Origin of the sequence: Catellatospora aurea, assembly GCF_042663325.1 — a bacterium.
GTDB lineage: Bacteria > Actinomycetota > Actinomycetes > Mycobacteriales > Micromonosporaceae > Catellatospora > Catellatospora aurea.
In genome coordinates, this window is the sequence record NZ_JBHTAC010000051.1 from 1 (window position 1) to 55649 (window position 55649).

Consider the following 55649-nt stretch of genomic DNA (forward strand, 5'->3'; position numbering starts at 1 on the left):
AGGGTGGGGCAGGGTGGCGTGGTGGTCAGGCGGGGTCGGGGGCGGGGTCGACGAGGAACTGGTGGGCGGCGAGTTCGCGGTAGAGCGGGCTGGTGTCGAGCAGTTGCTCGTGGCGGCCGGTGGCCACGACACGGCCGTGCTCCAGCACCACGATCTGGTCGGCGTCCACGACGGTGGACAGCCGGTGCGCGATGACCACCGAGGTGCGGCCCTGCGCGACGGTGTCGATCGCCGAGCGCAGGGCCGCCTCGTTGCGCGCGTCGAGGTTGCTGGTCGGCTCGTCCAGCAGCAGGATCGGCGGCGCGGCCAGCAGCGTACGGGCGATCGCCAGCCGCTGCCGCTCCCCGCCGGACAGCAGCACGCCGCCCTCGCCGACCTGCGCGTCCAGCCCGAGCGGGGTCCGGTCGACCAGCTCGTCCAGGTTGACCGCGACGAGCACCGCGCGCATCTGCTCCTCGGACGCGTCCGGCGTGGCCAGCCGCAGGTTGTCCCGCAGCGTGCCGGCCAGCACCGGCGACTCCTGCTCGACGTAGCCGAGCCGGGACCGCAGCGTGTCGTGGCTCAGCTCGCGCACGTCTACGCCGTCGACGCGCAGGCTGCCCGAGGTCACCTCGTAGAACCGCTCGACCAGGGACAGCAGCGTCGACTTGCCCGCCCCGGACGGCCCGACCAGCGCGGTCCGCGTACCCACCGGGGCCTGGAAGCTGACCTCGCGCAGCACCGGCTCGCCGACCCTGCCCTCGGCGTCGGTGTAGCCGAAGCCGACCCGGTCGAACTCGATCGCCGGGGCGGCGGCCGCCACGCGGCCCGACCCGGCCGGGCCGGACTGCGCGGGCACGGCCGCCGGTCCGTCCGTGCCTTCGAGCGGGATGACCAGGACCTCCTCCATGCGCTGGAGCGCACCGAGACCGGCCTGCAGCTGGGTGTACGCGTTGAGCGCCTGGCCCAGCGGCATCACCAGGAAAAACACGAACAGCACGAAGGCGACCAGGTCGCCGACGGTGATCGCGCCGGACGCGACGCGCGCCCCGCCCACGCCCAGCACCAGCAGGAACGAGCCCTGGATGGTGGTCACCATGGCGGGCTGCACGATCGCCTGCAACCGCGCGATCCGCACTCCCGCGTGGTACGCCTGCTCGGCGCTGTGCGCCACGGTCGCCGTCTCCCGCGCCTCGGCCCGGCTGGCCCGGATGGTGCGCGCGGCGGTGATGGAGCGTTCGACGGCGGCGGTCATCTCGCCGATGCGCGCCTGCGCGTCGCGGGACATGCCGCGCACCTTGCGGGCGAAGTAGATGCCGCCCGACATGCCGATCACCAGGCCGATCAGGGTGACGCCGAACAGCAGCGGGTCCAGCAGCACCATCGCGGTCGCCGCGCCGACCACCATGATCGCGCCGCTGACGGTGTCGAACAGGCCGGAGGTGACCACGGCCCGCAGCAGCGTGGTGTCCGCGCCGACCCGGGACAGCAGGTCACCGGTGCGGCGCTGGTCGTACTCGGCGATCGGCAGGCGCAGCAGGTGCCCGGCCAGGCGGCGGCGCGACGTGAGGACCAGGCCCTCCGCGGTGCGCTGGAGCAGGAAGTGCCGGAAGCCGTCGACCGCGGCGACGCCGACCAGCGTGACCACCAGCGCGAGCACGCTCGGGCCGATCGGCGTCCGCGCGCCGAGCCCGTCGAGCACGTTGCGGGTCAGCACCGGCTGCAGCAGGGTGCCGGCGGTGGTGACCAGGGACAGGGCGGCGACGACGAGCAGCGACGAGCGGTGGGCGCGCAGGTACGGCCAGAGCGTGCGCAGCCCCACCTGGGGCATGGCGGCGGGAGCTTCCGGGGGCATGCCCCGACACTAGCCGCCGCCGTGCAACGGCTGTCCTGAGCTGCGGTGTCCGCACCCCACCGGGGCATGCTCGCCGGGCAGCCGGAAACCGTTTACCCTGTGCGCCATGCGTAGCGCGTTGATCGTCCGCGGTGGGGCCGAGTTCCACGACCCCGTCGGCACCACCGACAGCTTCCTGCCGTTCCTCAAGGACCAGGGCTTCACCGTCGAGACCGCCGACGACCTGTCCGTGTACGACGACACCGCGCTGCTCGCCCGCACCGACCTGATCGTCAACTGCTGGACCACCGGTGACCTCAGCCCCGACCGGGCCCGCCACCTCGACGACGCCGTGCGCACCGGCACCGGCCTCGCCGGCTGGCACGGCGGCATCGTCGCCGCGTTCACCGACCGCCGCTACCAGTGGCTCACCGGCGGCTGGTTCACCTGCCACCCCGGCGACTTCGTCCCGCACACCCTCACCGTGCGGCCAGAGCGCGCCGACCACCCGATCGTCACCGGCATCAGCACCGTCGCCCTGCACACCGAGCGCTACTGGATGCTGGCCGACCCGCTCAACGACGTCCTCGCCACCATCACCTTCCCGGTCGAGGACGGCGAACCCTGGCGCGAGCCGGTCACCCACCCCGCCGTGTACACCCGGCAGTGGGGCCGGGGCCGCATCTTCGTCTCCACGGTCGGCCACCACCTGCCCGACCTCGACATCCCCGAGATCCGCACCCTCACCGAACGCGGCCTCCTCTGGGCCGCCCGCGGCTGAACCGTGGATCTAGAAGAGTTGTGGTCGTCCCCGCGACCACAACTCTTCTAGATCCGGCGCACAGGGTGAGCCGGCCCAGCCGCGCGACACCCGCAGCCTCGGCCGGGCGTGTTCACAGGTGATTCACATCCGATCGAAAGGCAACCCGGACCTGCGCCGGACGTCGCTCTGACCTTCGCCGCGCACTGTCGGCGGATGACACGAGTGCCCTATCTAGCCGGTTGGGGCCGTAGCGGCACGACGATCATCGACAACGTGCTCGGCTCCCACCCCGGCGTCTTCACCACCGGTGAGCTGTGGTTCCTCTGGGAACGGGGGCTGCTCGGCGGGCGCAGCTGCGGCTGCGGGGAGCCGGTGCGCTCCTGCCCGCTGTGGCGGGAGGTGCTGCGCCGGGCGTACGGCTCGAACGTGCCCGACCCGCGCCTGGTCAAACGGTGGCAGCGGGAGACGGCGCGGGCCAGGCACACCATGCGCGTACTGCGGCACGGGCACCCGCTGGTGAGCGTGTTCAGCAAGCTGTACGCGGCCGTCGCCGAGGTCACCGGGGCGACCACGATCGTGGACTCGTCCAAGCTGCCCTCAGGCGCGGCGGTGCTGGCCCGGCAGCAGGCGGGCGTCACGCCGTACCTGCTGCACGTGGTGCGCGACCCGAGGGCCGTGGCCCACTCCTGGCAGCGCCCGAAACGGCAGCTGGACCGGTCGGCCCCGGCGATGCCGGTGCGGCACATCCGGGCCGGTTCCGCACCGGCACGGTTAAGGTGCGCGCCGACGAGGCCTGGCGGGACGACCTGCCCGCCTCCTCCCGCCTGGCGACCACCGCCCTGACCCTGCCCCTGATGCGCCGCTACGGCTACCCGCTCGGCGGCTGACCGCCCCCGACAGCGGCAAGGCCCCGCGACGCAGGTCGCGGGGCCTTCCCGGTTAGGAAGGGCACCTTCTACAACGCGGAGCGTTGTCAAGGTGCCCTTCCTTTCTCAGCTGTCGCCGCCGGTCTCGCCGGCGGGGGCCGCGAGGACGTCGTCGATGGCGTACTTGCGGGCGGCCTCGGCCGGGGCGGTCGCGGGGACCTCACCGGCGCGGGCGAGCTGGGCCAGGACCGCCACGACGACCGACTCGGCGTCGACGTTGAAGTGGCGGCGCAGGGCCGAGCGGGTGTCCGACATGCCGAAGCCGTCGGTGCCGAGCGAGGTGTAGTCGCCCGGGACCCAGCGCGAGATCAGATCCGGGACGGCCCGCATCCAGTCGGACACGGCCACCTTCGGGCCGGGCGCGTTCTGCAGCGCGCGGGTCACGTACGGCACCTTGGCGGGCTGGTCCGGGTGCAGCAGGTTGTGCCGCTCCGTCTCCACCGCGTCGCGGCGCAGTTCGGTCCAGCTGGTTGCCGACCACACGTCGGCGGCCACGCCCCAGTCCTCGGCCAGCAGCTGCTGGGCGCGCAGCGCCCACTGCATGCCGACACCGGACGCCATGATCTGCGCCTTCGGGCCCTCGACCGTCGCGGGCGCGTACCGGTACAGGCCCTTGAGCAGCCCGGCCACGTCCACGTCGGCGGGCTCCGCCGGGTGCACGTACGGCTCGTTGTAGACGGTCAGGTAGTAGAAGATGTCCTCCGGCGACTCGCCGTACATGCGCTTGAGGCCGTCCTCGACGATGTAGGAGATCTCGAAGCCGAACGCCGGGTCGTACGCCACCGCGGCCGGGTTGGTCGCCGCGATGAGGTGCGAGTGCCCGTCCTCGTGCTGCAGGCCCTCGCCGTTGAGCGTGGTGCGGCCCGCGGTCGCGCCGAGCAGGAAGCCGCGCGTCATCTGGTCCGCCGCCGCCCACAGGCCGTCGGCCGTGCGCTGCCACCCGAACATCGAGTAGAAGATGTACACCGGGATCATCGGCTCGCCGTGCGTGGCGTACGCGCTGCCCGCGGCCGTGAACGAGGCGACCGAGCCGGCCTCGTTGATGCCCTCGTGCAGGATCTGCCCGGCGGTGGACTCCTTGTAGGACAGGAACAGCTCCCGGTCCACCGAGGTGTACTGCTGGCCGTGCGGCGAGTAGATCTTCGCCGTCGGGAACAGCGAGTCCATGCCGAAGGTGCGCGCCTCGTCGGGGATGATCGGCACCCAGCGGTGGCCGATCACCTTGTCCTTCATCAGGTCCTTGAACAGCCGGACGAAGGCCATCGTGGTGGCGATCTTCTGCTTGCCGGAGCCCTTCTTCAGGTCCGCGTAGACCTTGTGCTCGGGCAGCTGCAGCGGGACGGGCTTGGTGTTGCGCGAGGGCAGCGAGCCGCCCAGCGCCGCACGCCGCTCCATCAGGTAGCCGATCTCGTCGCTCTTGGCACCCGGGTGGAAGTACGGCGGCTCGTACGGGTTGGCCTCCAGGGCCGAGTCCGGGATGTCGAGGAACAGGCGGTCGCGGAAGCTCTTCAGGTCGTCCAGCGTCAGCTTCTTCATCTGGTGCGTGGCGTTGCGGCCCTCGAAGTGCGAGCCCAGCGTCCAGCCCTTGATGGTCTTGGCGAGGATGACCGTCGGCTGACCGGTGTGCTCGGTCGCGGCCTTGTAGGCGGCGTAGAGCTTGCGGTAGTCGTGGCCGCCGCGCTTGAGACCCCAGATCTCGTCGTCGGACATGTGCTCGACCATCTTGCGGGTCCGCGCGTCGCGGCCGAAGAAGTGCTCGCGCACGTACGCCCCGGACTCCGCCTTGTAGGTCTGGTAGTCACCGTCGGGCGTCACGTTCATCAGGTTGACCAGCGCGCCGTCGGTGTCCTGGGCGAGCAGCGGATCCCACTCCCGGCCCCAGACGACCTTGATGACGTTCCAGCCGGCGCCCCGGAAGAACGCCTCCAGCTCCTGCATGACCTTGCCGTTGCCGCGGACCGGGCCGTCGAGGCGCTGCAGGTTGCAGTTGATGACGAAGGTGAGGTTGTCCAGCTCCTCGCGTGCGGCCAGGCCGATCGCGCCCAGGGTCTCCGGCTCGTCCATCTCGCCGTCGCCGAGGAAGGACCATACTCGCTGGTCCGAGGTGTCCTTGATGCCGCGGTGGTGCAGGTAGCGGTTGAACCGCGCCTGGTAGATCGCGTTCAGGCCGCCCAGGCCCATGGACACCGTGGGGAACTCCCAGAAGTCCGGCATCAGGCGCGGGTGCGGGTACGACGGCAGGCCGCCGCCCGGGTGCGACAGCTCCTGGCGGAACCCGTCGAGCTGGTGCTCGGTCAGGCGGCCCTCCAGGTACGCGCGCGCGTACATGCCGGGGGAGGCGTGGCCCTGGTAGAAGATGTGGTCGCCGCCACCCGGGTGGTTCTTGCCCCGGAAGAAGTGGTTGAAGCCGACCTCGTACAGCGATGCCGACGACGCGTACGTCGAGATGTGCCCGCCGACGCCGACACCGGGGCGCTGCGCCCGGTGCACGGTCATCGCCGCGTTCCACCGGATGTACGCGCGCAGCCGGCGCTCGATGTGCTCGTCGCCGGGGAACCACGGCTCCCGCTCGCTGGGGATCGTGTTGATGTAGTCGGTCGTGGTCAGCGGGGGGACGCCGACCTGCCGCTCACGAGCCCGCTCCAGCAGGCGCAACATGACGTACCGGGCGCGCTTGGCGCCTCGCTCGTCGATCACTCCGTCGAGCGACTCGACCCACTCGGCCGTCTCCTCGGGATCGATGTCCGGGAGCTGGCTCGGCAGGCCGTCGCTGATCACCGGGCGCTTGCGTTCGGTGGCCACAGGCGTTCCCTCGTAGTTGTAGTGATGATCGGTCTAGACACAGAGTTTGTCTGTTCGACCCATCCTGCCCCTCCGGTGGGGGATTCGTCACGCGTACCGGCACGCGATGCGACACGCGACACGCATACTGACCAGTAACATTTCGGTCGGCTTCACGACCGGGGGAGCGCTCCAGTGGCGTGCGCCGATTAGATTGCCGCCCATGCGACGACTCCTCGGTCTCCTTCTCATCGCATACGGATTCCTGCTCGCCGTCAACACGACCTTCCCGCTGCTGGCCGACCTGGGCGGGGAAAAAGTGACGGCAGGGAACAACGGTGATGCTTTGATCTGCCAGCAGGACCTGCTGGCCCCGCCGTACGCGGGCATCTACGGCAACTGCGAGCTCAGCTGGGTCAACGGACCGCTGCGGGACAGCGGCCGAGTGGTCGGCCGGGACGTCGCCGCCGCGCTCGACGCGAACAAGTCGGCGGTCCCGGCGGTCGCGATCACCGGCATGGACGGGTACGCCTTCATCGCGCCCACGGGCCTGGAGCGCGTCGCCGGCTTCGCCGCCCCGCTGGTGATCGTCTTCGGCCTGATCCTGCTGTTCGCACCGCGCAAGCGCCGCCGTCGCCGCGGTGGCCACTCGCACGGCGACCACGACCACGACGATGACGACTACGACAGCGACGACTCCGGCGACTCGGGTGACTCCGGCGGCGACGGTGGCGGCGACGGCGGTGGCGGCGGCGACTGACCGCCCGGCGCGGTGCTGTCCTAAGTTGTTCCCATGGACAGCACCGTGCTCACCGTCCGCACCGGCTCGCACGCGAGCGTGGTGGATCTGACCGACGAGGCCGCGAAGTTCGTCGCCGGCCGGGGCGACGGGCTGCTGCACGTGTTCGTGCCGCACGCGACGGCCGGGATCGCGATCATCGAGACCGGTGCGGGCAGTGACGACGACCTGCTCACGGCGCTGGAGCACGTGCTGCCCGCCGACAACCGCTGGCAGCATCGGCACGGCTCACCCGGCCACGGGCGCGACCACGTGCTGCCCGCCTTCGTGGCCCCGTACGCCAGCCTGCCGGTCCTGAACGGGCGCATCGCCCTGGGCACCTGGCAGTCGATCTGCCTGGTCGACACCAACGGCGACAATCCCACCCGCCAGGTCCGCCTCTCCTTCCTCGCCGGCTGAAACTTTCGGCCCCCCGCCCGCGCAAGGTCATCCGACTTGCCAGGCACCTGTGCATATCTTGCGCGCCCAATCGCCCACCTGCCTGGCAAGTCGAGCGATCTTGAACTCGGGTGGGGCGCGTTGTGAGAGCGCGGGCCGGGTAGGTGATTGACACCCCGGAAATGTGGCGGCAATAATTCATGGGCGCAGATGGGAGCGCTCCCAGATCATTGGCGCATTCCGGCTGCTCACGCCCGCTTTCGATGCACCACCGATCGCTCCATCGAAAGGACCCCCAGTGCGTAGACCCGTGCTGATCGCGCTGGCCGCCGTGGCCGGGCTCGTGTCGACGAGCCTGACCGCCGCCGCCGCCTCGGCAGACGCCCCCGAGCAGATCGTCAACGGCACCTTCACCTCCGGCCACGCCCCCTGGTGGGGGACCGGCAACATCACGCTCGACTCCAGCAGCGGGCAGCTGTGCGCCGACATCCCGGGCGGCACCGTGAACCCGTGGGACGTGATCATCGGGCAGGACAACATCCCGCTGGTCGCGGGGGAGACCTACAGCTACAGCTTCACCGCGAGCGCGACGCCGGACAAGGTCGGCAAGGCGCTCATCCAGCTCCCGGTGGACCCGTGGACGCAGTTCCTGGCCGCGAATCCGCTGATGACCGGCACTGCCACCGGCTACTCGTACACCTTCACCGCGCCCGTCTCCCTTCCGAACGCGCAGGTGGCGTTTCAGATCGGTGGCAGTGCCTCCCCCTGGCGTCTCTGCCTCGACGACATCTCCCTCAAGGGCGGCGCGGAGCCCGAGGTCTACGAGCCCGACACCGGCCCGCGGGTGCGGGTCAACCAGGTCGGCTACCTGACCAAGGGCCCGAAGAACGCCACCGTGGTGACGGAGGCGACGGCGGCGCTGCCCTGGCAGCTGAAGAACGCCGGCGGCGACGTGGTCGCGAGCGGCAACAGCACGCCGCGCGGCGTGGACGCCAGCTCCGGCCAGAACGTGCACTCGATCGACTTCAGCGCGTACGCGGTCGCGGGCACCGGCTACACCCTGGTCGCCGACGGCGAGACCAGCCGCCCGTTCGACCTGGCCGGCAACCTCTACGCGGGGCTGCGCGACGAGGCGCTGAAGATGTTCTACACCCAGCGCTCCGGCATCGCGATCTCCGACGCCCTGCGCCCCGGCTACGGCCGCCCGGCGGGCCATGTCGGCGTCGCGCCGAACAAGGGCGACACCTCGGTGCCCTGCCAGCCGGGCGTCTGCGACTACTCGCTCGACGTCTCCGGCGGCTGGTACGACGCCGGTGACCACGGCAAGTACGTCGTCAACGGCGGCATCTCGGTGTTCCAGATGGTCAACGAGTTCGAGCGCGGCAAGTGGGCGGCGACCGCCCAGGCGTTCCCGGACGGCCAGCTGAACCTGCCGGAGAGCGGCAACGGCGTGCCGGACATCCTCGACGAGGCGCGCTGGCAGCTGGAGTTCCTGCTGAAGATGCAGGTCCCGGCGGGTAAGCCGCTGGCCGGCATGGCCCACCACAAGATCCACGACAGCGAGTGGACCGGCCTTCCGCTGCTGCCGAACCTCGACGACAAGCAGCGCGAGCTGCACCCGCCGTCGACCGCGGCGACGCTGAACCTGGCCGCCGCGGCGGCGCAGGCGGCCCGCGTGTACGCCCCGTACGACGCGGCCTTCGCGGCCCGTAACCTGGCCGCGGCCCGCACGGCGTACGCGGCGGCGCTGGCCCACCCGGCGATCTACGCCAGCCCGTCCGACGGCACCGGCGGCGGCACCTACGACGACGTCGTCGTGACCGACGAGTTCTACTGGGCGGCCGCCGAGCTCTACCTGACCACGGGTGAGAGCCAGTACCTGTCCGCGGTGACCGGCTCGCCGCTGCACACCGCCGACGTGTGGAGCAGCAACGGCTTCGGCTGGCAGTCGCTGGCCGCGCTGGGCCGTCTCGACCTGGCCACGGTGCCCAGCGCGCTGCCCGGCCGGGCCGCGGTGCGTGCCTCGGTGGTGTCCGGCGCGGAGGAGTACCTGGCCGCGATCGAGGCGCACCCGTACGGCGTGCCGTACCAGCCGGCGAACAACTCCTACGACTGGGGCTCCAACAGCCAGATCGCCAACAACCTGGTGGTCCTGTCGACGGCGTACGACATCACCGGCCAGGACCGGTTCGCCGACGCGGTGACGCAGGGCGCGGACTACCTGTTCGGCCGCAACGCGCTGAACCTGTCCTACGTGACCGGCTACGGCGAGGTCCACTCGAAGAACCAGCACAGCCGCTGGTATGCCCACCAGCTCAACCCGGAGCTGCCGAACCCGCCGAAGGGCACCCTGGCCGGCGGCCCGAACTCGTCCATCCAGGATCCGCTGGCGCAGCAGAAGCTGACCGGCTGCACCGGGCAGTTCTGCTACCTCGACGAGATCGACTCGTGGTCCACCAACGAGCTGACCATCAACTGGAACGCCCCGCTGGCCTGGGTGGCCGCCTTCCTCGCGGGCCAGGGCGACGGCGCGAGCGCGCCCGCGCCCACCTGCAAGGTGACCTACACCAAGCACGGGCAGTGGCCGGACGGGTTCAACACCCAGATCACGGTCAAGAACACCGGCTCCACCGCGGTCAACGGGTGGACGCTGAAGTTCTCGTTCCTGGGCGCGCAGTTGGTCGACGACGTCTGGAGCGCCGCGGCGACCCAGTCCGGTGCGACGGTCAGCGCGAGCAACCTCGCCTGGAACAAGGTCATCGCACCGGGGCAGTCGGTGACCTTCGGGTTCATCGGCGACACCGCGAGCGGCCCCAACCCCGACCCGGCCCTGTTCACCCTGAACGGCGCCGCCTGCTCGTAACACCTCCTCCCCAGGGGCGGTCGCGGCCACAAGCCGCGGCCGCCCCGCCCCATTGGGGCGCTTCGCTCAGGCCGGTTTGGGTAGCCTCGTTTCATGAGCGAACGATTCACGGGATCGGACGGCCCCGACCTCGTCGACGCCCCGATCGTCGCGGTGACCGTGTTCCCCGACCGGGCGCGGGTGACCCGGCGCGCCACGGTGACCCTGACCCCCGGCGAGCACCGCGTCCCGTGTGGACCGCTGCCGCTGAACCTGCTGCGCGACTCGGTGCGGGTGTCCGGACACGGCCCGGCCGCCGTCGCCGGGGTGAACGTGGTGACCCGCCGCGAGCCGGTGGCCACGCACACCGCCGTCGTCGAACTGGAGGCGGAGCTGCGCGAGATCGAGGCGGTGATCGCCGTGCTCGACGACGCCGACACGGTCGCCACCGCCCGGGAGCGTTTCGTGGGCAGGCTGGCCATGCGCGGCGCGGGCACGCTGGCCACCGGCGAGCCCGGGGCGGCGGCACGCTTCGCCGACGGGCTCGACGAGCAGCTCACCGCGATCCACGCGGGCCGCCGTAGCCGCGAGCGGGAGCGGTTCGACCTGCACCGCCGCCGGGAGGCGGCCGAGCGGCGGCTGATGGACCTGCGCGGCAGCACCCGCCCCGACCGGCTGGCCGCCGAGATCCTGCTGGAGGTCGACGAGCCGGGCGAGATCGAGCTGGAGCTGTCGTACGTGGTGCCCGGCGCGAGCTGGAGCAGCGGCTACGACCTGCGGCTGGCCGGTGACGCGCTCACCCTGACCTGGCACGGCATGATCACCCAGCGGACCGGCGAGGACTGGCCGGAGTGCGCGCTCAAGCTGTCCACGGCCCGCCCCGCGGGCGCGCTGGAGGTGCCCGAGCTGGACCCGTGGTTCGTCGACGTGGAGCGCCCGATGCCCATCGCCTACGCCGCAGCCCCGATGGCGATGTCCGCCCCGCCGCCGCCCGCCCCCGGGGCCGCACCGATGCAGACGATGATGCCCAAGGCGCGGGCCGCGGTGCGGGAGACCAGCGCGAGCGTGGAGGAGGGACCGGTCGCGGCCACGTACACCCCGCTCAAGCCGGTGGCCGTGCCCGCCGACGGCACCGCGCACCGCACCCTCATCGCGCGCTTCGACCTGTCCGCCCGCCTCGACCACATCACCGCCCCGGTCCGCGCCGAGGAGGCCACCCTGCGCGCCACCGTGCTCAACACCTCCGGCCACACCCTGCCCGGCGGCACGGCGGCCCTCTTCCACGAGGGCGACTTCGTCGGCTCCACCCGCCTGGAGCCCTGGGCCCCCCAGGAGGAGCGCGAACTGGCCCTAGGCGTCGACGACCGCGTCCGCGTCGAACGCGAGCTCGTCCGCCGCGCCGCCGGCAAAGCCACCCTGGGCTCCTCTCGCCGCACCGACGCCGAATACAAGATCACCGTCGCCAACCACACCCCCCGCGAGATCGCCGTCACGGTCCTCGACCAGCTCCCGGTCTCCCGCGACTCCCAGATCACCGTCAAGGAACTCCACGCCAAACCGGAGCCCACGGAACGCTCCGACCTAGGCGTCTACACCTGGAAACTCACCCTCGCCCCCAACACCACCCAGGAGATCCACTTCGCCCTGCGCGTCGAATCCGCCAAGGGCGTCGCCATCTCCGGCTGGCGCGACTGACCCGAAAGACCGCGACGATCTTGCGCGGACTGTGGGGACGACACGCCCGGACAGGGCATATTCCCAACAGTTCACGCAAGATCGTCGCGGTCTTGGCGTCGGCGGGCGGGCGGGTCAGTGGCAGGTGGCCAGGCCCTGGTCCTGGAACGTGCTGCCGGTGGGGGAGACGAACTTCCAGGTGTAGAAGTCCTGGTAAAGGGAGAGTTTGAGGACGCCGAAGGTGTCGGCGTTGCGGGCTCGGGAGTTGGCGGCGATGGTCTTGCTGAAGCCGTTGAGGCCGCCGCCGCCGGTGCCGACGGTGAACTGGCGGACGCCGTTCTCCTTGTCGAGTTCGCCGTCGGGGGTCTGCGGGGCGAAGCGCTCGTAGTGGTGGTTGTGGCCGTTGAGGACGATTTCGACGCCGTGGTCGTAGAGGAGCTGGAAGAAGGGCTTCACGCGGGGGTCGGCGCCGTGCTTCCAGCCTGAGGTGAACAGGGGGTGGTGCCACATGGCGACGGTGCACTTGGCGTCGGAGGACTCCAGTTCCTCGCGCAGCCAGTCGGCCTGTTCGGAGTCGTCCTCGCAGTCGACGAGGTCGCAGGTGGAGTTGAGCACCAGCACCTGCCAGCCGTTCAGCTCGTACGAGTACCAGCCCTTGTCCTTCTCGCCGGCGGCGTCGCCGAAGTAGTCGTAGTAGGGGCCGCCGTTGTCGGTGCGCATGTCGTGGTTGCCGATGGCGGGGCGGGTGCGGTCCTTGTGGCGGCCCCAGTACGGCTCGTAGCACTTCTGGAACTGCTCGGCGGTGCCGGCCACGTACGCGTTGTCGCCGAGGGTGAACACGGTGCCCGGGATCCGGTCCAGCAGCTTCGCCGTGGCCTCGTCGCCGTCGCTGAGGCAGCTGCCGATGTCCCCGGCGCCGACCAGCACCGCGGGTTCCTCGGCGGCGGGTGCGGCGTTCGCGGCGGGCTGGGCGGGCGCTAGGGCGGCGAACAGGCCGAGACCTGCGGCGGCGAACAGGAGGCGGCGGGCACGGGGGGACCGGTGAACCATGACGCAGATTATGAGTAAATCTGGATAAATCGTCCATCTTGTGCAGTGGTGTGGCGTGTCCGATCACCGATCCGGGTGGTCGCCCCCGCCCCCTCTGGGTAATGCTGTGCAGCGTGAGCACCTCTCATGATCTCGACGAACGGTTCCGGAGCGCGCTGGCGGCGTGGACTGCCGGCACCCCGCCGAACGGCGATCCGCATGCGACGGTGCGCCCCGACAGCGGCCTCACCGGGTCCATGGCCAGGGAACTCTTCGACGCGCAGGTCACCAGCCGGCACCTGGACCTGGCCGCGCGGCGGCTGCGCGCCGACGGTGCCGGGTACTACACCATCGGCTCGGCGGGCCACGAGGGCAACGCGGGCGTCGCCGCGGCGCTGCGCCCCACCGACCCGGCGCTGCTGCACTACCGCTCCGGCGCGTTCTACGCCGCCCGCGCCGCCCAGCTCGCCGAGGGCAAGGTCGACGCCATCCGCGACGTGCTGCGCGGCGTCGTGGCCAGCGCCGCCGAACCCATCGCGGGCGGGCGGCACAAGGTCTTCGGCAGCACCGACCTCAACATCATCCCCACCACCTCGACCATCGCCTCGCACCTGCCCCGCGCGGTCGGCCTGGCGTTCGCCGTCGAGCGCTCCCGGCAGGGCCTGGACGCCCGCCGCGGCCGGCACGCCGCCGAGGACGGCGGACCGGCGCTCGTGCCGCCCGCCTGGCCCCGCGACGCCGTCGTGCTGTGCTCGTTCGGCGACGCCTCGGTCAACCACGCCAGCGCCGCCGCCGCCTTCAACACCGCGGGCTGGTCCGACTTCACCGGGCTGCGGCTGCCGCTGCTGTTCGTGTGCGAGGACAACGGTCTCGGCATCAGCGTGCGCTCGCCCGCCGGCTGGGTCGGCGAGACCCTGCGCGCCCGCCCCGGCCTGCGCTACTTCCACGCCGACGGCTGCGACCTGGCCGACACGTACGCCGTGGCCCGCTCCGCGGTCTCCTGGGTGCGCCGCCACCGCCGCCCCGCCGTGCTGCACCTGCGCACCGTACGGCTGATGGGCCACGCCGGGGCCGACGCCGAGCTGGCGTACCGCACGACCGCCGAGATCGAGCACGACCTGGCCCTGGACCCGCTGCTGCGCACCGCGCGGCTGCTCGTCGACGCCGGGCAGGCCAGCCCGATGGAACTGCTCAGCCGGTACGACGAGATCGGCTGGCGGGTGCAGCAGGCCGCCACGGGAGTGCGCGACGAGCCGAAGCTCGCCTCCGCCGCCGAGGTCGTCGCCCCGCTGGCCCCCCGCCGCCCGCTGCGCGTCGCCAAGACCATCGCGCGGGCCGGGGAGCGGGCCGCCGGGGCCGCGCTCGCCGAACGCCACCGCATCTTCGGCGGCAAGCTGCCCGAGCAGACCGGCCCGCAGACGCTGGCCCAGGCCGTCAACGCCACCCTCGCCGACCTCATGATCAGCCACCCGCAGGCCATGGTCTTCGGCGAGGACGTGGCCCGCAAGGGCGGCGTCTACGGGGTCACCAAGGGCCTGCGCGAGCGCTTCGGCCCGGCCAGGGTGTTCGACACCCTGCTCGACGAGACGTCCATCCTCGGCCTCGGGCTCGGCGCCGGGCTCGGCGGGCTGCTGCCCATCCCCGAGATCCAGTACCTGGCGTACCTGCACAACGCCGAGGACCAGCTGCGCGGCGAGGCGGCCAGCATGCGCTTCTTCTCGCAGGGGGCGTACCGCAACCCGATGGTGGTGCGCATCGCCGGGCTCGCGTACCAGAAGGGCTTCGGGGGGCACTTCCACAACGACCACTCGGTGGCCGTGCTGCGCGACATCCCCGGCCTGGTCGTCGCCGTGCCCTCGCGCGCCGACGACGCCGCCGCCATGCTGCGCACCTGCGTCGCCGCGGCCGAGGTCGACGGCACGGTCAGCGTCTTCCTGGAGCCCATCGCCCTCTACCACACCCGTGACCTGCACACCGACGGCGACGGCGGCTGGTTGAGCCCGTACGCCGCGCCCGACCGCTGGGCCGACACCCACGTGCCAGTCGGCCGTGCCCGCAGCCACTCCTACGGCACCGGCGACCGGCTCACCGTGCTCACCTTCGGCAACGGCGTGCGCATGTCCCTGCGCGTCGCCGCCCGCCTGGCCGAGGAGGGCCACGGCTGCCGCGTCGTCGACCTGCGCTGGCTCGCCCCGCTGCCGCTCGCCGACATCGTGCGCGAGGCCGGGGCCACCGGCCGCGTCCTGGTCGTCGACGAGACCCGCCGCTCCGGCGGCGTCGGCGAGGGCGTGCTCGCCGCGCTCGTCGACGCCGGCTACGTCGGCCTGGCCCGCCGCGTCGCCGCCGTGGACACCTTCCTGCCGCTGGGCCCCGCCGCCGACCACGTCCTGGTCGGCGAGGACGCCATCGAACGCGCCGCCCGCGCTTTGCTGGCCGCCTGAGCTTTGTGCCAAGATCACTCGAATTGCCCGGCAAGTGGGCTTAAAACGGTGGAAGATACGCACAGGTGCCCGGCAAGTCGGACGATCTTGGACGGATGTGGTCCCCGCGCCGACTCCGGCAGCGCCTGAACCGCGTTTTTGGCGACCCGCCGAGGCCGCCACTTGCGCTGGACGCTAGAACTGTGTGGACTACCCGCAGTCGGCTGTGACGCCGACGACAATAATCGAGTGACCCCGCAACGAACCGCGGGTGTCCGGAAAACGAAGAGGAGGCACAAGACAGTGAGCGCGACCGCTGGTCAGGCCGCCGAGGGCGTACGCAGCCTGGCGGACCGGTTCGGCATCGAGCCGGACATGGTGGTCATGGAGATGGGGTACGACGACGACGTCGACCACGAGCTCCGTGACGCCCTGGCCGACGCATGCGGATCTGATCTGGTGGACGAGGACACCGACGAGGTCGTCGACGCGGTGCTGGTGTGGTACCGCGAGGACGACGGTGACCTGTTCGAACTGCTGACCGACGCCATCTCCCCGCTCGCCGAGAGCGGCGTGGTGTGGCTGCTGACCCCGAAGTCGGGCCGGCCCGGGCACGTCGAGCCCAGTGAAATCGCCGAGGTGGCACCCACCGCGGGACTCTCCCAGACTTCCACCCTCAGCGCCGGCAAGGACTGGAGCGCGGCGCGGCTGGTGGCACCGAAGGCGGCACGCGCGTCCAAGCGCTGAACCCCGCCGCGGACCTTCGAGCGGCCTGCCCCGAGCGGCAGGCCGCCAGGGAAACCTGCGACCATGGAGCACATGATCGAGGTAGGCGTGGTTGCGCCCGATTTCGTGCTGAAGGACCAGAACAACCAGGAAGTACGGCTGTCCGACTTCCGGGGCGCGAAGAACGTGCTGCTGGTGTTCTATCCGCTCGCCTTCACTCGTACCTGCGAGGGTGAGTTGTGCGAGATCCGGGACAACCTGAACGACTTCGTCAACGAGGGCACGCAGGTACTGTCGATCAGCGTGGACTCGGTGTTCGCGCACAAGGTGTGGGCCGGGGAGCAGGGGTATGAGTTCCCGCTGCTCGCGGACTTCTGGCCGCACGGGGGTGTGGCGCAGGCGTACGGGGTCTTCAACGAGGACCGGGGGTACGCGAATCGGGGGACGTTCGTCGTCGACAAGGCGGGGGTCGTTCGGTATGCCGAGATGAACCTGCCCGGTGACGCGCGTGACCAGGAGGCATGGCGCAAGGCGCTCGGGGCGCTCTGAGCCGTAAGTCCGGTGAGGGCGGGGTCGGCGGTCAGGTAGGATGTGCCGGTTCGTGTCGGCGCAGGCCGAAGCGGGCGTGTAGCTCAGCGGGAGAGCATCCGCCTTACAAGCGGAGGGTCGCAGGTTCGAACCCTGCCACGCCCACAGCCCAGGAAATGTGGCTCTGACCAGCAAGAATGGTCGGAGCCGCGTTCCGTTTCGGGTCCGGGGCGTGTTTGGCTGAGTCCGACTCCACGACCGTTTACGAAAACATGGCGGGAGCTCTCGGAGCGGCAAATACGGACTGTCAGTCGTCGAGTTGAACACCGCGCGCGAGCAGGTTCTGCCTGTACGCGGCGCGGCCGAGGCCCACGGCGTACAGAATGGACATGATCGTCAGAAACGCCCCTGCGAACGCGCCCGTCGTCAGGAGCATCATCACCGGAACGATGCCGAAGATGACAACGCCGCATAGCCAGGCCCAGTACGGCATCTTGTTGAGCGAGGTCATGACGGAGTTATACCGGAGTTATACCGCTGACACTCTCTCGACTATTCCGCGCTGACCGCGGTGCGCGCCCATTCGATGCACGCGGGCGCGGCTGCGGTCATGGCCACAGCGGTGATCTGAGGGTTCTGCCAAGGATGATGTGCTGCGAGATACTTCTCGACCTCGGGATACCGGTCCTCGGTGGTGATGAACACGGCCTGCCACTCCTCGCCGGTGCCGTACTCTCCGAGGTGCCAGAACACTGATGTCACCGGGCCGACTACCTGTGCGGACGCGGCCAGTCTGGCCTGGACCACCGCACCGGCGAGCACGACCGCGTCGTCACGATGTTCCGTTGCCGTGGTCACCTGAATCAGCCCGGTCATGCCGACAGCCTCTCATTTCGGCTTTCTGCTGGGTACTCCGCCGGGGTTCGGCCTCGTATGGAAGTGTCGACACATCTCAATGGCATGGCACCGACTCCGGGTGTCAGCGGCGCGCGGCGGCGATCAACGCCATAGCGTCCGCACCTGTCGCCGCGAACTCCCACAGACGACCAAGCGCGCGAGCGTACGCTGCCGACTCGTCCTCCGAACAGACCAGCTCGGACGTGATCGTCTCGACGATCGCCGTGGAGTCGTACAACTGGAACGCGTTCTGCGGCGTGATCGGCAACTGCGCGGCGAACGGCAAGATCCCGAACCGCACGTGCGGCAGGTCGACCGCGCTCATGAGCCGGTCCAGCTGCACCCGCATGACGTCCGGCGGGCAAAGCTGCCAGTGCAGAACCGGTTCGGCGAGCAGGAACGTGAACTGCTTGCCGGTGTCGTAGAGGTGCCGCTGCCGCTCCAGCCGGGCCGCCACCGCGGCATCGACGTCGTCGACGTCCAGGCCGTGCAGCTCGACCATCTCGCAGAAGACCCGGCGGGCGTATGCCGGCGTCTGCAGCAGGCCAGGCACGTACGCGGTCTCGAAGTGGGTGATGGCCGTCGACTGTGCGACCAGGTCGTTGTACGACCGCTGCACCGGCGCGACACCGGCGCGCATCCGGCGGCGCCAGTCGCGGTGCACATCACGGACCGCAGACAGCAGTTCGCCGAGCTCCTCCTGAGCGACAGCCGGAGCGCCGCAGACACTGACCCAGGTGCCGAGGTCGGCGACCGTGGGCAGTTGCTTGCCGTTCTCCAGCCGCGACACCTTGGACGCCGCCCAGCCGGCCGCCGCGGCGAGTTCTTTGCCGGACAATCCGGCGGCCTCGCGCAGCGTGCGCAGCCGCTCGGCAATGCCGCCGGGCTGGTTCAGCAGGTCATCAATCGTGGGCATGGGACTCCGGGCTATGCGTCGGCACCCACCGGATGGGGGGTGCTGTGGTGGGCTGCCAGGTCCCGCCACGCTCGCGCCTGCGCCACAGTATCGGAGTCGGCGACGATCTCTGACGTCAGGCGGCGTCCGTCGGTGTCGAAGGTCATGACGACCAGCCACGCGTCGTCGAACAGCCACCAGTCACGGTCGCCCGCCGCCGGGAGCAGCCCGACCTCGTGTGCGCGGGTGCGCGTCAGGTACCGGATGCTCTCCCCGGCCGCCGTGTTCCATGCGCCGATCCAGCGCTCCCAGCGCTGGTAGTCGGTCGGTGGGTCCTCCTGCACGCGGACGCGCTCGACGGTACGGCCGGCGGCGGTGTGCACCTGGATCTGGTCGTACCAGTCGGCGAGGTCCGGCACCTCGATCGGCGGCTGGGGGTCGCCCGCCTGCCATCGGGCGAAGGTCGCCGCCTCGCTCGGTTCGAGGTAGGCCCGCTGCAGTTCCAGCCGGAACGCGCTGGTGTGGAAGCGGCTGAACACGGCGGCGAACTCCGCGTCGGTCAGGGGCACGGTCACGCCCCGGGCCGCAGGCGGTCGAGGACATTCGCCGGGACGAAGACCGCGTCCTCGTTGTCGGCGAGTTGCCGCAGCTGGGCGCGGTCGGCGTCGGTGAGCTTCACGCCCTGGACCACGTAGCCGCCGTCGACGGCGTAGAGGGTGGGGCAGCCACCGCCCCCGGAGCTGGAGTCTTTCCACAGGAACTGCAACTGCATGGCCTACTCCTCGGTTCGTCATCCGTCTATGTCGATGGTTGCAGTGGATTGCTTGATGCGCAACGACCCTATCCACGTGCGGGTGAGAGAGCTGGTGTGGGCGTTACGGGACCCGGCACTCGCCATCGTACAGCAATTGCGAGCAATTGCTTGACTCAGGCGCGTCGGCTGTGGACACTCGAGGAAGCACCGGGGGCTGGGTTCACCGACCCAGGCAGACAACGCTCGGTGCCCGGATCGGCATCGGGCCGGTGTGAACAGCTCCAACAGCCCGTGTTCTACCGAGGAGGCGACCACCATGGACGTTCTGTTCACTGCGATCTGCGCAGTGATCGTCGGCGCGATTGCCGGCTGGACCACGAGCAAGCGGGCGGCGCACTGGTGCCAGGACTGCGGCGGCACACTGCCGTTGCGCCATCGCGCCGGCGAGGGATGCCGTGCCGACCGCCGGGCCGACATCGCCTCGTACGCGGACCACCTCGCGACCGAGCCGGGGGCGCGCCTGTGAGCACCCTGACCGCGCTCCCACCGATCAGTGACGCGGCCGCCGCGCGCCTGCACCGGCAGCTCAGCGAGCACGCTGCGGCTGCCACCGGACCCTGTCGGCGGTGCCACCAGTGGCGGTGCATGCCGTGGCGGGACGCGTACGCCGAGCTAGCCGCAGCCGGACGCATCGCACCGATCCAGTGGAGAAGGCCGACGTGACCGAACATATGACGTACGAGCTTCCGGTCGACCATCCCGAGCCGCAGATCGGCGACGTGCTGCAGGTCCCGCATTACCTGGTCGACCGGCCGCCCGTGCTGGTGACCGTCACTCGGGTCGACGCGTGCGTCAGTCTGCGGCCGTCGGCATGGTGGGTGTTCGGGCAGGAGCGAGCCGGTTACGGCGTCCGGGTCTACGTGCACAGGCAGCACCCGCAGCGCGGCGAGCAGGCCGAGGGGGCGACGTGGCGGGATCGGCTGCGAGCGGCCTGAAGTCGCGCCCCGCCACCGCGGGCCCCCAGCCGGGCGATCTGCTGCACATCACGCGCGAGGCGAGCGTCCAGTTCCAGCAGTCGATGATGTTCCGGCTGATCCGCGTGCACGACTGGACGACGTACGACGGCTGGGTGTGGCTCGACGGCTACCAAATGAACGCGGCCGGGGACGCGGTCGAGCGGCGCTCGTTCTTCGTGCAGTGCTCGGGCCTGCGTTTCGTCCGGGGCTAGGTTCTATGTGCGGGACAGGGCCTGGCGAATCACCCGACCGGCTCGGCGACAACACGCGGCGTCCTCCCCGGATACCTCGCCGGGGTTCGGTATCCCAACAGCAGCGGACGCCTCCTGATCGGCAAGATCGGTCAGAGGCTCGATTCGCTGAGACGGTATCGCCGTGGCGAGTGCCTGCTAGCGTGCCGTTCTCATGAAGCACTTGAAGTCGTCCCTGGGGAAGATCGCCGTCTGGCTCGGCATCGCCGGGTTTGTGCTGCTGCTGGCCAGCTTCAGCAGCCGGGTCACCACTGGGATCGACATCCAGCATGGTCGCGTCTACCTGCTGGTCATCAGCTTTGCCGTGCTCACCTGGGCGGTGGTGTTCGGTGTGGGCGAGGTGATCATCCGGGAGCTGAGGGAGCATGAACTGACGCGCCGCGTGCTGCGTGGTGCCGGGGCGGAGTAGCCGCAGTTGAGCCTGCACTACGAATGGACGCTCTCGCTGCGCCTGCGCCCGGACGTGTCCGAACGCTTTCTCGCCGAGCTCCGCTTCCACCTCGGGCTGGCTGAAGAACCGCCCGAAGACCCCGAACTCGAGTACGGCTGGCCGTGCCTGGTCGGGGACTCGGACGACGCCCTGCCCGGCGGTGGTGCCCGGTCCCTGGTCCTCCAGCAGCCGTATTCGAGCCGGCCCGCTTCGCTCGGGCTGTTCGTCAGGTTGATGGTTCTCGACGACGCGTTGTACGACATGATCCAGACCGTGCCCGCGTGGCTGGCCCCCCGGTCGGCGACGCAGGGCTGGATCGGGTTCGCGCGCGAGGAGCAATCACTGGACCCCTGGCTGAACTTCTACGTCCAGGACGGGCACGCGTACGCGGCATATCCCGGCGGTATAGCTCACCCACTGGCCGAATCCGCGCCGCCCTTCAGGCTTGGCGAGACCACCGACTTGACGGCAGGTGCCTGGCCGAGTCGCCGGGCGCTGCCGGTTGCCAGCCTGCCGACCTGATGACACGACGGTTCGGGAATCGGAGCACCTTCGCCGTCGAGGTCGGCGAGGTCTGGTCTCGGGACCTGCGCATCGTCGACCTCTGGGCCGCGGGCAAGCGGCTGACGACCGACGACAACACGGCCTTCGTCCCGTCCATCTGCCATCAGATGCGATTGACCGCAGCGTTGGTGCGGCAGCGCGAGATCCCGCCCTGCCCCTTCCCGGGCCGCCCGTCGGAAGAGATCTTCCGGCGGCTGCGCGCAGACGGCACGGAGTTCGCCGAGCCGTACTGGTTCATGGGGTGGAGCGAGATCCTCGACAACGTGTCCAAGTACGCCTACCTGGACGATGACCTCGTGATCGTCTTCGCGTTCTGGCGGGCGACGCACCCGTTGCCCGAGGACCTCGGCAAGGTCTTCACTGCCAGGATCCCACCGGACGAGTTCGCGGCCACAGCGCAGGAAGCGGCTGACCTGCTGTATACGGAGTGGGCCGGCTGACGCCGGGCACCATGCCTTCGCCTGGTGCCCGGCGGGCAGTGCCGGATCAGCAGAAGTCGGTGCCGCCCTCGTAGCTGGACTTCAGGTAGGCGGCGTCACCGGCGATCATGGCGAAGACCTTCTTGTTCTGGTCGAGGTCGAACAGGATGCCCCGCCCGGACGTCGTGGTGACCAGGTACGCCGCGCCGCCGTTCAGTTCCTTGCCGAGGTTGCCGTAGATCGACGACACGGCGGCCAGCGTCATGCCGAGGCGGGCGCCGGACGGCGTCGGGATGGTCTTGGACCGGTTGACCACGAGATACAGCACGCCGTCGGGCCGGAACTGCAGCTGGATGTCCTTCCAGACGCCGGTGCCGCTCGCGGTGGTGTTCACCGGGCAGGTCTCGGCCCCGGTGGCGACCTTGTCGAGGATCCCGCCCGCCTTCAGCGCCTCCAGGTTCGCGCCGATCGTGTACGGCCCCGCGCCGTCGACGGTGAAGTTGATCGCGGGGGACGGCGACGGCGACGCTGCCGGGCTCGTCGCCGCGCTGGGGGAGGCCTCCGCGGACACGCTGGCCTGCGCGCTCGGCGAGGGCGTGGTCGGGGCGGGGTCGTCGTCGCCGCAGCCGGCGAGGACGGCGACGGTGAGCACGGGAAGCAGAGCGAGACAGACACGACGCAGCATGATCTGTAGTGGAGCGGATCCCGGATCGGCGCGCTATCAGCAAACCGACTCACGTTTCAGCCCACTCGCACATCGGCCCGAACGGCCGATCCCACCCGATCCCGTCGTCCCGGCGTGCAGTTTCAGGGAAACTGCGCCTTCGCGGCCGCCCATTGCCGCACTTTCCTTGAAACTGCACGCCGGGCTGCACGCCGGGCGGCGAGCGGGCGCGTCAGCGGGTCGGGCGGAGTTGGAGGGTGTGGGCGGCGTGGCGGGCCTTGGTGGCCAGGTAGCCGGCGTTGGCGGGGGAGAGGTGAACCTCCGTCGGGACGCGCTCGGTCACCGAAACCCCCAGCCGGACGAGCTGCTCGGCCTTGTCGGGGTTGTTGGACAGCAGGGCGACCCGGGTGACGTCGAGGGCGCGGAGCATCTGCGCGGCGACGGTGTAGTCGCGCGCGTCCTCGTCGTGGCCGAGGGCGAGGTTCGCCTCGTAGGTGTCCAGGCCGGTGTCCTGCAGCGCGTACGCCTCCATCTTGGCGTACAGGCCGATGCCCCGGCCCTCCTGGCGCAGGTAGAGCAGGTAGCCGCCGGCGACGGTGATGCGTTCGGCGGCCTCGCGCAGTTGCGGGCCGCAGTCGCAGCGCTGGCTGCCGAACACGTCGCCGGTCAGGCATTCGCTGTGCGGGCGGACCAGCGGCACGGGCAGGTCGTCGGCGTCGCGGCGCAGCGTCGTGGCGTGGTCGCCGAGCCCGAGCGCCAGGTGTTCGCGGCCGTCGACGAGACCGGTGAAGGTGACGACCCGGGCCGTGGTCGAGTAGCCGTCGGGGAACCGCAGCGGCACCTGGACCTGGGTGCGCACCGTCGCCAGCGGCAGCATGCCGGTCACCGGCCCTGCTCGGCGCTGTCGAACCGGGGCGACAGCGCGTACCGCAGCAGCACCACGTCTCCGATCTGCTGGACGTCGGCCAGTTTCGCGCGCCGCCCGGGGTGGAAGGGGAAGTCGCCGTCGTTGACGAAGCGGCTGGCCCGCGAGTCGCCGACGAAGAACGGGGCCACCACCAGGTGCAACTCGTCGGCGAGGTCGGCGGTGAGGAACTGGGTGTGGATGGTGCCGCCGCCCTCGACCATCAGCCGCTCGACGCCGCGCTCGTACAGGTCCTCGGTGACCTGGCGCAGGTCCACGGGCAGGCCGCCGTCGACGACGGTGGCGACGTCGCCGAGCAGGGCGCGGGCGTGCTCGACGCGCGGGCTGGCGCAGTACACGATCTTCTCGGCGTCGCCGGCGGTGAAGAAGGCTGCGCCGGGGTCGAGTTTGGCCTTCTCGGTGACGGTGACCTTGATCGGGCACTCCGGCACGCCGCGGGCCGTGCGGGCGTCGCGGCGGGACTGGGTGCGCACCATCAGGCGCGGGTTGTCCCGGCGTACGGTGCGCGCGCCGACGAGGATCGCGTCGCAGGAGGCGCGGACCGCGTCGACGCGGTCGAAGTCGGCGGCGTTGGACAGCAGCAGCCGCTCGTCGGTCGCGCCGTCGAGGTAGCCGTCGATCGACATGCTGCAACTGAGCAGGACGTACGGGCGCTCACGCATGCTGTCCACTCCGAGGTTTGGTGCGTGCCAGCAGGACGGCGGCCCCGGGCAGCGCGGCGACCAGGCCGAGCACACCGTAGGTGACGGCGGCGGCGACGCCCTGCGTGGAGGTCATCCCGGCGGCGGCGAACGCCCAGGCGGCGACGCCTTCGCGGGGGCCCCAGCCGGCGACGTTCAGCGGCACCGCCATGGCCAGCAGGGCCAGCTGGGTGAGCGGCACCAGCAGCGTCACCGGCGCGTGCGCGCCCGCGGTGCGGGCGGCGATCACGAACATGACGAGCTGTCCGGTCACGACGACCGCGGAGGCCAGGCCGATGCCGACCCAGCGGCGGCGGGTGACCAGGACCTGCCGGACATCGGTGTACGCGGTGCGCAGCGCCGCCGCCCAGCGGGCCGACCGGCTCCGGGCCAGCGCCCGCAGCGCCAGCGCGACGGCCAGCGCGGTCGCCGCGACGGCCGCCACGATCAGCGGCATGCGGTCGCGCACCGGGGACGGCAGCACCAGCAGCAACAGCAGCGAGGCGGTGATCTGCACGGTCAGCCCGATGGTGCGCTCCAGCACCACGGCCCGCACCGCCAGGCGCACGTCGCTGATGTCCAGCCCGTGCCGCACCGCGCGGTGCACGTCGCCGACCACGCCGCCGGGCAGTGTCGTGTTGAGGAACAGCGAGCGGTAGTACGCCTTGACGGCCCGTCCCAACGGCAGCCGCACGCCGAGGCCCTCGGCGACCAGGCTCCACCGCCAGGCGCAGGCCACCGTGCTCAGCGCGCCGAGCCCGAGCGCGGCCAGCAGCGCCGGCCGGTCGACCAGGCGTACGCCGTCGAGGAACGGTCCGGTGCCCACCTGCCACACCAGCAGCACGAGGATGAGTAGTCCCGCGATCGCGCGCACCCAGGCCCCGAGACGGCCCGCGGGCGGCGGGGGGACCTCTGTCACGGCACGGTGCAACACGCTCTCCTGTTCAGACACTTCATACTTCCTAGAGGTACCGTCCCCGCGTGTCTGTGGATTTATACACACAGCGCCGTCATCGGGCCAGCGGACCGTGCGCTTCCACTCGGCGGAGGACCGTGCCGATCCGCTCCGCGGTGCGGGTCCAGTCGGTGAGGTGTGCGCGCCGGGCGCGGGCCGTCCGCCGGAGCCGGTCGCGCAGGTCCGCGTCGGTGAGCCAGTGGCGCAGGGCCGCGGCGAACGCCGCGCTGTCGGGCGGGACCAGCAGGCCGGGAAGGGTGCCGTCCGGGGCCGCGCCGAGCGCCTCGGGCAGTCCCTGGACGTCGCTGACCAGCGCCGGGATGCCCCGGGCCAGTGCTTCGGTGACGACCATGCCATAGCTCTCCCCGCGCGAGGGCAGCACGAGCAGGTCCGCGGCCGCGTACATTGCGGCCAGGTCCTCGCCCGTGCGCACGCCCGCGAAGGCGATCCGGCCGGCGACCGGATGTTCCCGCAGCCGTGCCGCGTAAGCCGGGTCGCGGTCGGGCGAACCGACGAACACGCAGCTCCAGGGTAGCTCGGGGAGCGTGGCCAGGGCGTCGAGAAGCAGGTGGTGGCCCTTGTGCGGGGCGAGCGCCGCCACGCAGAGCAGCCGGGTTCCGGCGGGTGAGCCGGGGGCGGGCGGAGCGGGGTCCACCCCGGGTGGGGCGGAGACGACGTGGCCGTACGGCAGGCCGTACGCCTCGATGGCCCGCTCGCGGCACCACCGGCTGGTGGTGACGACGGCGGTCGCCTCCCGCAGCACCCTGGCCTCGCCGGGCCGCAGGCCCGCGTCGGTGTCGCCGAACAGCATGTGGGCGAGCACGACGAGCCGCAGCCGGGGCGCGCACGCGGCGAGCACGTCCGGCGCGGCGACGGCGACCAGACCGTCGAGCAGCACCACCGCGTCGTCGGGCAGCGACGCGAGCACTTCGGCCAACCGGGAAAGGTCGGGCGTGGCCGGATGCGGCCACCCACCCGCGACCGGGTGCTCGCGCACCGTCCAACCTGCCGCGGCCAGCTCCTGGCAGACGCGCCGGTCGTAGACATTGCCCCCGCTGGGGAGGGCGGGATCGTCGACACCGCCGGGGAGTACGACGTGCACGGTGCTCACGCGCCGACCCGCCGGGTGTCCCTCTCGGATCTTGTGCGCTTCGTGTCGCTCCGGCAGCACGAAGTGCACAAGATCCGGACTCGGCCCGACGGAACGGCGCGGCGGGTGCTCACAGGGGGCGCTCGTAGGAGGCCCAGGCGATGTGGGACTCGTGCAGGGTCACCGTGATGCCGGCCAGGCCGCGGGCGTTGTCACCGAACGCGCCCGCGTGCACCCGGGCCGCCAGCCGGTCGGCGATGACCTGGGCGAGTTTCTCGGTCGTGGTGTTGACGCCCGCGAACGCGGGGTCGTCGTCGAGGTTGCGCAGGTTCAGCGCGCCGACGACGGCGTTGAGCTCCTGCGACGCGGCGGCGATGTCGACCACGATGTCGTCGGGGTCCAGCTCGGCCCGCTTGAACGTCGCGTCGACGACGAACGTCGCGCCGTGCAGGCGCTGGGCCGGGCCGAAGACCTCGCCCCGGAAGCTGTGGGCGATCATCATGTGGTCGCGGACCGTCACGCTGAACATGGGGGTCACTCTCCGTCGTAGCTGATGGTGTGGCACAGGGCGGGCAGGGTGCCGTCGGCTAGGCCGGCCAGCACGTCGGGCAGCCGGTCGAACGGCGACTTGCCGGACAGCAGGGTGTCGAAGGCCGGGTCGCGCAGCAGGTCCAGGGCGATGGCGAGCCGGTCGGTGAAGGAGCGCCGCGCGGCGCGGGCCGGGGAGACCGTGCCGACCTGGCTGCCCCGGATGGTCAGCCGTCCGGAGTGGAAGGCGCCGCCCAGCGCCAGGCCGATCTCGCGGTCGCCGTACCAGCTCAGCTCGACGACGGTGCCCTCCGGGGCCAGCAGGTCGAGTGCGCGCTGCAGCCCGGCACCGGTGGCGGAGGCGTGGAAGGCCAGGTCGTTACCGCCCTCGGCGGCTTCGGGGGCGGCGAACGTGACGCCGAGCGCCGCCGCGACCGCGGCCCGTGCCGGGTTCGTGTCCACGAGCTGCACCGACACCCCGGGGAAGCGGGCCAGCAGGGCCGCGACGCAGCAGCCGACCATGCCCGCGCCGAGCACCGCGATCCGGTCGCCGACCAGCGGCGGGCCGTCCCACAGCGCGTTGACCGCGGTCTCCACGGTGCCCGCGAGCACGGCCCGGCGCGCGGGCACGCCGTCGGGCACCGGCACCACCGCGCTCGCGGGCGCCACGTAGCGGGTCTGGTGCGGGTACAGGCAGAAGACGGTGCGTCCGAGCAGCTCGGGCGGGCCCTGTTCGACGACGCCGACGTTGAGGTAGCCGTACTTCACCGGACCGGGGAAGTCGCCCTCCTGGAACGGGGCGCGCATCACCGCGTACTGGCTCGGCGGGACCTCGCCGCGGAACACCAGCGTCTCGGTGCCCCTGCTCAGACCGGAATGGAGGGTGCGCACCAGCACCTCGCCGGGCCCGGGATCGGGCAGCGCCACGGGACGGATCTCGCCCGCGCCGGGCGCGGCGGTCCAGAAGGCGCGCGCGTAGGATGCCATCGGCTTCCCTCTCCTCGGATCAAGGTCGAACCTAACGGAGGTACGGTGCCGCCGGTAAGACCGGGCCCCGTGATCGGGCTGTGCGTCCAGTTCGCCATGCTCGCGCTGCTGTCCGCGGCGGTCGGCCTCGGACACGCCGGATGGGCGGCGGGAATCTGCTACGCGATAGGGCTGTGTGTGCTGCTGACCCGCGCCATGCACACCGCCGGGCTGGTCGCGTTCGGACCCGCCGACCTGGTCACGCTGACCCGCGCGGCGCTCGCGGGAGGTGTCACCGCACTGACCGCGGCCTCGTTCACCGGCGACGTCCGGGTGCCGGTGCTGGTCGCGATCACGGTCGTCGCACTGGTGCTCGACGCGGTCGACGGGAAGGTCGCCCGGCGCACCGGCACCGCGACGGCGTTCGGCGCGCGGTTCGACATGGAGGTCGACGCGTTCCTCATCCTGGTGCTGAGCTGCTACGTCGCACCGTCGGTGGGGTGGTGGGTGGCAGCGATCGGCGCGATGCGCTACGCCTGGGTCGTGGCCACCTGGGTGCTGCCGTGGCTGCGTGGGCAGCTGTTCCCGCGGTACTGGCGCAAGGTGGTGGCCGCGATCCAGGGCATCGTGCTGGTCACCGCCGCCGCGGACGTGCTGCCCCGGCCGGTGCTGCTCGTCGCGCTGGCGGGCGCGCTCGCCCTGCTCACCGAGTCGTTCGGCCGGGACGTGGTCTACCTGTGGCGGCGGCGCACCGCGACGGCCGTCGCGGCCCGGCGGGCTCGCGCGCTGGCTTCGGACGCGGTCGGCACGCCCGCCGACGACGGAGCGCCTGCTGGGCGCTACAGCGAGCGGGCGCGGGCGTAGACGTCGCCGGAGCGGCCGAGGGCGCGGAAGCGCTCGTCAAGTAGCCGCACCAGGCCGGTCGCGTCCAACCACTGCTCGCTCGCGAAGCGCATGGTCTCCACGGGCGCGTAGTTGTACTCGTACGCGCCGAGCCGTTCCACCAGGTCCAGCGCGGTGAGGGCGGCCTCGTGGGCGAACGGCAGGTATTCGAACGACAGGGCGCGCAGCGGCCGGGACAGCCCGCGCAGCACGTCCGCCTCGAAGCCCTCGACGTCGATCTTGCAGAAGGCCGGCTCGCCGTACGTCGCGATGAGATCGTCCAGGGTGACCACCTCGACCTCGACCGACCGGTCCCAGCGCACCTCGGCGAAGCGCTCGTCGGCCGCGGTCACCGACTCGATCCACTCGTGCGACAGCGAAGAGACCGTCGGCGTCGCCGAGGACAACGCCAGCGAAGCCGTGCCTGCCCGCGCCCCGACGGCGGTGGGCAGGATGGTCACCCCCTGGTCGCGGCCGAAGAACAGCCGCAGCACCCGTAGGCAGTCGGGCTGCGGCTCGATCGCCAGCACCCGCGCGCCGAGCCGCCGCCACGGCCGCACCCGGCTGCCGACGTGCGCGCCGATGTCGTAGGCCAGATCACCCGGTCCCAGGAACTGCCCGTAGAAGCGGCGCATCCGCCGGTGGCGGCCCGGGATGCCGTGGTACATCACAAGGGATCTGGCCATTCCCCAGGCACGAGCGAGCATGGCCGAGCCTAACCCGCCACCGCGCCCACCACCCGCGCCCCGTCCCGAAACGAAGGAAGGGCACCTTCTACAACGCTCCGCGTTGTAGAAGGTGCCCTTCCCAACTTCGCTCCGGGCGGAGCAGGCGAAATCCGGTGGTTGGGGAGGTGGGCGGGGTGGGAGGGTGGGGCGGTGATCGAGTTTCCCGACCGGATGCGGCGGACCGCGTTGAGCAAGGGGGCGGCGGGCCAGGAGTGGCTGGCGGCGCTGCCGGGGCGGCTCGCGTACGTGTGCGCGGTCTGGGAGCTGACGCCGGGGGAGGCGCTCGACGGCGGGTCGGCCGCGCTGGTGCTGAAGGTGCGCCGCAGTGACGGCACGGAGGCGGTGCTGCGGCTAGCCCCGCCCGGGGACGGGTTCGCCGGGCAGGTGCGCACCATCGCGGCCGCGGACGGGCACGGGTACGTCCGGCTGTACGCCCACGACCCCGCCCGGGACGCCTCGTTGCTGGAACCGCTCGGCCCGGCGCTGGGCACCACCGCGCCCTCGCCCGAGCACACCCTTGACGTGCTGGCCGCGACCCTGCGGCAGGCCTGGCTGGTGCCCCGGCCGCCGGACGCGACCGTGCCGCCCGGCACGGACAAGGCCAGCACGCTCGCCGAGCTGATCATCGAACTGTGGCCGGAGACCGGACGGCCCTGCCCGGCCGAGGTCGTCGACCGGGCCGTCGGCTACGCGAACAGCCGCGCGGCCGCGTTCGACCTGGACGGCAGCGTGGTCTGCCACGGGGACCCGCACCCGGACAACGCGCTCGCGGTGCTGTCGCCCCGCCCCGGCGCGGAGTCGGGCTACGTCTTCATCGACCCGGACGGCTTCCTCTGCGACCCGGCGTACGACCTGGGCGTCGCGGTGCGCGGCTGGACGACCGAGGTGCTGGCGGCGAAGGACCCGGTCGGGCTGGTACGCGGCTACTGCGCGCGGCTCGCCGCAGCCACCGGCGTGGACGAGCAGGCGATCTGGGAGTGGGGCTTCACCGAGCGGGTGTCGTCGGGGCTCTACATGATCCGCCACGGCGCTCCCGAAGAGGGCCGTGAGTACCTGGAGTCCGCCGCCCGCCTGCTCGGCTGACAGGCCGTTCGGAAAGATCTTGCGTAGCGGCCGTCGTGCCGTTCTGGTTCGGACTCGTTGACTTCGTTGAAACTTCTTGTGAATATTGCCGCAAGGTTTCAATGCGGTTTCATCCGCGTACCCCTGTACCGCTGCGCGACATCCGTCCCCTCGTACGTCCGGAGTGTCCTCATGCAACGACGCAGACTTCTCCCCCTGGCGCTGGCGGCGGTCCTCGCCGCCGCGCTGCCGATCCCGGCCGCCGCCCCCGCCGCCGCGGCCCCCTCGGGCAGCAAGGACGTCATCGTCCAGCTCTTCGAGTGGAACTGGCCCTCGGTCGCGGCCGAGTGCACCAACTACCTCGGCCCGCGCGGCTACGGCTACGTGCAGGTCTCCCCGCCCCAGGAGCACGTGCGCGGCCAGCAGTGGTGGGTCGCGTACCAGCCGGTCAGCTACCGGGTCGAGTCCCGCAAGGGCACCCGTGCCCAGTTCCAGTCGATGGTCACCACCTGCCACAACGCGGGCGTGAAGGTCATCGTCGACGCGGTGGTCAACCACATGACCGGGGTGGGTTCGGGCACCGGCTGGGCCGGCTCGACCTACACGTCGTACACCTATCCGGGCATCTACCAGACGCAGGACTTCCACCACTGCGGCCGCAACGGCAACGACGACATCGTCAACTACGGCGACCGGTACGAGGTGCAGAACTGCGAACTGGTCAACCTGGCCGACCTCAAGACCGAGAGCGACTACGTGCGGACCAAGCTCGCGGGCTACCTCAACGACCTGCTGACCCTGGGCGTCGACGGGTTCCGCTGGGACGCCAGCAAGCACATGCCCGCGGCCGACATCGCCGCGATCAAGGGCAAGCTGAGCCGCTCGGTGTACCACGTGCAGGAGGTCATCTACGGGGCGGGCGAGCCGGTCCAGCCGACCGAGTACACCGGCAACGGCGACGTGCACGAGTTCCGCTACGGCAAGGACCTGGGCCGGGTGTTCCGGCGCGAGAAGCTGGCGTACCTGAAGAACTTCGGCGAGCCGTGGGGGCACCTCACCACGGGCAAGGCCGCCGTGTTCGTCGACAACCACGACACCCAGCGTGAGGGCGGCGACATCCTGACCTACAAGGACAACGGCATCTACGCGCTGGCCAACGCGTTCATGCTGGCCTGGCCCTACGGTTCGCCGACGGTGATGAGCAGCTACGAGTTCAGCAACAAGGACCAGGGGCCGCCGTCGGACGCCAACGGCAAGACCAACAACAGCACCTGCTTCTCGGGCGGCTGGCGGTGCGAGCACCGCTGGCAGGTCGTCGCGAACATGGTCGGCTTCCACAACGCGGTCCTGGGCACCACCGTCGTGAACTGGTACGACAACGGGAACAACCACATCGCGTTCGGGCGCAACGGCAAGGGGTACATCACGATCAACGACGAGGACAGCGCGGTCAACGGGCGGTCGTACCAGACCAACCTGCCCGCGGGTCGCTACTGCGACGTGATCCACGGTGAGAAGAGCGGCAGCGCCTGCACCGGCCCGGTGATCACGGTCGACGCGAACGGCTGGTTCGCCGCCAACGTCGCCGCCCACGACGCCATCGCCATCCACGTCAACGCCAAGATCAGCTAGCACGTGATCATCGAACTTGCCCGGCACCTGTGCGTATCTTGAGCGAACTTTCGCACAGGTGCCGGGCAAGTCGAGTGATCTTGACCGTTCGGGCGGCGGGCGTGGCACGCTGGGACGCATGGACGATGCGGGCGACCTCGGACTGTTCGGCCCCGGGTCGGTGACCTGGCGGGTGCACGGCGAGCCCGTGCTCTGGGTGGCCGGGGTGCGCTCGCTGTTCCTGCAGGCCCTGCACCCGCGGGCGATCGCCGGGGTGGTGCAGAACTCCAGCTACAAGGTCGAGCCGTGGGGCCGGCTGATGCGCACCGCGGACTACGTCGGCACCGTCATGTTCGGCACCACCGCCCAGGCCCGCGCCGCCGGTCGGCGCATCCGGGGCGTGCATGCGCGCATGCGCGCCGTCGACCGGGAGGGCCGGACCTACCGCATCGACGAGCCTGAGCTGCTGCGCTGGGTGCACGTCACCGAGGTGGAGTCGTTCGTGAGCACCGCCCGCCGGGCCGGCCTGGAGCTGAGCGACGCCGACGTCGACGGGTACTACACCGAGCAGCGCCGGGCGGCGCGACTCGTCGGGCTGGACCCGGCGTCCGTGCCGGGCACCGCGGCCGAGGTCGACGCCTACTACCGGCGGATGCGCCCGGAGCTGGCACTGACCCGCGAGGCCCTGGACACCCTGTTCTTCCTGATGGCGCCGCCGCTGCCGTGGCACCTGGGGCTGACCCCGGCCCGGCTGGTCTACACAGGGCTGGCCTGCACCGCGTTCTCGCTGCAACCGGGCTGGGCCCGCCGGATCTACGGCACCCTGGGCCTGCCCACCACCGACCTGTCCGCGTCGGTGTCGGTGCGCGCGCTGCGCCTGACCATGCGCGCCCTGCCCGACCGCTTCCTGCACGGCCCCATCTACCGCGACGCCATGGCGCGCGCCGCCGCAGCGGCCTGACGGCGGCCGCCGCCCACCCGTCCCCGCGACGTACGCGGGCAGCGGCAGCGCCCTTCCTCACGTCCAGGCGGGGGAGGGGGGTCGGGACTGCTGGGCTTCGGTGGAGACGCGGGGGTCGCCGGAGTGCAGGCCGTGCCACCAGCGGCGGCCGTCGGCGGCGAAGGAGGCCAGCGGTACGGGGGACCCGTCGGCGCGCTCGACGGACAGGCGCTGGAAGTGGATGTCGCCCTCGATGCAGTACTCCGTGTCGCCGCCCGGCTCCTCGCGGGCGCACTCGCAGAACCAGTACATCGTGTGCGTGGCCGGGCCGGTGCCCGCCAGCATCAGGCTGGCCGTCGCGGGCCAGTCGCGGGTCAGCTCGGGGTCGTCCAGGAAGCGCCAGCCGTACATCGGGTCGGACCTGCTGACCGAGGCGAGGAACGCGTCGGCGGCGTCGGCGTCGGCCAGCTCGATCGGGTGGCCGTAGTCGCGGCTCGCGGTCCGGGTGCGGTCCCTGCGCAGCAGCACCCGCATCAGGCTGACACCGGTGAACACCAGGGCGCGGCGGGTGTCCGCGTCGATCGGCCCCTCCTCCGGCATGGCGAGCACGTGCAGCAGCAGGCGCACGGTGCGGGCAGGCCAGTTCACCCGCAGGCCGACCACGTCGGACTCGTTGAGCGCTACGTTGCACCCCTCGAGCAGGGAACGATCCTGGAGCATGGTGACCATCATCGCGGGTGATCGACCCGTGCGCACCGCCCCGGCTGCCCGGATCGCGCGGCCGGTCGGCCGAACGGGGCGATCCGGTCGGCACGCGCAGAGGTCGCCGTGAACCGCGGATGGTCCTAAGGTGGCGGGCATGCGAGTGAGGGGATACGCGCCCGCCACCCCGTGCTGGGCGGAATACATGACCGCGGACCCGGCGGGAGCCGCGGCGTTCTACAGCGGGCTGTTCGGATGGACACCGGGCGAGGTGTTCGCGCTGGACGGCCGCGCCGTCGCGGGCCTGCTCCCGGGCGAGCCCGGCCGGCCCGGGGCCTGGCTGTGCTACGTGTCGGCGGTGGCCGCCGAGGACGGCGTGGCGGCGGTGCTCGACGCCGGCGGGGCGGTGCTGGTCCCGGCGCACGACCGCGGACCGCGTGGACGCGCCGCCCTGGTCGCGGACTCCGCGGGCGCGGTGTTCGGGCTGTGGCAGCGCGGCACGTCCGGTGGCGCCGAGGCGGCCGCCGAGCCGGCCACGATGTGCTGGACCGAGGTCGTGACCTGGGACGAGGCCTCCGCGGTGGAGTTCTACGGCAAGGCGTTCCACTGGTCGGAGCGCAAGAGCGAGATCGCCGAGGGCGTCGACCACATCGAGTGGTTCGTCGACAGCCGTACGGTCGGCGGCCTGTCCGTGATGGACGAGCGCTACCCGGCCGGCACGCCCGCGCACTGGCGGGTCACCTTCGAGGTCGAGGACTGCGCCGCCACGATCGCGCGCTGCCTGGAACTGGGCGGCGCGGTGCTGACCGGGCCGCTGGACCTGCCGGTGGGGCACTACGCGCTGCTGGCCGACGCGCAGGGCGGCACGTTCGGCGTGATCGAGCTGTCCGACGCGATCCTGGACACCCGGCTGTGAACCGGCGGTCTGTGCACTGACCCGGGCGCGCCCCACGGCGGGGGCGCACCCGGGTCGTCAGGTCACCAGTTCGTGGAGCCCGGGACCGTCGGCCACGGCTTCCACCACGGCTTGATCAGGTACGCGACGCCGCCCGAGCCGGAGGCCACGGTGCCGTTGGCGCGGTAGCGCTTGGTACGCAGCCAGATCTGCTCGAACTGCGCACGCGGGTAGATGTTGCGCACCACGTCGTTGCTCGACGACGCCGGGTCGTTGACGATCACGTCGCCCTCGGCGGTGAAGCCGACGATGACGAACAGGTGCCCGGAGGTGCCGTAACCGGCCCCGTCCAGCTCCTCGGACAGGAACGACTGGCTGGTGATCACCGGGATGCCGGCCTTGATGAAGCGCTCCGCCTCGTCGAGCGAGTGCAGCCGGGTGACCTTGGCGTCCAGGCCCGGGAACGACGCGGCGTACGCGGTGTTGAACGGCCAGTTACCCGCGCCCTGGTACGCGTAGTCGTACGTCATCCGGGCCGCGTGGTCGACCTGCGGGTCGGCGTACGACGGGTCGACCCAGGCGAGGTCCTGCGCCGACGGGCCGCGGCCGTAGTACTCCAGGACCATCGTGGTGGAGGTGGGGGAGCACCAGGCCTCGCCGCCGCCGTCGTACTCCGGGTACTCCCCGATGTGGATGTTCTGCGAGCGGCGCGGCACGGCCAGCTCGGTGCCCCAGGCGATGCCGCCCGCGCTAGGCGTGACGGTGAACCGGTCCGGCACGAAGGAGCTCATCGCGCCGAGCATCCAGACCCGCGGCGACTGCCACTGGCCGGGCGCCCGGTAGAGGGTCAGGCGCAGCTGGTAGGCGTGCAGCAGCACGCCGTTGGCGGCGTCGTCGATGGAGAAGGTGTCGGTCCAGATCGTCGACCACGGGTCGCCCTGGCGGTTGACCGTGGTGCGCTTGATGTCGCCGTCGCCGGACGCCCAGCGGCCCATCACGTACCAGGGGGTCTGCCCGCCGGTGTTGTAGGTGCCCTGCATCTCGACCTGGATCCAGGTGCCCGCCGGGGTGTCGGCGTTCCAGGAGGCGACCAGCTCGGTGGCGTCGAAGCCGACCTCGGTCACCGGGGAGGTCCAGGTGCTGTAGTCGTAGCTCCTCGTCACGTTGGTGTACGGGTCGGCGTAATCGGTGGTGCCGGCCGGCCGCAGCATGGTGATGCCCGTACGGATGCCGGGGATGGCGAAGGTGCCCTGGTGGGTGCCCTGCCGCCACTCGGTGTAGCGGGACCACTCCTGGAAGGTGATCTGCTCGTCGTGCGTGGGCGGCGCGGCCGCGGCGGGCGCGCCGGTGGCAGCGGTCAGCGCCGCGAGGCTGAGCGCGGTGAGGCCGGCGACGACGGCCGCCCGCAGGCGTGATCTGGCCATGGGTACTCCGCGGAAGTGGTGGATGGACATTCACCCGCCACTATCGCCGTTGAAGTTAACTTTCGCCAGACCCCAGTTGTCCCGAAGATTTCTTCATCCGCCCCGAGGGCGGGACGGGCAGGGCTCAGGCGGCCACATTGGCCACCGAGGGCTCCGGCGCCTCGTCCGGCTGCCGCCGGTCGCCCGACTTCCTCTTGCGCCGGCGCAGCAGCCAGCTCACCACGCCGACGAGGCTGGTGACCACGGCCGACCAGGTGCCCCAGTGCGTGACGAGCTGCCACAGGGTGTACGACATGGTCCGGCGCACCTGCACCGACAGCGCCACCTCGTGCGTGATGGTGTGCCCGTTGCTGAGCGGCACCTCCAGGTAGGCGGTGAGCAGCAGATCGTCGGTAGGGTGTTTGGGGTGCACCAGCCAGGTCCACAGCATCTGCACGTCGCTGCCGGTGGTGGCGTTGACCGACTCCGACGGCGTGATCTCCACGTCCTCGGTGTTGCCGCGCAGCGTGGCCTTGACGGTGGGCCCGACCTCCACCGTCCCGGCGGCCGTGGTCTGGGTGTCCTTCAGCATGAGGTTGATCTTCTGGGTCAGCTTCTCGCCCTCGCCGACCGCCAGCCCGATCCGCTGCGTCTGCTCGACGTCGAGCACGGCGGGCGACTGCCAGTAGGCCTGCCGCGTGACCAGCTCGCGGGCCGCGGTGTCGATGTCCTTGAAGGTCCCCGTGCCGGGCGCGACCTGGCCGGGGGAGGGCTGCTGCATGGAGTCGCCGCCGGTGTCGCCACCGCAGGCGGCCAGGACGGCCACGGCCGCGGCGGTGGCCACGGCCAGCAGCGCTCGCGTTCCGATGTGCATGGTGACGGCTCCTCCCCGATGAAATCCCGTCACATCATGGCACTCGTCGATAACGCCGCGGTCACCTCACGGCCGCTGCTCGCGCAAGCTCGACCGCAGCTTCGCGATGCTCTCCTCGGCCAGCCCGGCCCCGGTCAGGTAGGCCCGCACCGAGCCGTGCCGTTCGCGCAGTTCCACCAGGAAGACGCGCATCACCTCGGCCGGCGTGCTCGCCAGGTAGGGCTGCAGCGGGCCCTTGTCCGGCCGGTTCCGGCGCTGCCAGGACAGGTAGCGCGCCATGCCCTGCTCGGTCAGCTCGTAGTCGGCGGCGATGTCCGCGTCGGACACCCCGACCAGTTCCAGCACCAGCGCGACCACCACGCCGGTGCGGTCCCGCCCGCCCCAGCAGTGCACCACGGTCGGGCCCGGCCCGGCGGCGATCAGCTCGATCGCGCGGGCGATGTCGGCCGCCGCGTGCTCGGCGGTCTCGTGGTAGCGCGCCAGCAGGAACGCCACCACCCCGGCTTCCGCGGAGTAGTCCTCGGCCCGCCACACCGGGTTGTTCAGCGGCACGTTGTGCCAGTCCTCGCAGCACCAGTCCGGGGCGCGGCCGAAGCGCTCCAGCTCCATCGGGTGCCGCAGATCGATCACGGTACGCACGCCGAACCGCGCGAACCGTTCGCGGTCGGCCTCGCCCAGCGCGGTCAGGGTGTCCGAACGGAACAGCACGCCCCGGCGCACCTCGGCCCCGTCCGTGGTGGCCAGGCCGCCCACGTCCCGGAAGTTGAACAGCGGACTCTCGAAGTCCACCAGCCGCGAAGACCCCGCCTGCTCGCTCACGCCTGCTCCTCGCTCACGCTTCCAGCAGCCGATCGCGCAGGCGCTGTACGCGGTCGGGGTGCAGGCCCGCGCCGACCAGGTATTCGGCCACCGAGCCGTGGCGGTAGCGCAGCCCCTGCAGCGTCATCAACATGGCCTCGGCCGGGGTGTACGTGAAGAACGGCGGTGTGTTCGCGTGGTCCTCGTTCGGGAAGGCCGTGCGCACCCACTGGGTGAACATCGGCGCGCTGCGCTCGGTCAGCGCGTAGTCGGCGGCGATCTGGTCGTCGGGCACCCCGAGCAGGTCCAGGGCCAGCGCCACGATCAGACCGGTGCGGTCCTTGCCGGCCACGCAGTGCACCACGGTCGGGCCGTGGTCGGCGTCGGTCAGCAGACCGATCACCCGGGCGATGTCGGCCCTGCCGTGGTGGGCCAGCTCCAGGTACCGAGCGGACAGCCAGCCCGCGACGCCGATCTCCGTGGTGTAGGTCGAGTGGTCCCAGAGCGGGTGATCCAGGTGGTTGTGCCGCCACACCACCTGGGTCCACTCCGGCACCCGGCCCATCGAGGCGACCTCGGCGGGCCGGCGCAGGTCGATCACGGTGCGGATGCCGAGCGCCGTGAACGCCGCGCGGTCCTCGGCGCCCAGCCTGCTGAGCGTGTCGGACCGGTACACCGTGCGCCGGCGTACGGTGCGGCCGTCGGCGGTGGTCAGCCCACCTAGGTCACGGAAGTTGAAGACGGCGGCGAAGGCGATGCTGCGCTCGATCGGCGTGGTGGTCACCCCGATACCGTAATCAAGGTCACGTGGCCTGGTGTAGCCCGACCGCGTCACATCCCGGGCGTGTCAGCCGAGTTGCACGGAACGTTTGGCCAGGCCCATCCAGAAGCCGTCGATCACGGTGCGCTGCGAGGACAGGTCGTCCTCGCCCGCGCCGAGGGTGACGAACAGCGGCGCGAAGTGCTCGGTGCGCGGGTGCGCCATCGCGCCGGACGGGGCCTTGTGCAGGAAGTCGAGCAGCCCGTCGACGTCGCCGGCGTCGAGTGCCTGCCGGCCCCAGTCGTCGAACTCCGCCGACCAGCCCTGCACCGGCGCGTCGAAGCCCAGGTGCATGTACGGCATCGCGGCGCGCAGGTTGTGGGTGAAGAAGCCGCTGCCGATGATGAGCACGCCCTCGTCGCGCAGCGGCGCGAGCTTGCGGCCGATCTCCAGCAGGCGCCGCGGGTCCAGCGTCGGCATGGAGATCTGCAGGACCGGGACGTCGGCCTCGGGGAACATCTCGACCAGCGGCACGTACGCGCCGTGGTCCAGGCCCCGGTCGGGCACGTCGGCCACCGGCGTCTGCGGTCCGCGCAGCAGTGCCCGCACCTTCGCGGCCAGCTCGGGCGCGCCCGGCGCCGGGTACTTCACCTCGTAGTAGTGCTGCGCGAAGCCGCCGAAGTCGTAGTAGAGCGGGACCGTGGTGGTCGCGCCGACGGCCAGCGGGGCGTTCTCCCAGTGCGCCGAGACGACCAGGATCGCGGTGGGCCGGGGCAGCTCGCTCGACCAGTCCGCCAGCTGGCGGGTCCACAGCGGGTCGTCGGCCAGCGGGGGAGCGCCATGGCTGAGGTAGAGCGCGGGCATGCGGGTGCTCATACCCGCGAGAATACTTGACCATTCAACTAACGTCGAGCGGCCGCCCTCACCCCGAAATGCGGAAAGCCCGGCGAGACGTCTCTCGCCGGGCCTCCTTCCGGGTAAAGCTTCGTCAGGCCGCGAGGGCGGCTTCGGCGTCGAGGGTGACGGCGGCGGCGTGGACGACCGCCGCGATGCGCAGGGCCTCGTGGACGGCCTCGCGGCCGACGCCGGTGCCGATCAGCGTCTTCTCGTGCGACTCCAGGCAGACGCCGCAGCCGGTGATGGCCGAGACGGCCAGGCTCCACAGCTCGAAGTCGGCCTTGTCGACGCCCGGGTTGGCGATGATCTGCATGCGCAGCCGGGCCGGCAGCGACTGGTAGGCGTCGTCGCCGATCAGGTGCTTGGACCGGTAGTAGACGTTGTTCATCGCCATGATCGACGCCGCGCCCTTGGCCGCCTCGACCGCCTCGGGCTTGAGGTGGTCGCCCGCCTCGGCCGCGATCTCCCGCAGCACGAAAGCGTTGCGGGCGGCGAACGCGCAGGCCAGCGCGGTGCCCCAGAGCTGCTGCGCGGTCAGCGGCGAGGTGCCCAGCACGGCGCCGATGTTGAGCTTGGTGTCCCGGGCGTACGCCGGCAGCGCCGCCTTGATCGCCTCGATGCCCATCAGGCGGCCAGCAGCTCGGTGGCGTTCAGGGTCTCGCCGCCCTTGTTCCAGTTGCACGGGCACAGCTCGTCGGTCTGCAGGGCGTCGAGCACGCGCAGCACCTCGGTGACGTTGCGGCCGACCGAGCCGGCGGTCACCATCACGAACTGGATCTCGTTGTTCGGGTCCACGATGAACGTCGCGCGCTGCGGCACGCCGTCCTCGCCCAGCACGCCCGCGGCCTCGGTCAGCTCGCGCTTGACGTCGGCCAGCATCGGGAAGGGCAGCTCGCGCAGGTCGGGGTGGTTCTTGCGCCACGCGTGGTGCACGAACTCGTTGTCGACCGACCAGCCCAGCACCTGCGCGTCCCGGTCGGCGAACTCGCCGTTCAGCCGGCCGAACTCGGCGATCTCGGTCGGACATACGAAGGTGAAGTCCTTGGGCCAGGAGAACAGCACCCGCCACTTGCCCTCGTAGGTCTTGTTGGTGATCGTCTCGAACGCCTTGTCGGCGTCGAGGGAGACGCACGCGGTGAGTTCGTAGGCGGGGAAGTGGTCGCCGACGGTGAGCAAAGCAGGTACCTCCTGAGCGGTCTTTCTTGAGCCGTTCAAGATTAGGCGGGGCATTGCGACGTGATCATTGCCGGATCGTGACATTGTGGCGACCGCCACGGGGTCTTTGTCCTGTCCCATCGCGCAGCTCATCGACATGATCCGCTGGTGCGGCCGCGACACGCCTTCCCGATATGCGGGAGCCTGCTGGTCTGAGAGTCGCAAAAGTGGGACGCTACCCAGCGTGATCCGCCTCGTACTGATTATTGGCACCTAGCGCGCCGGCCGCACCTGGGCAACCAGGCCCCTCGCCGACGCGCAGACCTCCCGCGACCGCGGGGGGTCTTTTGTTTTGCAGCTCCTTCCCGGTCATCACGTCGGCGCCTCGCTTCGCGCGGCGCCCGCACAGGAGGTCACCCGACATGCAGATCTTCGACACCACGCTGCGCGACGGCGCCCAGCGCGAGGGCATCACCTACTCGGTAGCCGACAAACTCGCGGTGGCGCGCCTGCTCGATCAGTTCGGGGTCGGGTTCATCGAGGGCGGGTGGCCAGGGGCGGTGCCCAAGGACACCGAGTTCTTCGAACGGGCCCGAACCGAGCTGGAACTGAAGAACGCGCTGCTGGTGGCGTTCGGCTCGACCCGCAAGGCAGGCGTCGCGGCGGCCGACGACGCGCAGCTCGCGGGCCTGCTCGCGGCGCAGACGCCGGTGGTCTGCCTGGTCGCCAAGTCCGATGTGCGCCACGTCGAGCGGGCGCTGCGCACCACCCGCGAGGAGAACCTCGCCATGGTCGCCGACAGCGTGACCCACCTGCGCTCGCACGGCCGCCGCGTCTTCGTCGACTGCGAGCACTTCTTCGACGGCTTCCGTTTCGACCCCGACTACACCGCCTCGGTGGTGCGTACGGCGCTGGACGCGGGCGCGGAGCGCGTCGTGCTCTGCGACACCAACGGCGGCATGCTGCCCTCGCAGGTGGGCGCGGCCATCGCCGACCTCGTCGCGCGGCTGGGCGTCTCGCCGGAGCTGTTCGGCATGCACGCGCAGAACGACACCGCGTGCGCCGTCGCCAACACCATCGCCGCGGTGGAGGCGGGCGTACGCCACGTGCAGGGCACCGCCAACGGCTACGGGGAGCGCCCCGGCAACGCCGACATCTTCGCCGTGGTGGCGAACCTGCAGCTCAAGCTGGGCATGACCGTCCTACCGGACGGCTGCCTCGAACAGATGGCGCACGTCTCGCACGCCATCGCCGAGATCGCCAACATCGCACCCGACTCCCACCAGGCCTACGTCGGGTCCGCGGCCTTCGCCCACAAGGCGGGACTGCACGCGAGCGCGATCAAAGTCGACCCGGCCCTCTACAACCACGTGGACCCGGCCGTCGTCGGCAACGACATGACGATCCTCGTCACCGAGATGGCCGGCCGGGCCAGCATCGAGCTCAAGAGCCGCGAGCTCGGGCTGGACCTGGCCGGCCATCCCGACACGCTGTCCAAGGTGACGCACCGGGTGAAGGAGCTGGAGGCGGCCGGCTGGTCCTTCGAGGCCGCCGACGCGTCCTTCGAGCTGCTGGTGCGCCAGTCCCTGGGGGAGCAGACGACCCCGTTCACGCTGGAGTCGTACCGGGTGATCGTCGAGCACCGCGAGGACGGCGCGGTGGTCAGCGAGGCGACCGTGAAACTGCGCGTGCGCGGTGAGCGGGTGATCGCCACCGCGGAGGGCAACGGCCCGGTCAACGCGCTGGACCAGGCCCTGCGCCAGGCGCTGGAGCGGCACTTCCCGCAGCTGTCCGGGCTGGAACTGGCCGACTACAAGGTGCGCATCCTGGCGGGCTCGCACGGCACCGACGCGGTGACGCGGGTGCTGGTGGAGACGGTGGACACCGACGGGCGCGACTGGACCACGGTCGGCGTGCACGAGAACGTGGTGGAGGCGAGCTGGCGGGCCCTGGTCGACGCCCTGGCGTACGGCGTCGCCGCCGCGGGCGGGGACCGCAAGGTGCGCTCGCGCCGCTGATCCGGTGCGGACGGTCCGTGCTCGGTGACGGCCGTTGCAGCGACTTTCGGAAGGATACTACGTAGTAACTGCAAGATATGCAAGTTCTTGACATCGACAGACGTGGTTGGCACAGTGCCTGGCATGTCTCGTCGTTTCCCCCGCAACGCCTTCCTTCGGGCGTTCACCGTGCTGGTGATGGCGGCCATCGGATCGGTGGCCGCCATCACCGTCGGCGCATCCCCCGCGTACGCCGACGGCTGCTACACCTGGGGCCGCTCGCTGTCCTCGGGCATGTCCGGAGAGGACGTCCGCCAGCTGCAGATCCGCGTCGCCGGCTGGCCGGGCTACAACAACACCATCGTCATCGACGGCATCTTCGGCGCGGAGACCCGTGACGCGGTGGTCCGCTTCCAGCAGGCGTACGGCCTGGGCGCGGACGGCATCGCCGGCCCCCAGACCTTCAACAAGATCTACTCCCTGCAGGACGACGACTGCACGCCGATCCACTTCAGCTACGCCGAGCTGAACAAGTGCAACACCACCTGGGCCGGCGGCGCGGTCTCGGCGGCCACCGCCAAGGCCAACGCGCTGCGCGCCATGTGGCGGCTGGAAGCGCTCCGCCACGCCCTCGGCGACCAGGCCCTGCGCGTCACCTCCGGCTTCCGCAGCACCGCCTGCAACAACGCCGCGGGCGGCGTCTCCGGCAGCCGTCACCTCTACGGCGACGGCGTGGACCTCGGCTCCGGCCCGCACTCGCTCTGCACCATCGGCAAGCAGGCCCGCTACCACGGCTTCACCGGCATCCTCGGCCCCGGCTACCCCGACCACTCCGACCACATCCACACCGACGCCCGCAGCGGCACCCTCTGGTCCGCCTCCCAGTGCTTCTAGCCTGATCGTGGAAAGGAAGGGCACCTTCACATCGCCATGCGATGTAGAAGGTGCCCTTCCCATCGCCCCTGGGGCTTCGTGGTGGCGGTTCGGGGGAGGGCCCGGGGTCGCGGGGTGGCGGTAGGCTGCGGCGGCACGCACTCTGGCGGCCCGGCCGCGTCCGACGTGGAGGCACCCCGTGAGCGACAACCCGTACCGGGCGCCGAGCCCGCCCGCCCCGCCCGCGACGGCGGCACCCGCCGTCGCCGCGTGGTCCCACCCCTCGCTGGACATCCCGCCACCGGTTCGGCGATCCGTGGAGGCCCGGCTGGTGTGGCGCGGCATCTTCACCATGCTGGGCGCGCACGCGCTGACCATGCTCGTCGGCGTCTTCGCCGCGCTGCTCTTCGGGCAGCAGAACGACTACGGCCCGGGCGGCGAAGGCAGCGCCGAGTCCGTCTTCATGCTGGTCGGCGTCTTCGCGCAGTTCATTCTCGGCATCGTCGCCCTGGTCATGGGCATCGGCGGCGTCGTCGGCAAGGACGGCGGCAAGGGCGCGGGCATCCTCATCGGCTGGGTCGCCGGCATCCCGGCCAGCCTGATCGCCGGCATAGCCATCACCATCACGTTCGCCAACTCATGACGAGCCGCGCCGAGCCCTTGCCCGAGTCGGCACCGCTCGACCGGCACCACGCCAGGCCGCTCGCCGAACCAGATTGATCATGAACTTGTGACACCGACACGCCGTCGAACCGTGCCATAAGTTCATGATCGACGCGGGAGGGGGGTGGCGGTTAGAGGGTGGCGGGGGCGACCGTGAGGGTGCCGGTGTCGGCGTCGAGGGTGGCTCGGGTGCCTAGGGGGACGGCGGTGTGTTGGGGGCCGTGGCCGATGGGGAGGCCGCCGAGGACCGGGAGGCCCAGGTCGAGCAGGCGGTCGGTGAGGACGTCGGTGATGGTGACGGGCCAGGCGTCGGCGCAGTCGGTGAACTGGCCGACGGCGACGCCCGCGACGCCGTCGAGCGCGCCGCTGCGGCGCAGGTGGGTGAGCATCCGGTCGACGCGGTACGGGTACTCGCCGACGTCCTCGATGAGCAGGATCGCGCCCGTCAGGTCGGGCAGGTGCGGGGTGCCCAGCGTGCTGACCAGCAGCGACAGGTTGCCGCCGAGCAGGGTGCCTTCGGCGTGGCCCGAGGTGCGCACCCGGTGGGTGTCCTCGGCCGGGTCGGCAACCACCACGACCGGCTCCCCGCTCATCAGGGCGTGCCGCGCGCCGAGCGCGGTCGGCGAGTCCGCGCCCTTGTCGAACTGCGCGGCGACCGGCCCGTGCACGGTGGCCAGGCGCGCGCCGCGCCACAGCGCCAGGTGCAGCGCGGTGATGTCGGAGAAGCCCATGACCAGCTTCGGATCACGGCGTACGGCGTCCAGGTCGACGCGGTCGGTGATGCGCTGCGCGCCGTAGCCGCCGCGGGTGCACAGCACCGCGCGCACCTGCGGGTCGCCGAGCGCGTCGTTGAGGTCGCCGAGGCGCTGCTCGTCGGTCCCGCCGAAGTAGCCGTGCCGGGCCAGCACGTGCGGGTAGACCCGGGGTGCCAGGCCCCAGCCGGTGAGCACGGACACCGCCGCCTCGACGCGCTCGGCGGGCACCGGCCCCGAGGGCGACACCAGCGCGACCGTGTCGCCGGGCCGGAGGGTCGCGGGGTGCAGGGTGGCGGTCATGGCCGCAGAGCCTAACGCCGCGCACGGAACCTTCACAAAGTCCACACCTAGTTGACCATGAAAACGTATAGCATCTCGCGCATGAAACGGTTCCTACTGCGCGCACTGCCCTGGGTCCTGGCGCTGCCGGCGGCGGTGTGGGCCGTGTTCCGGATCGCCGGCTGGGACGACCGATATCCCATGGCACAGCTGATGGCGTTCACGCCGTACGTCGCCGCCGGGTCCCTGGTGCCGCTGGCGGTGCTGCTGGTGTGGCGGCGCTGGGCGGCCGCGGGCCTGGCCGGGGTGACCGCGGTGGCGCTCGCCGTGGTGGTGCTGCCGCGCTGGTTCGCCGACGGCGACCCGATGGCCGGGGCTGCGGGCGCGTCGCTGCGGGTGATGAGCGCTAACGTGCTGGTGGGCTCGGCGGGCCCGGCCGAGCTGGTGGATCTGGTGCGGGCGCACCGGGTGGACGTGCTGGCGCTGCAGGAGGTGACGCCGGAATACCTGGCCGCCGTGGACGCGGCGGGGATGAGCGGCGAGCTGCCCCACCGGGTGGACCATGCGGCGCCCGGGGTGGAGGGCTCGGCGGTGCTGTCCCGCTTGCCGCTGCGCGACGACGGGGTGCGGGTCAACCCCGGCGGCTTCCGGCAGGCGCGGGCCGAGGTGTCGGTGCCCGGCGGGGGCACCGTGCTGGTCGAGTCGGCGCACCCGCTGGCGCCCTGGGCCGACTTCGTGACACCGTTGTGGAAACGCGGCTTCGAGGGCCAGCCGCGGGCCACGCCGGAGGGGCCGGTGCGCGTGCTCCTCGGCGACTTCAACGCGACCCTGGACCACCACCTGCTGCGCGACCTGATCGACTCCGGTTACCGGGACGCGGCCGACGTGCTGGGCCGCGGCTTCACCGGCACCTGGGGACCGTACGACGGGGATCCGCTCCCGCCGGTGACGCTGGACCGGGTGCTGGCCGACCGGCGGGTGGGCGTCAAGGACTTCCAGGTGCTGGAGCTGCCGGGCAGCGACCACCGGCCGGTGTACGCCGAGCTGGTCCTGCCCTAGGGAACACCACAGTTTGAGCGGACGCTCAAGCCTGTTAGGCTGACGTTTGATCGACCGCTCAAATATGTGGCACGGGCCGTGTTTCCTGGAGGCACCGTCCTGACCCGACACTGCCGGCGCATCGGCACCCTGTTTTGTCAGACCGGTGCGAGAAAGTCTGGCCGTCCCGCGAGTCGGGGACGCGACAGAACGGGCGGTGCCGGCCACATTGGCAACGGGGGGTGGCCGGCACCGCCCGCATTCTGTGCGCAGCACGTCGCGGGCCCGGGTAGTGAGGGAGCGGCATGTCCGACACGAAGCAGCGGTTGCTCGACGGAGCCATGGACACGCTGCGCAAAAACGGGATCGCGGGCGTATCGGCGCGCAACATCGCCGGCGCGGCCGGGGTCAACCAGGCGCTGATCTTCTACCACTACGGCAGCGTGGACGACCTGCTGGTGGCGGCGTGCACGGCCGCGACCGGTGAGCGCGTCGAGGCGTACCGGTCGCGCTTCGCGACCGTGGGCTCGCTGCGCGAGCTGCTCGACGTCGGCCGCGCGCTGCACGAGGAGGAGCGCGACCTGGGCAACGTCGCGGTGCTCGCGCAGATGCTGGCCGGTGCGCAGCACGACGAGAAGCTCGCCCGGGTGACCGCCGAGACGCTCGGCATGTGGACCGCGGAGATCGAGTCGGTGCTGCGGCGGGTGCTGGCGGGCTCCCCGTTCGCCGAGATGGCCGACGTGCCGGGGCTGGCCGCCGCCATCTCCGCCTCGTTCGTCGGGCTGGAGCTGTACGAGGGCGTGGACCGGGCGGGAGCACAGCGCGCGATGGCGGCGCTGGAGCAGCTCGGCACGCTGATGGAGGTCGTCGAGGAGCTGGGGCCGGTGGCCCGCCGAGCGCTGCGAAGCAAGATCAATAAGGCGACCGCCCGTCGGTCCTGACCGGGTCGGCCGGGTGGCAGCCCGGTCCCGCAGGACACCACCCGTGGCGCGGCTCATCTAGCATCGCGCCCGTGAGCGGACGGTTGGCGGGGGAGACCGGGCGGCAGGCCTGGTGGCGCAGACACCGGCGCACCGTGGCCGGCATCGCACTGCTCGGGGTCGGCGTCGGGGTGTTCACCGCACACCTGCGGGGCGGGTCGGCGCAGATCCTGCCGCCCGCGCCCGAGGCGGTCTGCCCCCTGCTGCGGGCCGAGGTGCTCGACCTGCTCGTGCCCGGCCGTGACCCGAGCACGCAGGAGACCGACCGGCGCGACGAGACGCTGTCGGCCTGGTGCGTCGTCCAGCGACCCAAGGACGACGGCGAGAACGCCTCGCTGGTTGTGGGCGTGATCAACGTGGGCCGGGCGGACGGCGAGGACCCGGTGACCCGGGCTCGCCGGGGCTTCTCCGGCGAGTTCCCGTTCAACCGCGACCGCGTCATGCTCGACGGTCTCGGCGACCAGGCCGGGTACTGGTCCGAGCTGGGCCCCGCCGGGCGGATCTACCTCACGGTGCGGGTGGGCGCACGGCTGGTGCACGTGCAGTACCGCAACACCATGGTCGGTCCGGAGCGCAGCCGGGAGGCGGCCGTGCTGGCCGCGCGGGAGGTGCTGGCGAAGCTGTGAGAAACGACGATCTGGTCGACGACCTCGTCGCGGGGCGGAGCGGCGCGGTCACCCACCTCGTGCACGAGTTGCGTCCGGAGCCGAACTGGCTGATCCGGTGGACGGCGGCGGTCGCCGTGATGGTGGCCTGCGGGCTGGCCGGATACCACGGCAGCGGCCTGCTGCTGGAGCTGTCCACCCGGCTGGAGCTCGCCTGGACCGGTTCGTCCTGGCAGGCGCCCCCACCACCGGACCTGCCCGCCACGCCATTCGGCCACCCGGTGCCCTGACCGCAGGCCCGGGGCGGGTCTCGCGCGGAAAGTCGCGCGCAGGTCGCGGCGCGTCCGGGCGGCCGGAGCGCGGAGCAGCCGCTCGGCTCCGGCGGCACCGGGCCGCTGACCGGCGGCGGCGTGGCCGGGCTAACCTCGTCAGCGTGGCGACCGCACTGGTGATCGAGAACGACCCGACCGACGACCTGCGCCGGCTCGGCGACTGGCTGACCGAGGCCGGGCTGGAGTTGAGCGTCCTGCGCCCGCACGCCGGCGACGCACTGCCCGACGACCTCGACGGCTACGCCGCGTTCGTGGTGATGGGCGGGGAGCAGGACGCTTTCGGCAAGGACGGGGTGCCGGGCGCGCCGTGGTTCCCGAAGCTGGAGTCGCTGCTGCGCAAGGCGGTCAAGAACCGGGTGCCGACGCTGGGCATCTGCCTGGGCGGGCAGCTGCTGGCGCAGGCGCACGGCGGCACCGTCGAGCGCTCCACCAGCGGACCGGAGATCGGCGCGCGCCTGGTCGCGCGGCGGGACATGGCCGAGGCCGACCCGCTGTGGTGGGCGGTGCCGTTCGCGCCCGACGTGATCCAGTACCACTTCGACGAGATCACCGAGCTGCCGCTCGGGGCGACCCTGCTGGCCGCCTCGCCGCGCTACCCCCACCAGGCGTTCCGGGTCGGCGACCGGGCCTGGGGCACCCAGTTCCACATCGAGTGCGACGTCGACATGTTCGCCGGCTGGGTGGAGAACAACCGGGAGTGGATGACCGAGCAGGGCTGGCAGCCCGACGGGCTGATCGCCGGCGTGGAGGCGACCCAGGAGGACGTGGCCGAGGTGTGGCAGCCGTTCGCCCGGCGCTTCGCCGAACTGGCCCTGGGCACGCTGCCCGAGGCGGGCCGGCGGGAACTGCCGCTGCTGAGCTGAGCCGCCGCGCCGTGACTTCTGCGCCCGGCCGCCCGCCGATAACCTGAGCGGGTGGCGGGAATCGGGCGGTTGGCACGGTACGGCTTCACGCTGTCGGCGACCGGCCCCGACCCGGCCGTGCTGCTGGGCGGGACCGGCCTGAACCTGTGGGACGCGACCGCGCAGCGGCCCGTCGACGAGGAGAGCGCGCTCATCCTGGAGCAGCTCGGCCGCGCCGCCGACCCCGACCTGGCGCTGCGCCAGCTGCACCGCATCGCCGAGCGCGACGCCGGGCCCGACAAGGGGGTGCTGGAGCGGCTCGGGGCCGACGAGGACCTGCGCATCCGGCTGATCACCGTGCTCGGGGCGTCGTCGGCGCTGGGCGACCAGATCGCAGCGCAGGCCGGGCAGTGGAAGGTGCTCACGCACACCGTGCCGCCGCGCTACGAGGTGCACAGCGGGCTGGCCGACGTGCCGTCGCTGCGGGCCGGCTACCAGCGCGGGCTGCTGCGCATCGCGGCCGGCGACCTGGCCGACGGGGTCGACGTCGAGACGACGATGGCCGAGGTGACCGCGCTGGCCGACGCGACGCTGCGGGCGGCGTACCGGATCGCGCTGGGCCGGGTCGGCGACCAGCGGCCCCGGCTGGCCGTGATCGCGATGGGCAAGTGCGGCGGCGACGAGCTGAACTACGTCTCCGACGTCGACGTCATCTTCGTCGCGGCCGAGGACGAGGACCTCGCCGCGGGCACCACCGTCGCCGCGGCGCTGATGGAGATCTGCGGCCACGTGGCCTGGCCGGTCGACGCCGCCCTGCGGCCCGAGGGCGGGCGCGGCCCGCTGGTGCGCACGCTGGCCAGCCACCTCGTCTACTACCAGCGCTGGGCCCGCACCTGGGAGTTCCAGGCGCTGCTCAAGGCCCGCCCGGTCGCCGGTGACGCCGGGGTCGGCAAGGCCTGGCTGGCCTCGTTGCAGCCGCTGATCTGGCACGCCGCCGAGCGGCCGGAGGCGGTCGAGGACGTGCGGGCGATGCGCAGGCGCATCATCGACCAGGTGCCGCGGGCCGAGATCGAGCGGGAGATCAAACGCGGACCGGGCGGGCTGCGCGACATCGAGTTCGCGGTGCAGCTGCTGCAGCTGGTGCACGGGCGCGGCGACGAGACGCTGCGCTCGGGCAACACCCTCAACGCGCTGCGGGCGCTGGTCGCGGGCGGTTACGTGGGCCGCGGCGACGGGGAGGCGCTCAGCGCCGCGTACCGCTTCCTGCGCAACGTCGAGCACCGGCTCCAGCTGCAGCGGCTGCGGCGTACGCACACCGTGCCGGCCGACGACGGCCAGGCGGGCACCCTGGCCCTGCGCTGGCTGGCGCGCGCGATGAACTACAAGCGCGAGGAGCCCGCGCCGGGCGCCGGCCGCGGCCGCGAGCGCGGCGGGCTGGACCCGATCACGGCGTTCCGCGCGGACTGGGTCACCCACGCCGCCGAGGTGCGCCGGCTGCACGCCAAGCTGCTCTACCGGCCGCTACTGGCCGCCGTGGCCAAAGTGCCCGCCGACGGGCTGTCGCTGCGGGCCGACGCCGCCCGCAAGCGCCTGGAGCTGCTCGGCTACGCCGATCCGGCGGGCGCGCTGCGGCACATCGAGGCGCTGACCTCGGGCGTGTCGCGCACCGCCGCGATCCAGCGCACGCTGCTGCCGGTGCTGCTGGCGGAGTTCGCCGACGCGCCCGATCCCGACGCCGGGCTGCTGGCCTACCGCCAGGTGTCCGACACGCTGGGCACCACACCCTGGTATCTGCGCCTGCTGCGCGACGAGGGCCCGGTGGCGCTGCGGCTGGCCCGGGTGCTGGACAGCTCGCGCTACCTGACCGACCTGCTCTCGCGCGACCCGGAGGCGCTGCGGCTGCTGGCCGACGACACCGAACTGGCGCTGCGCACCCGGCAGTCGCTGCTGGACGGCACGGCCGCGGCCGCCGGGCGGCACGCCGACCCGCGCGCGGCGGTGGCCGCAGTACGCGCCATGCGCCGCCGGGAGCTGTTCCGCATCGGCAGCGCGGACGTGCTCTCCGGCGCGGGCGAGCTGGCCCCGGCCAAACGGGTCGGCATCACCGAGGTGGGGCAGGGACTGGCCGACCTCACCGACGCCACCGTCGCGGCCGCGCTGGCGGTGGCCCGGCAGGCCGCGGGCGCGCCGGACGAGCTGCGATTCTCGGTGATCGGCATGGGCCGGCTCGGCGGTGCGGAGACGAGCTACCCGAGCGACGCCGACGTGCTGTTCGTGTACCAGCCCGCGCCGGGGATGAAGGACGACGAGGCCAACGGGGTCGCGCTGGCGATCGCCGAGCAGCTGCGCACGCTGCTGTCCGCGCCCGCGCCCGACCCGCCGCTGGGCATCGACGCCGACCTGCGTCCCGAGGGCCGGCAGGGTCCGCTGGTGCGCAGCCTCGCCGCGTACCAGCGCTACTACGCGACCTGGTCGCAGGTGTGGGAGGCGCAGGCGCTGCTGCGGGCACGGCCCGTCGCCGGGGACGCGGGGCTGGCCGCCGAGTTCATCGCGCTCGTCGATCCGGTGCGCTACCCGGTGGACGGGCTGCGGCGGGAGCAGATCGTCGAGATCCGCCGGATCAAGGCGCGGGTGGAGAACGAGCGGCTGCCCCGAGGTGCGGATCCGCTCACGCACACCAAGCTGGGGCGGGGTGGCATCGCCGACGTCGAGTGGACGGTGCAGCTGTGGCAGCTGCGGCACGGACACGAGGTGGCCGGGCTGCGCTCCACGCGTACCCTCGACGCGCTCCACGCGGCGCACGCGGCCGGGATCGTGTCGGTCGAGGACGCCGAGGTGCTGGCCACGGCGTGGACGCTGTGCTCGCGGGTGCGCAACGCGCTGACGCTGATCCGCGGCCGGGCGGTGGACCAGCTGCCTCGGCACGGGGTCGAGCTGGCGGGGGTGGCCCGGCTGCTGGGCGGCGGGGACCCGGGGGAGTTCCTGGACGAGTACCTCAAGGTCACCCGCCGGTCCCGCGCAGCGGTGGAGCGGCTGTTCCTGGCGTGACCGCCCCGATTGTCATCAAAGGCGGCCGGTCGGCGGGGCGCTGGACGGTCTGTCGCGTCAGTCCTGGGTGTGATGGCGCGCTGGGGTGGCGGCGTGCTCAGGGAGCTTTCATGGTCATGTCGTAGGGTGATCGCGTGACGCTCTACGTGGTCGGTGACGTGCACGGGCATCTCACGCCGCTGACCCAGGCGCTGCGGGTGACGGGCCTGCTCGACGCGCAGGGCGCGTGGTCGGGGGGTGCCGCGCGGCTGTGGTTCCTCGGTGACCTGACCGACCGCGGCCCGGACGGCATCGGCGTGATCGATCTGATCCGGCGGCTGCAGGTCGAGGCCGCCGCGGCCGGCGGCGAGGTCGGCTGCGTCATCGGCAACCACGACATGCTGCTGTACGGCAGCCGCTTCGTCCCCGCGTCGCCGGTGACCGAGGTGCGCACCATCGTGCAGGTGTGGGCGCTCAACGGCGGCCAGGAACACGACCTCGAAGGACTGGACGAGCACCGGGCCGCCTGGCTGGCCGGCCTGCCCGCGGTGGCGCTGGTCGACGACCACCTGCTGCTGCACGCCGACACCCTGGCCTACCTGGAGTTCGGGCCGACCATCGACGAGATCAACGCCGCGGTGGGCACCATCATGCGCGAGCGCGACGAGCAGACCTTCGGGCGCAACACCCGGCTGCTGTTCCGCCGCTTCGAGTTCCTGGAGCACAACGACGGCGTCGCCAACGCCCGCCTGCTGCTGGACAAGCTGGGCGGCCGCCAGATCGTGCACGGCCACTCGACCATCCCGGAGACCTTCGGCGTCGCCCCGACCGCGGTGCGCGGGCCGGTCACCTACGCCGACGGGCTGGCCATGGCCGTGGACACGGGCATCTCGCTGGGCGCACCCTGCATCGTCGTCTCGCTGACGCCCGCCGCCGCCTGACGGCGCGTCGGTCGCGGCAGCGCATGCCGCGCTCTTTGCGGCGGCTCGACGACGAGGGGCGCCCGCGCACCGGAGACCCGGTGCGCAAGCGCCCCTCGCGCGGACCCGCCCTACGGCTTGAGGGTCTGCGTGTTCGTCGATTCCTTCTCGATGGTCGCCTTCGCGAAGCGGAACGGCAGGGTCTGACCCGTGCGCCACAGCTCGAACTGGTCGGCGTAGTTGTCGTGGAACGCGTGGCCCGAGTTGCCGGTCAGCTGGATCCAGCGGGAGTCGTCCAGGTCGGCCATGTTCACGATCATCCGCATGGACGGCACCGCGTCGACCTCGTAGCCCTGCCCCGCGCTCCAGCCCGTGGCGTTGACGATCGCGTCGCCGCCGGAGACGCCGACGGTGTCCCGGTTGAACAGCCACTCGATCGGGCCGATGCCGGACTCGCCGAACGTCGCGTGGGTCGGGGTGAGGGTGTGCATGTCGCCCCAGCGCCACTGCTTCGGGTCCTCGCCCTGCGCCTCGGACAGCTCCTTCACCGCCGCCGACATGGCCTGGGCCAGCATGTCGTCGCGCTTCTCGACGGCAGGGGTGCCCTTGACATCCCACCACTTCTCGTCGGGCTTGGTCAGCAGCCCGCGGACCACCTCGAACCAGCGGTCCCCGCCGTCGGCGGCGTAGTCCTCGCCCAGCTCGTCAAAGGTCAGGCCGAGCAGGTTCTTCCAGACGGCGTTGTAGTACGCGGCCGCGGCCGAGTCCTCGCCCTGCTGGAAGTCCCAGTCGACGAGCAGCGCGTCGGCGTTCTTCTCCACCTGCGACAGGGCCTGCCGGGGAGCCTTCTGCAGCGCCGGGATCAGCGTCGGGGCGAAGCCGTTGCGGTTGTCGAACTGCTGCTTCTGCACGTCGTCCAGCGTGATCTTCCCGCCGGCCGCGCCGAGCATGTCGTAGATGCGCTGGCTGCGGTAGCCGTAGCTCCAGTCGTCGGTCAGGTGCTGCTGGTACTGGTCGCCGATGACGGCCTGGTTGGCGGTGACGACGTAGCCGCGCTCGGGGTTGAGCACGTTCGGCAGCTCGTTGAACGGGATGAAGCCGGTCCAGTCGTACGCCGGATCCCAGCCGGGCGCGAACCACTTGCCGTCGCCCTTGCCGCGCACCGGGATACGGCCCGGCGACTGGTAGCCGATGTTGCCCTCGACGTCGGCGTAGACGATGTTCTGCGCGGGCACCTCGAACAGCGCCGCGGCGGCCCGGAACTCGTTCCAGTCGCCCGCCTTGTTGATGGCGAACACGGCGTCGCCGGTGCGGCCCGGGTCGAGCGCGGTCCAGCGCATCGCGATCGCGTACTGGCCGCCGAGCTTCTTCAGGCTCTCGCTGGCGTCCGACAGCAGCGGGCCGTGCTTGCTGGTGCGCACCGTGATGGTGACGTCGGAGCCGCCCGCGACCTTGAGCACCTCCTGGCGCGTGGTCAGCGGCTCCCAGGCGTCGCCGACCTTCACCTTGTCGCCCTCGACCTGCTCCAGGTACATGTCGATGACGTCGGGGTCGAGGTTGGTGAAGCCCCAGGCGATCTTCGCGTTGTGGCCGATGACCACGCCGGGCACGCCGGAGAAGGTGAAGCCCGCGACCTCGGTGCCGCACTCGCAGTGCAGGCCCAGCTGGTACCAGATGCCGGGCTGGCTCGGGCTCAGGTGCGGGTCGTTGGCCAGGATCGGCTTGCCGGTGGCGGTCAGCTTGCCGCTGATCACCCACGAGTTGGAGCCGATGCCGTCGCCGTCGGCGTTGCCCATCAGGCCCGGCAGCGCGGCCAGCGCGTCGGCCATCTGGTTGAGGCTGTCCGCGGCCAGCCCGGCGACCGGCGTGGTCGGCGCACCGGCGGGGGTCGCCGGGGCGGTCGCCTTGGCGTCGAACGCGCCGTTCGCGATCGCGCCGCCGGTGACGATCGGCAGGTTGCGGTCGATCGGGTACGCCGGGTAGAGCTGGTCCACCTGCTCCTTGCTCAGGCCCTCCGCCTGCAGCGCGGCGCGGCGGATCTCGGCCTCCATGTTGCCGCGCAGGTCCCAGGCCATCGCCTTGAGCCAGGCCAGGCTGTCCACCGGCGACCAGCGCTCGATGACGTAGCCGGAGTTCTGCAGGCCGAGGATGCCGTACTCCAGACTCAGCGCCCCCGACGCGGCGAACCCGTCGCCCTCGACGTCGGTGTTGGCGGCCAGCCACGCGTTCACGCCCTCGGCGTACGCCTCCAGGCCCTTGCGAGACTCCGGCGTCAGCAGCGCCACCTCCTGCTCGGCGACCCGGCGCCAGCCCATGGTGCGCAGGTACTTGTCCGTCTCCAGCTGGGACTCGCCGAACAGCTCGGAGACGCGCCCGGCCGTCACGTGGCGGCGGAAGTCCATCTCCCAGAACCGGTCCTGGGCGTGCACGAAGCCCTGGGCGCGATACAGGTCGTCGCTGGTCTTCGCGTAGATCTGGGGGATGCCGTGCGCGTCGCGGCGCACGGTCACCGGCGCGGACAGCCCGGTCAGGGTCAGCTCACCGTCGAGGGTGGGCATGGCGCGGCGCACCGACCAGACGGTCAGCCCGGCGACGACGACGGCCAGCACCGTCACGACGCCCAGCAGCCAGAACGCGGTCTTGCGCAGGCGGCGGAGCCAAAGGCGTGGGGGATTCACGTTGGCGGAGTCTACGCACATGTTGTGACCCGCGTTACCACCAGGTAACACAGACTTTGCTGGTCAGGTGCGCAGTCTTAGCTGAGCCGTTCCGGTCGCCCGCTCGTTCGGGTCCAGGATCAGCTGATATGTCCCGGTCGCCGGCAGCTCGGTGCCCTCCTCCCGTAGCCCGCCCCTGCCGTTGATCACGCAACCGGACTCCACCACGTCGCCGTCGGGGCCGCGCAGCTCCAGCCCTCC

The 55649-nt window shown here is 71.6% G+C and carries 57 protein-coding genes and 1 tRNA gene (1 of these 58 running past the window's edge); 31 read left to right on the top strand and 27 right to left on the bottom strand.

Going from position 1 to position 55649, the window contains the following annotated elements; all coding sequences use genetic code 11:
- Nucleotides 1–25 precede the first annotated feature (25 nt).
- Nucleotides 26–1834, bottom strand: coding sequence for an ABC transporter ATP-binding protein (locus ACFQO7_RS32145; protein ID WP_376809907.1), 1809 nt, complete (start codon nucleotides 1832–1834; stop codon nucleotides 26–28).
- Nucleotides 1835–1940: 106 nt separating this feature from the next.
- Between ACFQO7_RS32145 and ACFQO7_RS32150 the strand changes: the two genes are divergently transcribed.
- Nucleotides 1941–2594: a ThuA domain-containing protein gene (locus ACFQO7_RS32150; protein WP_376809908.1), complete on the top strand. Its 654-nt coding sequence runs from the start codon at nucleotides 1941–1943 to the stop codon at nucleotides 2592–2594.
- A gap of 195 nt (nucleotides 2595–2789) precedes the next feature.
- Nucleotides 2790–3419 carry a hypothetical protein gene (locus ACFQO7_RS32155; RefSeq protein ID WP_376809909.1) on the top strand — a complete coding sequence of 210 codons (630 nt, stop codon included), beginning with the start codon at nucleotides 2790–2792 and terminating at the stop codon, nucleotides 3417–3419.
- Nucleotides 3420–3568: 149 nt separating this feature from the next.
- Here ACFQO7_RS32155 and aceE read toward each other — a convergent pair whose 3' ends face one another.
- On the bottom strand, nucleotides 3569–6304 hold the full coding sequence (gene aceE / locus ACFQO7_RS32160; protein WP_376809910.1) for a pyruvate dehydrogenase (acetyl-transferring), homodimeric type: 2736 nt from the start codon (nucleotides 6302–6304) through the stop codon (nucleotides 3569–3571).
- Between the two features lie 202 nt (nucleotides 6305–6506).
- Here aceE and ACFQO7_RS32165 point away from each other — a divergent pair, with 202 nt between their 5' ends.
- The 4 genes from ACFQO7_RS32165 (at nucleotide 6507) to ACFQO7_RS32180 (ending at nucleotide 11997) form a co-directional block, all read left to right on the top strand.
- Nucleotides 6507–7043 carry a hypothetical protein gene (locus ACFQO7_RS32165; RefSeq protein WP_376809911.1) on the top strand — a complete coding sequence of 179 codons (537 nt, stop codon included), beginning with the start codon at nucleotides 6507–6509 and terminating at the stop codon, nucleotides 7041–7043.
- A gap of 33 nt (nucleotides 7044–7076) precedes the next feature.
- Entirely contained in the window at nucleotides 7077–7481 is a 405-nt protein-coding gene (locus ACFQO7_RS32170; RefSeq protein WP_376809912.1) for a secondary thiamine-phosphate synthase enzyme YjbQ, read from the top strand.
- 289 nt (nucleotides 7482–7770) lie between these two features.
- A complete protein-coding gene (locus ACFQO7_RS32175; RefSeq protein WP_376809963.1) occupies nucleotides 7771–10323 on the top strand; it encodes a glycoside hydrolase family 9 protein in 2553 nt (850 codons plus the stop codon).
- Between the two features lie 93 nt (nucleotides 10324–10416).
- Nucleotides 10417–11997 (top strand): DUF4139 domain-containing protein, encoded by a 1581-nt coding sequence (locus tag ACFQO7_RS32180; RefSeq protein WP_376809913.1) that lies wholly within the window; start codon nucleotides 10417–10419, stop codon nucleotides 11995–11997.
- A gap of 114 nt (nucleotides 11998–12111) precedes the next feature.
- Here the strand turns inward: ACFQO7_RS32180 and ACFQO7_RS32185 are convergent, their stop codons facing one another.
- Complete coding sequence (locus tag ACFQO7_RS32185; RefSeq protein WP_376809914.1) at nucleotides 12112–13026, bottom strand: metallophosphoesterase family protein; 915 nt, start codon at nucleotides 13024–13026, stop codon at nucleotides 12112–12114.
- A 101-nt stretch (nucleotides 13027–13127) separates the two neighbouring features.
- Here ACFQO7_RS32185 and ACFQO7_RS32190 point away from each other — a divergent pair, with 101 nt between their 5' ends.
- The 4 genes from ACFQO7_RS32190 (at nucleotide 13128) to ACFQO7_RS32205 (ending at nucleotide 16844) form a co-directional block, all read left to right on the top strand.
- A complete protein-coding gene (locus tag ACFQO7_RS32190; protein WP_376809915.1) occupies nucleotides 13128–15446 on the top strand; it encodes a thiamine pyrophosphate-dependent enzyme in 2319 nt (772 codons plus the stop codon).
- Between the two features lie 282 nt (nucleotides 15447–15728).
- The gene (locus ACFQO7_RS32195) at nucleotides 15729–16172 is read left to right on the top strand and encodes a DUF3052 domain-containing protein (protein ID WP_203687816.1); all 444 of its coding nucleotides are present in this window, start codon (nucleotides 15729–15731) and stop codon (nucleotides 16170–16172) included.
- A 72-nt stretch (nucleotides 16173–16244) separates the two neighbouring features.
- Nucleotides 16245–16700, top strand: coding sequence for a peroxiredoxin (locus ACFQO7_RS32200; RefSeq protein ID WP_376809916.1), 456 nt, complete (start codon nucleotides 16245–16247; stop codon nucleotides 16698–16700).
- A 72-nt stretch (nucleotides 16701–16772) separates the two neighbouring features.
- Nucleotides 16773–16844 (top strand) — tRNA-Val (locus tag ACFQO7_RS32205).
- Between the two features lie 142 nt (nucleotides 16845–16986).
- Here the strand turns inward: ACFQO7_RS32205 and ACFQO7_RS32210 are convergent.
- From ACFQO7_RS32210 to ACFQO7_RS32230, 5 genes are all read right to left on the bottom strand, one after another.
- The gene (locus ACFQO7_RS32210) at nucleotides 16987–17190 is read right to left on the bottom strand and encodes a hypothetical protein (protein WP_376809917.1); all 204 of its coding nucleotides are present in this window, start codon (nucleotides 17188–17190) and stop codon (nucleotides 16987–16989) included.
- A 41-nt stretch (nucleotides 17191–17231) separates the two neighbouring features.
- Nucleotides 17232–17555, bottom strand: a complete 324-nt coding sequence (gene cutA / locus ACFQO7_RS32215) for a divalent-cation tolerance protein CutA (RefSeq protein ID WP_376809918.1) — start codon at nucleotides 17553–17555, stop codon at nucleotides 17232–17234.
- Nucleotides 17556–17658: 103 nt separating this feature from the next.
- Nucleotides 17659–18492 carry a helix-turn-helix domain-containing protein gene (locus tag ACFQO7_RS32220; protein WP_376809919.1) on the bottom strand — a complete coding sequence of 278 codons (834 nt, stop codon included), beginning with the start codon at nucleotides 18490–18492 and terminating at the stop codon, nucleotides 17659–17661.
- Nucleotides 18493–18503: 11 nt separating this feature from the next.
- Nucleotides 18504–19046: a DUF6879 family protein gene (locus ACFQO7_RS32225; RefSeq protein ID WP_376809920.1), complete on the bottom strand. Its 543-nt coding sequence runs from the start codon at nucleotides 19044–19046 to the stop codon at nucleotides 18504–18506.
- Nucleotides 19043–19243 (bottom strand): lipid A biosynthesis lauroyl acyltransferase, encoded by a 201-nt coding sequence (locus tag ACFQO7_RS32230; RefSeq protein WP_376809921.1) that lies wholly within the window; start codon nucleotides 19241–19243, stop codon nucleotides 19043–19045. Before ACFQO7_RS32230 ends, ACFQO7_RS32225 begins: the two co-directional genes overlap by 4 nt.
- A 298-nt stretch (nucleotides 19244–19541) precedes the next feature.
- Between ACFQO7_RS32230 and ACFQO7_RS32235 the strand changes: the two genes are divergently transcribed.
- The 6 genes from ACFQO7_RS32235 to ACFQO7_RS32260 all read left to right on the top strand — a co-directional run bounded on the left by ACFQO7_RS32235 (nucleotide 19542) and on the right by ACFQO7_RS32260 (nucleotide 21926).
- Complete coding sequence (locus ACFQO7_RS32235) at nucleotides 19542–19751, top strand: hypothetical protein (protein ID WP_376809922.1); 210 nt, start codon at nucleotides 19542–19544, stop codon at nucleotides 19749–19751.
- Nucleotides 19752–19944: 193 nt separating this feature from the next.
- Nucleotides 19945–20220: a hypothetical protein gene (locus ACFQO7_RS32240; protein WP_376809923.1), complete on the top strand. Its 276-nt coding sequence runs from the start codon at nucleotides 19945–19947 to the stop codon at nucleotides 20218–20220.
- Nucleotides 20193–20453 carry a hypothetical protein gene (locus tag ACFQO7_RS32245; RefSeq protein ID WP_376809965.1) on the top strand — a complete coding sequence of 87 codons (261 nt, stop codon included), beginning with the start codon at nucleotides 20193–20195 and terminating at the stop codon, nucleotides 20451–20453. Before ACFQO7_RS32240 ends, ACFQO7_RS32245 begins: the two co-directional genes overlap by 28 nt.
- A gap of 193 nt (nucleotides 20454–20646) precedes the next feature.
- Complete coding sequence (locus ACFQO7_RS32250; RefSeq protein WP_376809924.1) at nucleotides 20647–20901, top strand: hypothetical protein; 255 nt, start codon at nucleotides 20647–20649, stop codon at nucleotides 20899–20901.
- Nucleotides 20902–20907: 6 nt separating this feature from the next.
- On the top strand, nucleotides 20908–21444 hold the full coding sequence (locus ACFQO7_RS32255; protein WP_376809925.1) for a hypothetical protein: 537 nt from the start codon (nucleotides 20908–20910) through the stop codon (nucleotides 21442–21444).
- Nucleotides 21444–21926 carry a hypothetical protein gene (locus ACFQO7_RS32260; protein ID WP_376809926.1) on the top strand — a complete coding sequence of 161 codons (483 nt, stop codon included), beginning with the start codon at nucleotides 21444–21446 and terminating at the stop codon, nucleotides 21924–21926. Before ACFQO7_RS32255 ends, ACFQO7_RS32260 begins: the two co-directional genes overlap by 1 nt.
- Before the next feature lie 46 nt (nucleotides 21927–21972).
- Here the strand turns inward: ACFQO7_RS32260 and ACFQO7_RS32265 are convergent, their stop codons facing one another.
- The 7 genes from ACFQO7_RS32265 to ACFQO7_RS32295 all read right to left on the bottom strand — a co-directional run bounded on the left by ACFQO7_RS32265 (nucleotide 21973) and on the right by ACFQO7_RS32295 (nucleotide 27734).
- A complete protein-coding gene (locus tag ACFQO7_RS32265) occupies nucleotides 21973–22590 on the bottom strand; it encodes a hypothetical protein (protein ID WP_376809927.1) in 618 nt (205 codons plus the stop codon).
- A 211-nt stretch (nucleotides 22591–22801) separates the two neighbouring features.
- On the bottom strand, nucleotides 22802–23446 hold the full coding sequence (locus ACFQO7_RS32270) for a GTP cyclohydrolase II (protein WP_376809964.1): 645 nt from the start codon (nucleotides 23444–23446) through the stop codon (nucleotides 22802–22804).
- Between the two features lie 5 nt (nucleotides 23447–23451).
- Nucleotides 23452–24156, bottom strand: coding sequence for a RibD family protein (locus ACFQO7_RS32275; RefSeq protein ID WP_376809928.1), 705 nt, complete (start codon nucleotides 24154–24156; stop codon nucleotides 23452–23454).
- Nucleotides 24149–25093, bottom strand: coding sequence for a lysylphosphatidylglycerol synthase transmembrane domain-containing protein (locus ACFQO7_RS32280; protein WP_376809929.1), 945 nt, complete (start codon nucleotides 25091–25093; stop codon nucleotides 24149–24151). Before ACFQO7_RS32280 ends, ACFQO7_RS32275 begins: the two co-directional genes overlap by 8 nt.
- Before the next feature lie 91 nt (nucleotides 25094–25184).
- Entirely contained in the window at nucleotides 25185–26240 is a 1056-nt protein-coding gene (locus ACFQO7_RS32285) for a glycosyltransferase family 4 protein (protein WP_376809930.1), read from the bottom strand.
- A gap of 109 nt (nucleotides 26241–26349) precedes the next feature.
- On the bottom strand, nucleotides 26350–26748 hold the full coding sequence (locus ACFQO7_RS32290) for a 6-pyruvoyl trahydropterin synthase family protein (RefSeq protein ID WP_361054590.1): 399 nt from the start codon (nucleotides 26746–26748) through the stop codon (nucleotides 26350–26352).
- A gap of 5 nt (nucleotides 26749–26753) precedes the next feature.
- The gene (locus ACFQO7_RS32295; RefSeq protein ID WP_376809931.1) at nucleotides 26754–27734 is read right to left on the bottom strand and encodes a zinc-dependent alcohol dehydrogenase; all 981 of its coding nucleotides are present in this window, start codon (nucleotides 27732–27734) and stop codon (nucleotides 26754–26756) included.
- A 45-nt stretch (nucleotides 27735–27779) separates the two neighbouring features.
- On the opposite strand from ACFQO7_RS32295, the gene ACFQO7_RS32300 reads away from it, so the two are divergent.
- Complete coding sequence (locus tag ACFQO7_RS32300; protein WP_376809932.1) at nucleotides 27780–28577, top strand: CDP-alcohol phosphatidyltransferase family protein; 798 nt, start codon at nucleotides 27780–27782, stop codon at nucleotides 28575–28577.
- Here the strand turns inward: ACFQO7_RS32300 and ACFQO7_RS32305 are convergent.
- The gene (locus tag ACFQO7_RS32305; protein ID WP_376809933.1) at nucleotides 28553–29281 is read right to left on the bottom strand and encodes an FkbM family methyltransferase; all 729 of its coding nucleotides are present in this window, start codon (nucleotides 29279–29281) and stop codon (nucleotides 28553–28555) included. The two genes, ACFQO7_RS32300 and ACFQO7_RS32305, sit on opposite strands and share 25 nt — an antisense overlap.
- Before the next feature lie 192 nt (nucleotides 29282–29473).
- Here ACFQO7_RS32305 and ACFQO7_RS32310 point away from each other — a divergent pair, with 192 nt between their 5' ends.
- From ACFQO7_RS32310 to ACFQO7_RS32320, 3 genes are all read left to right on the top strand, one after another.
- A complete protein-coding gene (locus tag ACFQO7_RS32310) occupies nucleotides 29474–30406 on the top strand; it encodes an aminoglycoside phosphotransferase family protein (RefSeq protein ID WP_376809934.1) in 933 nt (310 codons plus the stop codon).
- 171 nt (nucleotides 30407–30577) lie between these two features.
- Nucleotides 30578–32017, top strand: a complete 1440-nt coding sequence (locus ACFQO7_RS32315) for an alpha-amylase (RefSeq protein WP_376809935.1) — start codon at nucleotides 30578–30580, stop codon at nucleotides 32015–32017.
- A 118-nt stretch (nucleotides 32018–32135) separates the two neighbouring features.
- On the top strand, nucleotides 32136–32957 hold the full coding sequence (locus tag ACFQO7_RS32320; RefSeq protein ID WP_376809936.1) for an oxygenase MpaB family protein: 822 nt from the start codon (nucleotides 32136–32138) through the stop codon (nucleotides 32955–32957).
- A gap of 57 nt (nucleotides 32958–33014) precedes the next feature.
- Here the strand turns inward: ACFQO7_RS32320 and ACFQO7_RS32325 are convergent, their stop codons facing one another.
- Complete coding sequence (locus ACFQO7_RS32325) at nucleotides 33015–33656, bottom strand: hypothetical protein (RefSeq protein WP_376809937.1); 642 nt, start codon at nucleotides 33654–33656, stop codon at nucleotides 33015–33017.
- A 139-nt stretch (nucleotides 33657–33795) separates the two neighbouring features.
- Here ACFQO7_RS32325 and ACFQO7_RS32330 point away from each other — a divergent pair, with 139 nt between their 5' ends.
- Nucleotides 33796–34554, top strand: coding sequence for a VOC family protein (locus ACFQO7_RS32330; protein WP_376809938.1), 759 nt, complete (start codon nucleotides 33796–33798; stop codon nucleotides 34552–34554).
- Between the two features lie 62 nt (nucleotides 34555–34616).
- Here ACFQO7_RS32330 and ACFQO7_RS32335 read toward each other — a convergent pair whose 3' ends face one another.
- The 7 genes from ACFQO7_RS32335 to ACFQO7_RS32365 form a co-directional block, all read right to left on the bottom strand.
- Nucleotides 34617–35957 (bottom strand): C39 family peptidase, encoded by a 1341-nt coding sequence (locus ACFQO7_RS32335; RefSeq protein WP_376809939.1) that lies wholly within the window; start codon nucleotides 35955–35957, stop codon nucleotides 34617–34619.
- A 124-nt stretch (nucleotides 35958–36081) separates the two neighbouring features.
- The gene (locus ACFQO7_RS32340; RefSeq protein ID WP_376809940.1) at nucleotides 36082–36810 is read right to left on the bottom strand and encodes a hypothetical protein; all 729 of its coding nucleotides are present in this window, start codon (nucleotides 36808–36810) and stop codon (nucleotides 36082–36084) included.
- Between the two features lie 66 nt (nucleotides 36811–36876).
- Nucleotides 36877–37629, bottom strand: a complete 753-nt coding sequence (locus ACFQO7_RS32345; protein WP_376809941.1) for a tyrosine-protein phosphatase — start codon at nucleotides 37627–37629, stop codon at nucleotides 36877–36879.
- A gap of 13 nt (nucleotides 37630–37642) precedes the next feature.
- The gene (locus ACFQO7_RS32350; RefSeq protein ID WP_376809942.1) at nucleotides 37643–38392 is read right to left on the bottom strand and encodes a tyrosine-protein phosphatase; all 750 of its coding nucleotides are present in this window, start codon (nucleotides 38390–38392) and stop codon (nucleotides 37643–37645) included.
- Between the two features lie 63 nt (nucleotides 38393–38455).
- Nucleotides 38456–39244: a dioxygenase family protein gene (locus ACFQO7_RS32355; RefSeq protein ID WP_376809943.1), complete on the bottom strand. Its 789-nt coding sequence runs from the start codon at nucleotides 39242–39244 to the stop codon at nucleotides 38456–38458.
- A gap of 112 nt (nucleotides 39245–39356) precedes the next feature.
- Nucleotides 39357–39890, bottom strand: a complete 534-nt coding sequence (gene ahpD, locus ACFQO7_RS32360) for an alkylhydroperoxidase, AhpD family (protein WP_376809944.1) — start codon at nucleotides 39888–39890, stop codon at nucleotides 39357–39359.
- Nucleotides 39890–40441 (bottom strand): peroxiredoxin, encoded by a 552-nt coding sequence (locus ACFQO7_RS32365; protein ID WP_376809945.1) that lies wholly within the window; start codon nucleotides 40439–40441, stop codon nucleotides 39890–39892. Before ACFQO7_RS32365 ends, ahpD begins: the two co-directional genes overlap by 1 nt.
- A gap of 401 nt (nucleotides 40442–40842) precedes the next feature.
- Between ACFQO7_RS32365 and cimA the strand changes: the two genes are divergently transcribed.
- The 3 genes from cimA (at nucleotide 40843) to ACFQO7_RS32380 (ending at nucleotide 43933) form a co-directional block, all read left to right on the top strand.
- A complete protein-coding gene (gene cimA, locus ACFQO7_RS32370; protein WP_376809946.1) occupies nucleotides 40843–42438 on the top strand; it encodes a citramalate synthase in 1596 nt (531 codons plus the stop codon).
- 123 nt (nucleotides 42439–42561) lie between these two features.
- Nucleotides 42562–43311: a D-Ala-D-Ala carboxypeptidase family metallohydrolase gene (locus ACFQO7_RS32375; RefSeq protein WP_376809947.1), complete on the top strand. Its 750-nt coding sequence runs from the start codon at nucleotides 42562–42564 to the stop codon at nucleotides 43309–43311.
- Between the two features lie 178 nt (nucleotides 43312–43489).
- Complete coding sequence (locus ACFQO7_RS32380) at nucleotides 43490–43933, top strand: hypothetical protein (RefSeq protein WP_376809948.1); 444 nt, start codon at nucleotides 43490–43492, stop codon at nucleotides 43931–43933.
- A 151-nt stretch (nucleotides 43934–44084) separates the two neighbouring features.
- On the opposite strand, the gene ACFQO7_RS32385 is transcribed toward ACFQO7_RS32380, so the two are convergent.
- Nucleotides 44085–45008: a S66 peptidase family protein gene (locus ACFQO7_RS32385; protein WP_376809949.1), complete on the bottom strand. Its 924-nt coding sequence runs from the start codon at nucleotides 45006–45008 to the stop codon at nucleotides 44085–44087.
- Nucleotides 45009–45089: 81 nt separating this feature from the next.
- Here ACFQO7_RS32385 and ACFQO7_RS32390 point away from each other — a divergent pair, with 81 nt between their 5' ends.
- From ACFQO7_RS32390 to ACFQO7_RS32420, 7 genes are all read left to right on the top strand, one after another.
- Nucleotides 45090–46046 carry an endonuclease/exonuclease/phosphatase family protein gene (locus ACFQO7_RS32390; RefSeq protein WP_376809950.1) on the top strand — a complete coding sequence of 319 codons (957 nt, stop codon included), beginning with the start codon at nucleotides 45090–45092 and terminating at the stop codon, nucleotides 46044–46046.
- 284 nt (nucleotides 46047–46330) lie between these two features.
- Nucleotides 46331–46966, top strand: coding sequence for a TetR/AcrR family transcriptional regulator (locus tag ACFQO7_RS32395; protein ID WP_376809951.1), 636 nt, complete (start codon nucleotides 46331–46333; stop codon nucleotides 46964–46966).
- Nucleotides 46967–47037: 71 nt separating this feature from the next.
- On the top strand, nucleotides 47038–47631 hold the full coding sequence (locus ACFQO7_RS32400; RefSeq protein ID WP_376809952.1) for a hypothetical protein: 594 nt from the start codon (nucleotides 47038–47040) through the stop codon (nucleotides 47629–47631).
- Nucleotides 47628–47900 (top strand): hypothetical protein, encoded by a 273-nt coding sequence (locus ACFQO7_RS32405; protein ID WP_376809953.1) that lies wholly within the window; start codon nucleotides 47628–47630, stop codon nucleotides 47898–47900. Before ACFQO7_RS32400 ends, ACFQO7_RS32405 begins: the two co-directional genes overlap by 4 nt.
- Nucleotides 47901–48043: 143 nt before the next feature.
- Nucleotides 48044–48805, top strand: coding sequence for a type 1 glutamine amidotransferase (locus tag ACFQO7_RS32410; RefSeq protein ID WP_360537981.1), 762 nt, complete (start codon nucleotides 48044–48046; stop codon nucleotides 48803–48805).
- 51 nt (nucleotides 48806–48856) lie between these two features.
- Nucleotides 48857–51832 (top strand): bifunctional [glutamine synthetase] adenylyltransferase/[glutamine synthetase]-adenylyl-L-tyrosine phosphorylase, encoded by a 2976-nt coding sequence (locus tag ACFQO7_RS32415; RefSeq protein WP_376809954.1) that lies wholly within the window; start codon nucleotides 48857–48859, stop codon nucleotides 51830–51832.
- Between the two features lie 134 nt (nucleotides 51833–51966).
- A complete protein-coding gene (locus tag ACFQO7_RS32420; protein WP_376809955.1) occupies nucleotides 51967–52752 on the top strand; it encodes a metallophosphoesterase in 786 nt (261 codons plus the stop codon).
- Nucleotides 52753–52862: 110 nt separating this feature from the next.
- Here the strand turns inward: ACFQO7_RS32420 and ACFQO7_RS32425 are convergent, their stop codons facing one another.
- Both ACFQO7_RS32425 and ACFQO7_RS32430 read right to left on the bottom strand, forming a co-directional pair.
- Complete coding sequence (locus tag ACFQO7_RS32425; protein ID WP_376809956.1) at nucleotides 52863–55409, bottom strand: penicillin acylase family protein; 2547 nt, start codon at nucleotides 55407–55409, stop codon at nucleotides 52863–52865.
- 63 nt (nucleotides 55410–55472) lie between these two features.
- A protein-coding gene (locus tag ACFQO7_RS32430; protein ID WP_376809957.1) for a VWD domain-containing protein crosses the window boundary here: on the bottom strand, nucleotides 55473–55649 show its 3' end. Its footprint extends 2829 nt past the window's final position; 177 of the gene's 3006 nt are visible here — the last part of the coding sequence; its start codon lies off the right edge, out of view; it ends in the stop codon at nucleotides 55473–55475.

Coding starts and splice junctions, on each gene's coding strand:
- ACFQO7_RS32145 (WP_376809907.1), bottom strand. CDS start 1,834: ATGCCCCCGGAAGCTCCCGCCGCCATGCCCCAGGTGGGGCTGCGCACG.
- ACFQO7_RS32150 (WP_376809908.1), top strand. CDS start 1,941: ATGCGTAGCGCGTTGATCGTCCGCGGTGGGGCCGAGTTCCACGACCCC.
- ACFQO7_RS32155 (WP_376809909.1), top strand. CDS start 2,790: ATGACACGAGTGCCCTATCTAGCCGGTTGGGGCCGTAGCGGCACGACG.
- ACFQO7_RS32165 (WP_376809911.1), top strand. CDS start 6,507: ATGCGACGACTCCTCGGTCTCCTTCTCATCGCATACGGATTCCTGCTC.
- ACFQO7_RS32170 (WP_376809912.1), top strand. CDS start 7,077: ATGGACAGCACCGTGCTCACCGTCCGCACCGGCTCGCACGCGAGCGTG.
- ACFQO7_RS32180 (WP_376809913.1), top strand. CDS start 10,417: ATGAGCGAACGATTCACGGGATCGGACGGCCCCGACCTCGTCGACGCC.
- ACFQO7_RS32185 (WP_376809914.1), bottom strand. CDS start 13,026: ATGGTTCACCGGTCCCCCCGTGCCCGCCGCCTCCTGTTCGCCGCCGCA.
- ACFQO7_RS32190 (WP_376809915.1), top strand. CDS start 13,128: ATGCTGTGCAGCGTGAGCACCTCTCATGATCTCGACGAACGGTTCCGG.
- ACFQO7_RS32200 (WP_376809916.1), top strand. CDS start 16,245: ATGATCGAGGTAGGCGTGGTTGCGCCCGATTTCGTGCTGAAGGACCAG.
- ACFQO7_RS32210 (WP_376809917.1), bottom strand. CDS start 17,190: ATGACCTCGCTCAACAAGATGCCGTACTGGGCCTGGCTATGCGGCGTT.
- cutA (WP_376809918.1), bottom strand. CDS start 17,555: ATGACCGGGCTGATTCAGGTGACCACGGCAACGGAACATCGTGACGAC.
- ACFQO7_RS32220 (WP_376809919.1), bottom strand. CDS start 18,492: ATGCCCACGATTGATGACCTGCTGAACCAGCCCGGCGGCATTGCCGAG.
- ACFQO7_RS32230 (WP_376809921.1), bottom strand. CDS start 19,243: ATGCAGTTGCAGTTCCTGTGGAAAGACTCCAGCTCCGGGGGCGGTGGC.
- ACFQO7_RS32235 (WP_376809922.1), top strand. CDS start 19,542: ATGGACGTTCTGTTCACTGCGATCTGCGCAGTGATCGTCGGCGCGATT.
- ACFQO7_RS32250 (WP_376809924.1), top strand. CDS start 20,647: ATGAAGCACTTGAAGTCGTCCCTGGGGAAGATCGCCGTCTGGCTCGGC.
- ACFQO7_RS32260 (WP_376809926.1), top strand. CDS start 21,444: ATGACACGACGGTTCGGGAATCGGAGCACCTTCGCCGTCGAGGTCGGC.
- ACFQO7_RS32265 (WP_376809927.1), bottom strand. CDS start 22,590: ATGCTGCGTCGTGTCTGTCTCGCTCTGCTTCCCGTGCTCACCGTCGCC.
- ACFQO7_RS32270 (WP_376809964.1), bottom strand. CDS start 23,446: ATGCTGCCGCTGGCGACGGTGCGCACCCAGGTCCAGGTGCCGCTGCGG.
- ACFQO7_RS32275 (WP_376809928.1), bottom strand. CDS start 24,156: ATGCGTGAGCGCCCGTACGTCCTGCTCAGTTGCAGCATGTCGATCGAC.
- ACFQO7_RS32290 (WP_361054590.1), bottom strand. CDS start 26,748: ATGTTCAGCGTGACGGTCCGCGACCACATGATGATCGCCCACAGCTTC.
- ACFQO7_RS32295 (WP_376809931.1), bottom strand. CDS start 27,734: ATGGCATCCTACGCGCGCGCCTTCTGGACCGCCGCGCCCGGCGCGGGC.
- ACFQO7_RS32305 (WP_376809933.1), bottom strand. CDS start 29,281: ATGGCCAGATCCCTTGTGATGTACCACGGCATCCCGGGCCGCCACCGG.
- ACFQO7_RS32315 (WP_376809935.1), top strand. CDS start 30,578: ATGCAACGACGCAGACTTCTCCCCCTGGCGCTGGCGGCGGTCCTCGCC.
- ACFQO7_RS32320 (WP_376809936.1), top strand. CDS start 32,136: ATGGACGATGCGGGCGACCTCGGACTGTTCGGCCCCGGGTCGGTGACC.
- ACFQO7_RS32325 (WP_376809937.1), bottom strand. CDS start 33,656: ATGCTCCAGGATCGTTCCCTGCTCGAGGGGTGCAACGTAGCGCTCAAC.
- ACFQO7_RS32330 (WP_376809938.1), top strand. CDS start 33,796: ATGCGAGTGAGGGGATACGCGCCCGCCACCCCGTGCTGGGCGGAATAC.
- ACFQO7_RS32335 (WP_376809939.1), bottom strand. CDS start 35,957: ATGGCCAGATCACGCCTGCGGGCGGCCGTCGTCGCCGGCCTCACCGCG.
- ACFQO7_RS32340 (WP_376809940.1), bottom strand. CDS start 36,810: ATGCACATCGGAACGCGAGCGCTGCTGGCCGTGGCCACCGCCGCGGCC.
- ACFQO7_RS32355 (WP_376809943.1), bottom strand. CDS start 39,244: ATGAGCACCCGCATGCCCGCGCTCTACCTCAGCCATGGCGCTCCCCCG.
- ahpD (WP_376809944.1), bottom strand. CDS start 39,890: ATGGGCATCGAGGCGATCAAGGCGGCGCTGCCGGCGTACGCCCGGGAC.
- cimA (WP_376809946.1), top strand. CDS start 40,843: ATGCAGATCTTCGACACCACGCTGCGCGACGGCGCCCAGCGCGAGGGC.
- ACFQO7_RS32375 (WP_376809947.1), top strand. CDS start 42,562: ATGTCTCGTCGTTTCCCCCGCAACGCCTTCCTTCGGGCGTTCACCGTG.
- ACFQO7_RS32385 (WP_376809949.1), bottom strand. CDS start 45,008: ATGACCGCCACCCTGCACCCCGCGACCCTCCGGCCCGGCGACACGGTC.
- ACFQO7_RS32390 (WP_376809950.1), top strand. CDS start 45,090: ATGAAACGGTTCCTACTGCGCGCACTGCCCTGGGTCCTGGCGCTGCCG.
- ACFQO7_RS32395 (WP_376809951.1), top strand. CDS start 46,331: ATGTCCGACACGAAGCAGCGGTTGCTCGACGGAGCCATGGACACGCTG.